Below are 42,416 nucleotides of genomic sequence, written 5' to 3'. Positions count from 1 at the left end.
GCGGCAGCCTGATGTCCACGACCGCGAGGTCCGGCCGGAACTCCAGCAGCGCGCCGAGCAGGCCCGGCGCGCTGTCGGTGGCCGCCACGACCTCGCACAGAACCCCGAAAACGCCACAGCGCCCGAGCCGACCGAAGCCGGCCCGGGCGCTGCACAGCAGGTCAGAGGGCGTACCCCCGCCTACCATCCGTAGGCCCTGTGGGACTCGAACCCACAACCAATGGATTAAAAGTCCACTGCTCTGCCAATTGAGCTAAGGGCCCAGGCGATGTTGCCTGTCCGAGCATAGCCGGACGAGGCCGGGTCTCCGATCGGGTATCGGTGACCCGGCCGCGTCGCGTGGGGTTCGGAACGGGAGGAGCGGGCCGGATGGTCACTTTTCGACCAGCTCCGCAGCGGCGGCCCGCTCCCCGCCGAGGAACCAGTGGCGGGCCGACGCCAGCCACCAGGCCGCCGCGAAGCCGAGGACGACCAGGACCGCGACGGGGGCGTAGTTGAAGGTCTTCCAGGTGACCGGGGAGACCTGCGGGAGCATGAAGAGGATGGTGATCACCACGACCCAGGTCACCGAGACGGCACCGACCAGGGACGACCACCGGCCCAGGTGCCACGGCCCGCGTTCGAAGGCGGCGCCCCTGCGGAGGCGCAGGAAGGTCGGGATGACGTACGCGATGTAGAGGCCGATGACCGCGATCGACGTCACCGCCGCGTAGGCCGTCGAGTTGATCAGATAGGGCAGGCCCAGGGCCAGGGCGCCCAGCGCGGCCAGCCAGACCGCCGCCACGGGGGTGCGGGTGCGCGGGCTGACCGTGTGCCAGACACGGGACAGCGGCAGTGCGCCGTCGCGCGAAAAGGCGTAGATCATGCGGCTGTTGGCCGTCACCGACGCCATGCCGCAGAAGAGCTGGGCGCCGATGACGACCAGGAGCAGGAGTTTGCCGGTCGTGGCGCCGAGTGCGTCCAGGAGGATCTGGGCCGGGGGCGCGCCCGTCGGGGACGTCAGCTCCCTGTCGTAGGACTGGATCGCGAACGTGAAGCCCAGCAGAAGCACGAAACCGGCGATCCAGGACGTCCAGATCGAACGGACGATGCCCTTCGGACCCGCCGTGGACGCGTCGTGGGTCTCCTCGGTCATGTGGGCGGAGGCGTCGTAGCCGGTGAAGGTGTACTGGGCCATGAGCAGGCCGAGGAGGACGACGTACGGGCCGCTGCCCCAGCCCGTCTCGTCGACGAAGTGCGTGAACACGAAGGACGCCGTCTGGTGGTGGTCGGGGACGAACGCCAGCGCGCCGACGATCACCGCCACGCCCAGCACGTGCCACCACACGCTCACGCTGTTCAGGAACGCGACGATGCGCACGCCGAAGGTGTTCAGCAGGCCGTGGAGGACGAGTATCGCCGCGAACAGCAGGACCGTGCGGCCCGGTGTCACCCGGAAGTCGAACTGGAGGTTCAGGTACGCGCCCAGGAAGGAAGCCGCGCCGAAGTCGATGCCCGCGGTCACCGCGACCTGGCCCAGCACGTTGAACCAGCCGGTGAACCAGGCCCAGGCCGCCGCCGAGCGGGGTGGTGCAAGGCGGTGGGCCCAGAAGTAGAGGCCGGCCGAGGTGGGGTACGCCGAGCAGATTTCGGCCATCGAGAGGCCGACGAACAGGGTCAGCAGGCCCACCACGACCCAGCCCCAGGTGATCACCGCGGGGCCGCCGGTGGTCATGCCGAAGAGATACAGGGTCAGGCAGCCCGACAGCACCGAGATGATCGTGAAGGAGACGGCGTAGTTCGAGAACGCCGACATCCGGCGGGCGAGGACCTGGGTGTAGCCGAGCTGGGCCAGCCGCTCCTCGTCCGAGAGGCCGTGGGTCCCGTTCGCTCTCGCGTCTTCTGTCATGCCCCCAGCAATTCCCTCCCTGGAGGCGTGACATGCGTCACCCGGTGACTGAAAAGGGCCCGCACGACCGGAGTCGTACGGGCCCTCGTCGGGTCACTCGGCGTCAGCCGTGGACTCAGCCGTGGCGTCAGCCGTTGCGCTTCCAGCGCGGCTTGTCCTCGCGGCGGCCGAAGGAGCCGTTGCCACGGTGGTCGTCACGGCGGCCGTAGGGGCGCTCGTGGCCGCCGGAGCGGAAGCCCGGGCGGTCGTCGCGGCGGTCGCGGTTGAACGGACGGTCGCTGCCCCGGTGCCCGCCGCGCTCGTCCCGGCGGAAGCCGCCACGGTCGTCACGGCGCTCGAAGGAACGGCCACCGCGGTCGCCACGGTCGCTGCGGTCGCCACGGTCGCTGCGGTCGCTGCGGTCGCTGCGGTCGAACGGACGGCGCTCCTCACGGCGCTCGAAGCCACGGCCACCGCGGTCGTCACGACGCTCGAAACCGCCACGGTCGTCACGGCGCTCGAAGGAACGGCCACCGCGGTCAGTGCGGTCGCTGCGGTCGCGGTCGAACGGGCGGCGGTCGTCACGGCGCTCGAAACCACGGCCGCCACGGTCGTCACGGCGCTCGAAGGACCGGTCGCGGTCGAACGGGCGACGCTCGTCACGCCGCTCGAAGCCACGGCCACCACGGTCGCCGCGCTCGCCACGGTCGTCGCGGCGCTCGAAGTTACGCTCGCCACGGTCGTCGCGGCGGTCGAAGCCGCGCCGCTCCCGGCGCTCGTACGGCGCCGAAGCCGCCGGGCGCTCCTCACGCTCGGTCTCGCGCTCCGCCGACTCCTGGGCCACGGCGAGCTCCTCGGCCGCCGTCGCCTGCGCCTCGGCCACCGCGGCCTCGGGGTCCTCGCCGCGCTCGCGGGCGACCCGGGCCACCAGCCGGTCCGACTCCTCGCGCAGCTCGGTCGCACGGCGCTGGGCACGCTCCAGCTGCTTGGTGAGCTGGGCGACCTCACGCTCGGCCTGCTGGGCGGCGTTGGCGGCGGACTCGGCCTGGACCTCGGTCATGGATCGGGCGCCGGTGATCTCGGCGACCTCCGGGTCGAAGGCGGCGCCGCCCTGGATGATGTGGCGGGCCGCGTCGACGCCGGCGTCCTCCATCAGGCGGAAGATCTGGCGCCGCTGGTGCGGCAGGGAGAGGGAGACGACCGTGCCGGTACGGCCCGCACGGGCGGTACGGCCCGCACGGTGCAGGTAGTCCTTGTGGTCGCCCGCGGGGTCGACGTTCAGGACGAGGTCGATGCCGTCGACGTGGATGCCGCGCGCGGCGACGTCCGTCGCGACCAGGACGCTGACGTAACCGTCCTTGAAGTCGGCCAGGGTGCGGGTCCGGGCGCCCTGGGTCATGCCGCCGTGCAGCGCGTCGGCCTTCACCCCGGCCTCGCGCAGCTGCTCGGCGACGCGGTCGGCGCCCAGCTGGGTGCGGACGAAGATGATCGTGCGGCCCTTGCGGGAGGCGATCGCGGCGGTGACCGGCGCCTTGTCCTTGGGCTTCACGATGAGGATGTGGTGCGACATGGTCGTCACCGCGCCCTGCGCCGCGTCCACCTCGTGCAGCACGGGCTCGTTCAGGTAGCGGTCGACCAGGGTCTTGATCTCGTTCTCCATCGTGGCGGAGAAGAGCATGCGCTGGCCGCCGGCCGGGACCTGGTCGAGCAGCTCGGTGACCTCGGGCAGGAAGCCCAGGTCGGACATCTGGTCGGCCTCGTCCAGGACGGCGATCTGCACGTCCTCGAGGGAGCAGGCGCCACGGTTGATGATGTCGCGCAGGCGGCCGGGGGTGGCGACGAGGATGTCGACGCCGCGCTCCAGGGCGTAGATCTGGTTGCCCATGGAGGTGCCGCCGCAGACGACCTTCATCTTCAGGCCGACGACGTCGCCGTACGGCTGCAGAGCGTCGGCGACCTGCATGGCCAGCTCGCGGGTCGGGGTGAGGATGACCGCGCGGGGCTTGTGCTTCTGGGTGCGTCCGCCGGCCAGCTGGGCCAGGGTCGGCAGACCGAAGGAGAGGGTCTTGCCGGAGCCGGTGCGGCCCCGGCCGAGGATGTCCTTGCCGGCCAGGGCGTCCGGGATGGTCGCGGCCTGGATCGGGAAGGGGGTCGTCACGCCGTTCTGCGCGAGCTTGCGCACAACGCCCTCGGGGAGGCCGAGGTCGGCGAAGGTGGTCTGGGGGGTGGTGTCGGGGGCCTCGGGGGCCTCGGTGACCTCGGTCGTCACGTCGACGAGTTCGTTCTCGATCTCGTTCTCGGACACGACGATCTGATCAACACTGGACACGGACATGCGAATGCGAAACCTTCCGGAGTCTCTTCGGCACGCGCCCGTCAACTCCGTGATTCGCTCACGACCGCCTCAATGCGGTCCGCCACGGCAAAGGAGAGTACGCGCCACACGGCGCGCTCTGTGGTGGCGCCGGGCAAATGGGATCAAACGATCTACCACCATACGCACCCACCACCCCTGAAGGCAAACCGAGCCCCATCGTTGCAGGTCAGCACGGCAACTGCGGGTCTGCTCGCCGCCCGTGGCCCGGCTCGTCGTCCGCTCGGCCCTTCACGCCGGTGCGCCGGCCGTGGGCGCCGGCTCGCGCTGGACGAGCTGCGGTCCGGTCTCCTCGTGCGCCGAGGAGGACGGCTCGGCCGACGGTGGCTCGGAGGTCGCCGGGGGCGGGGTGGAGGCCGGGGGCGGCTCGGGCGGAGCGGAGGTGACCGGCGGAGGCGGCGGGGCCTTGGTCGGCGCCGGGTCCACGGGATCCGTGGGCTTGCGGGGCTTCGCCGGGGTCGCGGTGGCGCTGCCCTCGCCGGACGGGGTGGGCGACGCCGAGGCCCGCTCTTCCGGCTTCGGCTTGCCGCCGTGCCCGTGCTTGCCGTCGACCGCCGCGCCGTTGTGACCGAGGCCACCGGCACCGACCACCGGGCCGCCGTCGGGCGCCTTCCCGCCGCGCTGCCCCGCCGAGTGCGAGGGCCTGACCGGGCCCGCGGCGTCACCCACGTTCACACAGCCGGCGGCAGCGGCGAGGGCCAACACCGTGACGGTGAGCCGGACGGGTACGGGCAAGGGGCGCACGGCGGCCACCTCCGGAGGCGAGGAAAGGAGTCAACCTCCCCAACTCCCGCTACCCACAAGAGGACACGCGCCCACCCGCATCCCCACAGGCGTCACCGATCAGCCACATACCCGCATCCACCGCCCAGCCCCACACCCGCCCGCCGCCCGCACCCGACCCCACGCTCGGCGCCACACCCATCCCCCCACGGCCTCACGCCGGCCCACGCCCAGCCCCGCGCTCACCCACGCTCACCCAGGCTCAGCGTGACGCCCCCCCACCACCCCGCCTCGCCCGCCCTCAGCCATAGCCGAGCGTGTGCAGGCGGGCGTCGTCGATGCCGAAGTGGTGGGCAATCTCATGCACCACGGTCACCTCGGCCTCCGCGACGACGTCCTCGCGGCTGGTGCACATCCTCAGCGTGGGCCCCCGGTAGATCGTGATCCGGTCCGGCAGCACCCCCGCGTACCACTCGCCGCGCTCGGTCAGCGGTGTCCCCTCGTAGAGACCCAGCAGCTCCGGGTCGTCGGCGGGGGGTTCGTCCTCCACGAACACCGCCACGTTGTCCATGAGCCGCGTCAACTCCGGCGGGATCCGGTCGAGCGCCTCGGCGACCAGTTCCTCGAACTCCTCGCGCGTCATCTCCAGCACACGGTCATTGTCCGGCACGAGGGGCTTCCCCGGAGCGTCCCCGACGGGCCGGGCGAGGCCCGTACGAGGCCGGCAGGGGCCGCATATCCGCATATCCGCCCCGGGCCGTGGGCATACGGCACCAATGGTCCGCGTCCCGGTCGCAGCACTCCGCACGATGAGGAACCGCATGCGCACCGCCCGCCCCGGCAGCCGCCCGCTGCGCGCCCCGGAGCTCGCCCTGCGCCCCCGCCCCCGCCCCTGGCTCAGCGCCCTCGGCCTCACGGCCGTCGTCCTGCTCGGAGCCTGGCTGGGCCTGCTGATCGTGGGGAACGTACGGACCCCGGTCGGGCCCATGAACACGACGATGGCGCTGCGCCCGTCGCTCACCGGCGGCACGAGGATCAACATCTCGCCGCTGGGTGCGCTCTCCCTGGACAGCCATGTGGCACCGGTCCGCCTGGACGTGAACGTGGACCAGCTCGACCCGCTCCGTTCCCAGGCCCTGGTCGACCACCCCGAGCGGATCTCCGGCCTCCAGGACGAGGTCGCCAAGGACGTCGAGCACGGCACGCTGGACCTGGCCGTACGCTCCTGTGTCGCCGTGGTCGCCGGTGCCACGGCCCTCGGCCTCGCCGTCTACCGCAGCCCCCGCCGGGCCCTCGCCGCCGGCGGCCTCGCCCTGGCCCTGTTGGCGGCGTCCGGGGCGAGCGCGTACGCCACCTGGAACCCGAAGTCGATCCTCGAGCCGAGGTTCTCCGGACTGCTCAGCTCGGCGCCGCAGGTGGTCGGCAACGCGCGCAGCATCGTCACCGACTTCGACGTCTACCAGCAGGAGCTGGCCCGCCTGGTGACGAACGTGACGAAGCTCTACGACGTCACCTCCACGCTGCCGGCGTACCAGCCGGACCCCTCCACCATCCGGGTCCTGCACGTGTCGGACATCCATCTCAACCCGGCGAGCTGGAAGATCATCGCCTCGCTGGTCGAGCAGTACAAGGTGGACGTGATCGTCGACTCCGGCGACACGATGGACCACGGCACGGCGGCGGAGAACGGCTTCCTGGACCCGGTCCGGGACCTGGGGGTGCCCTACGTCTGGGTGCGGGGCAACCACGACTCCCGGACCACCCAGCGCTATCTGGAGCGGATGAAGAACGTGCACGTCCTGGACGACGGACGCGCACAGACCATCGCGGGCCTGCGCTTCGCGGGCATCGGCGACCCCCAGTTCACCCCCGACCGTTCGGTGGAGCCGGGCGGAGACGCGGCCGAGCAACTGGCCGGCGACCGGCTGGCCAGCGCCCTGCGCGACCAGCGGGCGGCCGGCAAGCCGGTCGATGTCGCGATCGCGCATGAGCCCGCCGCGGCCCGCGAGACGGACGGCGAGGTGCCGCTGGTGCTGTGCGGCCATCTGCATCACGAAGGCGACGAGATGCTCCCCTACGGCACCCGGCTGCGCATGGAGGGCTCCACGGGCGGAAGCGGGCTGCGTGCGGTGGAGCGCGAGTACCCCGCTCCCATCGAGGCCTCGATCCTCTACTTCGACCGCGACAGCCGCCGCCTGCAGGCCTGGGACGCGATCAAACTGGGCGGGCTGGGGGAGACGACGGCCGAGGTCAGCCGCCACCTGGCCGATGACGCCCCCGGCCGGCGGCACCACCGCGAGCAACCGGGCACCACACCCGGCCCGACGGCCCCCTCGCGCACCTCTTCGACGCCCTCGCCGTAAACCGTTTTGGCGATACCCCCCGCCATCCCATATGCTTCTCACGTCCCCGACGCGCTGAGAAGCGCCCAGGCGGGCCGATAGCCCTCATCGTCTAGCGGCCTAGGACGCCGCCCTTTCAAGGCGGTAGCACGGGTTCGAATCCCGTTGGGGGCACGCAATACCGTGTGCGACACTGTTGCACGCACGCTTGGTCCTGTGGAGCAGTTTGGAGTGCTCGCCACCCTGTCAAGGTGGAGGCCGCGGGTTCAAATCCCGTCAGGACCGCTGGTGTTTCACGTGAAACACCGTGGCTGGGTAGCTCAGTTGGTACGAGCGTCCGCCTGAAAAGCGGAAGGTCGCCGGTTCGACCCCGGCCCCAGCCACAGCCGCCCTCACCAGGGCTTGAGCCCCTCTCCAACATCACTGGAGAGGGGCTCTTTCGTGTGCCTTCCGCTGTTCGTCCAGGGACGCATGGGCGTAGAACTTCATGGTCACCCCGATGTCGCCATGGCCCACGATCCGCCGGACGGTGTGAGGCGGAACACCCAGGTCGAGCAGGAGCGAGACAGCCGAGTCCGGTGATCGCGAAGCAGAGCGCGTACAGCGGGTCGTACCTACTGCCACGCCCAACCTGACTCCCGCAGGACGCTGGCGCGTTGTATGAGCGCGTCGATCCGAGTGGCAGCTTCAGTCGGTTCCCAGTAGTGATTCGATGCGGTCGTCTGCTTGGGATGCTTGCGATAAAGGACGCTCGGCTCGGCTATGAACTCACCAGGTGCCACGGCTTCCGCGGCAAGGAGCAGAGCAACTGTCTCGGCTCCGGACAATGCCTGCCAGCCGCCCAGCGCGAGCACCAGGCGACGGTGAGCGGCGAATGTGGTCGCCTGAACCGACAGACGGTGTTCCAGCACCTCGCGATAGAAGCGGGCGGGCTCCAAGGGGCCGCCCGCAGGGTCGTAGGGTCCCGGCGCGGTGCTCCCGTCCTCGTGGAGGTCGATGCAGGCGGATACGCACCACGGAACGCGTTCCAGGGTCTCGATGTCCCGCTCCAGCGCGCCAGGCAGCAGTACATCGTCTGCGTCCAGCGTCCGGATCAGGTCTCCTGTGGCGCGCGCAAGGGCGTGTGTACGTGTCACCGCAATGCGCGCTGGCTGCCCTGTCCCCAATGTGATCCTGGGGTCACTGGGCAGGCTGTTCGCAGGGATACCCGAGGTGCCATCCTCCTGCACGCACCATTCCCATTGCCAGTCGTCCGGGAGCTTCTGTTCGCGCAGGGATTCATAGGTGTCGCCGATGAAGTGGTGGCCGCCGTTGTGTACGGCGGTGATGACGCTGATGGTTCGCATGGCATTGGTCCTGCCAGAGGGAGGTTAGCTGCTCGTGATCATGACATGAACCAATGGCCAAGGCTTTACTTTTGGTGCCCTGCGTGTCCGCCCAGTCCGAACCCGCGTGAACAGCGAGACGGCTGCCGCCGGGCTACGCCAACCCGTACGCCGACAGTGGCGCACCACCACGACTGTCGGCCGTCACCGACGACCCCTATGATCAGGCTGCGCCCCACCTGGACGCGGCCAGAAAAGCGCAAGGTCGCCGGTTCGACCCCGGCCCCAGCCAGAAGGCCCCGTTCAGCGCACGGGGCCTTCGTCGTACGGGGCTGGGCCGCGCAGGCCTGCAGGGGGGCATCTGTGGCAGACGACTTCCGGGGTTTCGACATCGCTCGGCGTGGTTACGACCGCGCCCAGGTGGACGCCTATCTGGCCGGACTGGCCGCGGGTACGGCAGCCGACACGCCGCCCGCCTTCGACATCGTCCGGCGCGGGTACGACCGTACGCAGGTGGATACGCGGATCGTCGAGCTGCGAGGTGGGGGACGATGAGTCAGGACCAGGGCAGCGCCGCACACGACACCGAGTTGGAGAAGGACCGGGCTCGGTACGGGCTGCTGGCGGTCGTCATCAGCAATCTCGCGATCGCCGGTGTCGCGATCTTCGGGGTATGGCGGCTCAACGGGGACAAGGGAGTGATCGTCGGCATCCTCACCGCCGCGTTCACCGCGGTCAGCAGCATGACGACCGCCTACCTGGGCATCAAGGCCGTCTCCAACACCGCGCGGTCGCTCGCCCTCGGCAACGGCGCCCGGTCCCGGCAGCAACACGGCACCACGCCGACCCCGCCACCACCCGCCCAGGGCACCCCCTAGTCCGTGCACGCCGAGGTGGACGGCGCCGCGCAGTTCTGCGCGGCCCATGAGGCCGCTGCGGGACCCCCGTCAAATCGTTCGCGTGTTTTTCCTGGGGGGTGAGATCCTGGACCGCGTATGTCTACGCATCCCGCCCCCGCCCTCGGCACCCTCGCCCCCCGTCTTACCGAGCTGTCGCTGCGCGACGCGCAGCGCCTCGGCCGGCGGCTCGAGGGCGCGCGCAAGATCCGTAAGCCGGAGGCCCGCGCCGCCGTCCTCGCCGAGATCGAGGCCGAGATCGGCAGGGCCGAGGAACGGATCGGTGAACGGCGCGCCCGCGTGCCCGCCGTCACCTACCCCGAGCAGCTGCCGGTCAGCCAGAAGAAGGACGAGATCGCGGCGGCCATCCGCGATCACCAGGTCGTCATCGTCGCCGGTGAGACCGGTTCCGGAAAGACCACGCAGATCCCGAAGATCTGTGTGGAGCTGGGCCGTGGCGTGCGCGGCATGATCGGGCACACGCAGCCCCGCCGTATCGCCGCCCGGACCGTGGCCGAGCGGGTCGCGGACGAGCTGAGGACGCCGCTCGGCGAGGCAGTCGGCTGGAAGGTGCGGTTCACCGACCAGGTGAACCCGGACGCCACGTTCATCAAGCTGATGACGGACGGCATCCTGCTCGCCGAGATCCAGACCGACCGCGAGCTGCGCGCCTACGACACGATCATCATCGACGAGGCCCACGAGCGGTCCCTCAACATCGACTTCCTGCTCGGTTACCTGGCGCAGCTGCTGCCCAAGCGGCCGGATCTCAAGGTCGTCATCACCTCGGCCACGATCGATCCCGAGCGCTTCTCGCGGCACTTCGGCGACGCCCCGATCATCGAGGTCAGCGGCCGGACCTATCCGGTGGAGGTGCGCTACCGGCCCCTTCTGGAGGAGGAGGGCGACGACGCCGACCGGGACCAGATCACCGCGATCTGCGACGCCGTCGAGGAACTCCAGGCCGAGGGCCAGGGCGACATCCTCGTCTTCCTCTCCGGCGAGAGGGAGATCCGGGACACGGCGGACGCGCTGGAGAAGAAGAAGTACCGGTTCACGGAAGTGCTGCCGCTGTACGCCCGGCTCTCCCACGCCGAGCAGCACCGGGTCTTCCAGCCGCACACCGGGCGCAGGATCGTTCTGGCCACCAACGTCGCCGAGACCTCCCTCACCGTCCCCGGCATCAAGTACGTCATCGACCCCGGCTTCGCCCGGATCAGCCGCTACAGCCACCGCACCAAGGTCCAGCGGCTGCCGATCGAGCCGATCTCGCAGGCCAGCGCCAACCAGCGCAAGGGCCGCTGCGGCCGGACGAGCGACGGCATCTGCATCCGGCTGTACGCCGAGGACGACTTCCTCGCCCGGCCGGAGTTCACGGACGCCGAGATCCTCCGGACGAACCTCGCCTCCGTCATCCTGCAGATGACCGCGGCCGGCCTCGGCGACATCGAGAAGTTCCCGTTCATCGACCCGCCGGACCACCGCAACATCCGTGACGGTGTCCAGCTGCTCCAGGAGCTGGGCGCGCTGGACCCGACACAGAAGGACGTGCGCAAGCGGCTCACCGACACCGGCCGCAAGCTCGCCCAGCTGCCCGTCGACCCGCGCCTGGCCCGCATGGTCCTGGAAGCGGACAAGAACGCCTGTGTCCGCGAGGTGATGGTCATCGCCGCCGCGCTGTCCATCCAGGACCCGCGCGAGCGCCCGGCCGACAAGCAGACCCAGGCCGACCAGCAGCATGCCCGCTTCAAGGACGAGACCAGCGACTTCCTCGCCTACCTCAACCTGTGGCGGTACATCCGCGAGCAGCAGAAGGAGCGCGGCTCCAGCTCCTTCCGCCGGATGTGCAAGCAGGAGTACCTGAACTTCCTGCGCATTCGCGAATGGCAGGACATCTACACCCAGCTGCGGACGGTCGCCAAGCAGATGGGGATCCATCTCGACGAGGCGGACGCCCCGGCCGACCGCGTCCACGTCTCGCTCCTCGCCGGTCTGCTCTCCCATGTCGGGATGAAGGACGTACGCGACGGCAGCAAGAACGAGTACCTGGGCGCCCGCAACGCCAAGTTCGCGATCTTCCCGGGCTCGGCGCTGTTCAAGAAGCAGCCCAAGTTCGTGATGTCGGCCGAGCTGGTGGAGACGAGTCGGCTCTGGGCGCGGGTCAACGCGAAGATCGAGCCCGAGTGGGTCGAGCCGCTGGCCGGACACCTGCTCAAGCGGACGTACAGCGAACCGCACTGGGAGAAGGACCAGGCGGCCGTGATGGCGTACGAGAAGGTCACGCTGTACGGCGTCCCGATCGTCGCCCAGCGGAAGGTCAACTACGGCCGGGTCGACCCGGAGACGAGCCGCGAGCTGTTCATCCGCAACGCGCTCGTGGAGGGCGACTGGCGTACGCACCACAAGTTCTTCGCCGACAACCGCAAGCTCCTCAGTGAGGTCGAGGAGCTGGAGCACCGGGCGCGGCGCCGGGACATCGTGGTCGACGACGAGACGCTCTTCGACTTCTACGACCAGCGGGTGCCCGAACACGTCGTCTCCGGCGCGCACTTCGACTCCTGGTGGAAGCGGAAGCGGCACGAGCAGCCGGACTTCCTGGACTTCGAGCGGGAGATGCTCATCCGGGAGTCGGCGGAGGCGGTGACGAAGGCCGACTATCCGGACTCCTGGCGGCAGGGGCAGCTCAAGTTCCGGGTGACGTACCAGTTCGAGCCGGGCGCGGACGCGGACGGTGTGACGGTCCACATCCCGCTCCAGGTGCTCAACCAGGTCACGGACGAGGGCTTCGACTGGCAGATCCCGGGCCTGCGCGAGGAGGTCGTGACGGAGCTGATCCGCACGCTGCCGAAGCCGATCCGCCGCAACTACGTGCCCGCGCCGAACTACGCGAAGGCGTTCCTGGAGAAGGCGGTGCCGTTGCAGGAGCCGCTGACGGTCACCATGGCCCGCGAGCTCAAGCGGATGGTCGGCGTCCCCTTCGAGGCGGACGACTTCGACTGGTCCAAGGTCCCCGACCACCTCAAGATCACCTTCCGGATCGTCGACGAGCGGCGCCGGAAGCTGGCCGAGGACAAGGACCTGGAGGCGCTGAAGCTGAGCCTGAAACCGAAGGCCCGCAAGGCGCTCTCGCAGGCGGCAGCGGCGACGGCCTCCCGCGAGGGCGGCGAGTCACTGGAGCGCAAGGGGCTGACCGACTGGACGATCGGCACGCTGACCCGGGTCTTCGAGACGCGCCGGGCCGGCCAGCCCGTCAAGGCGTACCCGGCGCTGGTGGACGACGGCGACACGGTGTCCGTGCGGCTCTTCGACACGGAGGCCGAACAGGCCGAGGCCATGTGGAAGGGCACCCGGCGCCTGATCCTGCGGAACATCCCGGTGAACCCGGCGAAGTTCGCGTCGGACAAGCTGACGAACGCCCAGAAGCTGGCGCTGTCCGCGAACCCGCACGGCTCCGTCCAGGCGTTGTTCGACGACTGCGCGATGGCGGCGGCGGACAAGCTGATCGGGGACTTCGGTGGCCCGGTGTGGGACGAGGAGTCGTACCGGAAGCTGTACGACAAGGTGCGCGCGGAGATCGTCGACACGACGGTCCGTGCGGTCGCCCAGGTGCAGCAGGTCCTCGCGGCCTGGCAGGCCTGTGAGCGCCGTCTGAAGGCCACGAGCAGCCCCGTGCTCCTCGCAAACCTGACGGACGTCCGCAAGCAGCTGGACGCCCTTGTGAAGCCCGGTTTCGTGACGTGGGCGGGCATACGACGCCTCCCCGACCTCATGCGCTACCTGGTGGCCGCCGACCGGCGCCTGCAGCAGATGCCGACGGGGGTCCAGCGGGACACCACCCGCATGGAGAAGGTCCACGAGATGCAGGACGAGTACGCCTGGCTCCTGGAGCAGCTCCCCCAGGGCCGCCCGGTGCCGCAGCAGGTCCTGGACATCCGCTGGATGATCGAGGAACTCCGGGTCAGCTATTTCGCCCACGCGCTGGGCACCGCGTACCCCGTCTCCGACAAGCGGATCGTCAAGGCGATCGACGCCGCCGTTCCGTAACCGAGCGCATACAGAGGGTGAGTTCGACCAGGCGGGCCCACCTCCTGTACAGTCTCTTCTCGCAGCGCAACGCAGCAAGCCGAGCGCCGCGAAACCTGGTCCTGTGGAGCAGTTTGGAGTGCTCGCCACCCTGTCAAGGTGGAGGCCGCGGGTTCAAATCCCGTCAGGACCGCATCGAAGAAGGGCCCGCATCCGGCAACGGAAGCGGGCCCTTCGCGTGTCGGCCGGCACCACCCGGCCACCCCACCAAGGCGGAGCCCGCGCCCGCGGCGGAGCCGCAATCAGACACAGCAAATCCCGTCAGGACCGCCTCGAAGAGGGCCCGCATCCGGCAACGGAAGCGGGCCCTTTCGCATGCCGTCAGTTCCCAAGGGCCGACCGGGTCCATGCAGCCCGTCCGGGGCTTGAGGGCGAGGCCCGTCAGGGCCGGAGCGGGGGACTGGGGGCAACGGCCCCAGGGCCAGGCCCCAGTGGCGCGCACGCGGATCGGCGTCGCGCCCGAGGAATCGGCCGAACCGGCGGAGCCCCCCGCCCTTGACGGCGGCACATTGCGCCGGTACCCAGGGACCAGGGCCCCGTTCCCCTGTGCGGTCCGCGGAGGTGGCGTATGGCGGCATCGGCCAGGCATGAGACGCGGGCGCTGCTGAGGGCGCACCTGTCGGCTGCCTCGTCCTACCGGCATCTCACCCGCCACTGCCCCATCTGCCACCACCTGCTGCGGCTGGCCATGGACGCCGGCCCCCTGGTCCCGGAACCGGGCGACGAGGAAGCCGAGGACGAAAGTCCCCGCAGCGCATGACCAACGCCGGTCCCAACAGCCCGCCATGCGGGGGACTCTGGAACAGCGCACTCCATTAGCGCACACACGCCGTCGGCAACAACCGGCGCGCCGTGTGACGGGAGTCACCGCATGAGTTTTTGAAAGGCCGGTACTTACCCCTGCCCTACAACTGGTCAATTTAATATGTGCAATTGCACCGGCCCCATGGGTCATGCGCAGCGGTTCCGACAGCCCTTCCCAGACTCCGACAAGGCCGCTCACAGGGGCTCACCCGCCACCCGACCAGCGCACAAAAAAGATCGCGCTGGACCCGGCGGAGTCCAGCGCGATCTACGACGCACCCTGTGTCGCTGCCTACAACGTTCTCTTCGGCCTGGGCGAGGGGCCTGTTGGGGCAGGCCCGCGTCGCTTGGAGCTAGGGTTCCGGGCGCCTCGGCGAGTTGGGGGACCAGCCGTATTGCCCGGTTATGCGGTTGTCAGGCCTCGCTGCGCTGCTGCGGGATGCCCGCGAGAAGAGCGCGGACCTCGGCCTCGCGGTAGCGGCGGTGCCCGCCGAGCGTACGGATGGACGTGAGCTTGCCGGCCTTCGCCCACCGCGTGACCGTCTTGGGGTCGACACGGAACATGGTGGCGACCTCAGCCGGGGTCAGCAGCGGCTCGGCATCAGGGGTGCGAGCGGTCATGAGCGGCCTCCTCGGGAGAACCGAACCTTCTCGGTTCTTTCCTCTAAATTCTGCACCTTGACCCGCGTTGCCCGAAATGGCGGACGCGAGTCGAGTCGGTTATAGGACGAACGGCTTGTCCTCGGCACTACAACTACACCATCTGTCCAGCCGCGTCGGCCAAACCGATGGAATTGCCCTCCCAGGTGTTCATCAGCGACGGAAGCCGATGGACCATGCCATAGCGGACAGTCACGCCACTGTGACGATCAGTCACAGGGCGATCAGGAGTCACCAGACCCCCCAAAGCGTGCAATGCTGAGATTCCGCCCACCGTGGAGCATAGTTGGACGGAGGGAGCCCTCCCCGGACTCCTTGTCCTATTTTGGCATGAGGGGCGGCACTTAGGGCAAGGCTCTTGTAAGTGCCGTCCATCACGCTTGGGACAAAAGTCCAGATCGGGACCAACGTCCCGTCAGATGGGCAAGTGCCGTAGACCGTACGTCGTTCGACGCCGTTCGAGCCGTGACGTACGTCACTCGCTTACGTCACTCAGTTCGCGGAACGCCGGTCCCGTACCGAGCGCCACCGTTCCACGAGCCGCACATAGACCTCGCCGGCCGCCGCCCCGTCACCCCGGCGCAGCGCCTCGACGGCCTCGGCCACGTCCGCCGCCGAGTGGTCGCCCTCCAGCTCGCCGGCCGGCAGCACATGCACCAGGCCGCCGTAGTCCAGCTCCACCAGCGAGCGCGGGTGGAACTCCTCCAGCCAGCGGCCGACGTCCAGCAGGCCGTCGATCAGCGGCCCCTCCTCGACGGTGTCCTTCAGCGTGCGCAGCCCCCGCGCCACCCGCCGCCGGGCCTGGACCATGGGCGTGCGGTAGCGCAGCACCGGCGGCACCTCCGCGGTGCCCTTCTCGTACCGCCGCTCCTCGTCGGAGACCAGCACGAACCAGTTCAGCGGCACCTGCCAGGTCGCCGTGCGGATCCACGGGCGGGCGTCGGGGTTGCGGGCGAGCCAGCGCTCGTAGTCCTGGGCCGCCTGGCGGCGTACGACGGGGGGCAGCACCGCGTCCAGGACCGACGCCGGAAGCTCCTCCGCCAGTTCGCCGAGCGCCTGCCAGCCGCGCAGCCGGGTCCGCCACGGGCACACGCAGACCACCCCGTCGACCTCCAGCACGAAGGCGTCGCTGCTCTCGTGCACCGGCACCGCGACCGGCGGGGTGGGCAGCAAGTCGGCCAGGGAGCGGCGCAGTTCGTCCTGACAGGAGGGGCGGTCGGGGCGGCGGGCGTACCGCGTCCAGTGGCTGCGCTCCGGCTCCGGGAAGGCGCCCAGCGGCTCGTACACGCGCAGGTACGCGGCATAGGGGACGACCACGGAGGACACCTTCGGCACGCCTGCTCCCTCCCCATCGGGCCCCGCTCGAAAACCGCTGCAAAACCACTGCAAATCGTGCCACGGTCATGCGTGCACAAGAGGCCCGGGAGAGTGATCCTGAACACTGCACGAATGGTGGTCGCGCCAAGGCTCTACGCTCATGCCACGGCACCCCGCCACCCGTACGGGGTCCAACCCCACCCGCCGCTCTTTACACAGGAGTCACCACAGTGACCGACGTAATCGGCGCACCTGCCGATGTCCTGCACACCCTGTTCCAGTCGGACCAGGGCGGCCATGAGCAGGTCGTGCTCTGCCAGGACCGCGCGACCGGCCTGAAAGCCGTGATCGCCATCCACTCCACCGCCCTGGGCCCGGCCCTCGGCGGCACGCGCTTCTACCCGTACGCGACCGAGGCCGAGGCCGTCGCCGACGCCCTGAACCTCGCGCGCGGCATGTCGTACAAGAACGCCATGGCCGGCCTCGACCACGGCGGCGGCAAGGCCGTCATCATCGGCGACCCGGAGCGCGACAAGACCGAGGAACTGCTGCTCGCCTACGGCCGCATGGTCGCCTCGCTCGGCGGTCGCTACGTCACCGCGTGCGACGTCGGCACCTATGTCGCCGACATGGACGTCGTGGCCCGCGAGTGCCGCTGGACCACCGGCCGCTCCCCCGAGAACGGCGGCGCCGGGGACTCCTCGGTGCTCACCGCCTTCGGCGTCTACCAGGGCATGCGCGCCTCCGCCCAGCACCTGTGGGGCGACCCCTCGCTGCGCGGCCGCAGAGTCGGCATCGCCGGCGTCGGCAAGGTCGGCCACCACCTGGTGAAGCACCTGCGCGACGAGGGCGCCGAGGTCGTCGTCACGGACGTGCGCACGGACGCCGTCCAGCGGATCCTCGAGCAGTACCCGGTCGGTGTGACGGCGGTCGCCGACACCGAGGAGCTGATCCGGGTCGAGGGGCTGGACATCTACGCCCCCTGCGCGCTCGGCGGCGCACTGAACGACGACTCCGTCCCGGCGCTCACCGCCACGGTGGTGTGCGGCGCGGCCAACAACCAGCTCGCGCACCCGGGCGTCGAGAAGGACCTCGCCGACCGAGGGATCCTGTACGCCCCGGACTACGTGGTGAACGCCGGCGGCGTCATCCAGGTGGCCGACGAGCTGCACGGGTTCGACTTCGACCGGTGCAGGGCGAAGGCGGCGAAGATCTTCGACACCACGCTGGCCATATTCGCACGTGCGAAGGAAGACGGGATTCCGCCGGCCGCGGCGGCCGACCGGATCGCCGAGCAGCGGATGGCCGAGGCCCGCGCGGGACACGCTGCGCACTGACCCGGTCGCACAGGTGAGCGGTACCCGTCGGCGGGAACTTAGAGAGAACTCTCACTTCCCCCGGCGGGTCGTTCCCCGATAAGTGGTTAAAATCGCCACTGACCAGCGAGGACAGGGCTCCTCGAGGGTCCTGTGCACACGCGCGTGCTGCGGGCGACGTACCGTATGGGCGCGGGCTCAGGTACCGTGGAAGCCCTACGGACCGGCCTCTCTGCGGAGGGTCCGTTCCAGATCATGAACGCGTGTCAGACTCTGGGGCCACCAAGCCCCGTCACCGAGGGGGTCGAGCCATGGGGCGCGGCCGGGCCAAGGCCAAGCAGACGAAGGTCGCCCGCCAGCTGAAGTACAACAGCGGTGGGACTGACCTGTCACGGCTGGCCAGTGAACTGGGCGCATCGACTTCGAGCCAGCCGCCGAACAGCGAGCCGTTCGAGGACGATGAGAATGAAGAGGACGATCTTTACTCTCGTTACGCCGACCTCTATGAGGACGACGACGAGGATGAAGACGACGGTCCCTCACAACATCGTCGCGGCGCTTGACCTTGCACTGAGCACTCGTCCGGTCGGTGGCACTGCCACCGACCGGCTTCTGTGCTACCCGCAGGTTCAGCCGGCGTAGTCCTCGACCATTTCCGCGCCGGTCTCCTTCTCGCCCCGCTCGATGATCTCGCCGGCCACCCATGCGTCGACACCGCGGTCGGCCAGGGTGGCGAGGGCCACCTCGACGGACTCCTCGGGGACGATCGCCATCATGCCGACGCCCATGTTGAGGGTCTTCTCCAGCTCCAGGCGCTCGACGTTCCCGGTCTTCCCGACCAGGTCGAAGATCGCTCCCGGAGTCCAGGTGGAGCGGTCGACGGTCGCGTGCAGCTCGTCCGGGATGACGCGGGCCAGGTTGGCCGCGAGCCCGCCGCCGGTGATGTGCGAGAACGCGTGCACATCCGCGGTGCGGGTCAGGGCGAGGCAGTCCAGCGAGTAGATCTTGGTGGGCTCCAGCAGTTCCTCGCCGAGGGTGCGGCCGAGCTCCGCGACCTCCGTCTCCAGGGCCAGGCCGGCGCGGTCCAGCAGGACGTGGCGGACCAGGGAGTACCCGTTCGAGTGAAGCCCGGAGGACGCCATGGCGATCACCGCGTCACCCTTACGGATGCGATCCGCGCCGAGCAGCCGGTCGGCCTCCACGACGCCCGTACCGGCGCCCGCGACGTCGAAGTCGTCCTCGCCCAGCAGGCCCGGGTGCTCGGCCGTCTCACCGCCCACCAGGGCACACCCGGCGAGCACACAGCCCTCCGCGATGCCCTTCACGATGGCGGCGACGCGCTCGGGGTGCACCTTGCCGACGCAGATGTAGTCCGTCATGAACAGCGGCTCGGCGCCGCACACCACGATGTCGTCCATGACCATGGCGACCAGGTCGTGGCCGATGGTGTCGTAGACGCCCATACGGCGCGCGATGTCGACCTTCGTGCCGACGCCGTCCGTGGCGGAGGCGAGCAGCGGGCGCTCGTAGCGCTTGAGGGCGGAGGCGTCGAAGAGCCCGGCGAAGCCGCCGAGGCCGCCGAGGACCTCGGGGCGCCGGGTCTTCTTCACCCACTCCTTCATGAGTTCCACGGCGCGGTCGCCCGCCTCGATGTCGACGCCCGCCGCTGCGTAGCTGGCACCAGTTGTCTCAGACATGACTGTGAGAGCTTTCGTGTCGTACTGCAGGGTGTTACGGGCGGCGGATCGCGTCGGCCGCGGCCGTGGCGGCGGGACCGGCCGCCAGCTCGGTCTCCAGCAGCTGCTTGCCGAGCAGCTCCGGGTCCGGCAGCTCCATCGGGTACTCGCCGTCGAAGCAGGCGCGGCACAGGTTCGGCTTGGCGATCGTGGTCGCCTCGATCATGCCGTCGATGGAGATGTAGGCGAGGGAGTCGGCGCCGAGGCTGGTGCCGATCTCCTCGATGGTCATGCCGTTGGCGATCAGCTCCGCGCGCGTGGCGAAGTCGATACCGAAGAAGCAGGGCCACTTCACGGGCGGCGAGGAGATCCGGATGTGGACCTCGGCGGCGCCGGCCTCGCGGAGCATGCGGACCAGGGCCCGCTGGGTGTTGCCGCGCACGATCGAGTCGTCGACGACGACCAGGCGCTTGCCCTTGATGACTTCCTTCAGCGGGTTCAGCTTCAGGCGGATGCCGAGCTGGCGGATGGTCTGCGAGGGCTGGATGAAGGTCCGGCCGACGTAGGCGTTCTTCACCAGGCCGCTGCCGAAGGGGATGCCGGAGGCCTCCGCGTAGCCGATGGCGGCCGGGGTGCCGGACTCCGGGGTCGCTATGACGAGGTCGGCCTCGACGGGGGCTTCCTTGGCGAGACGGCGGCCCATCTCGACGCGGGAGAGGTACACGTTCCGGCCGGCGATGTCGGTGTCCGGGCGGGCCAGGTACACGTACTCGAACACACAGCCCTTGGGCTTCGCTTCTGCGAATCGGGAGCTGCGCAGGCCGTTCTCGTCGACGGCGATGAACTCGCCCGGCTCGATCTCGCGGACGAAGCTGGCGCCGCAGATGTCCAGGGCGGCGGACTCGGAGGCGACCACCCAGCCGCGCTCCAGACGGCCGAGGACCAGCGGGCGGATGCCCTGCGGGTCACGGGCCGCGTAGAGGGTCTGCTCGTCCATGAAGACGAGCGAGAAGGCGCCCCGCACCTTCGGCAGGACCTGGTGGGCGGCCTGCTCGATGGTCAGCGGCTTGCCGTCCTCGTCGACCTGGGCGGCCAGCAGCGCCGTCAGCAGGTCGGTGTCGTTGGTGGCCGCGACCCGGGTGGAGCGGCTGTTGTTGTCGTTGGGCAGCTCGGCGACCATCTCGGCGAGCTGCGCCGTGTTGACCAGGTTGCCGTTGTGGCCGAGCGCGATCGAGCCGTGCGCGGTGGCGCGGAACGTCGGCTGGGCGTTCTCCCACACGGAGGCGCCGGTGGTCGAGTAGCGGGCGTGTCCGACCGCGATGTGACCCTGGAGCGAACCGAGCGAGGTCTCGTCGAAGACCTGGGAGACCAGGCCCATGTCCTTGAAGACGAGGATCTGGGAGCCGTTGCTGACCGCGATTCCCGCGGATTCCTGACCCCGGTGCTGGAGGGCGTAGAGCCCGAAGTACGTGAGCTTTGCGACCTCTTCACCCGGAGCCCAGACACCGAAGACGCCACAAGCGTCCTGGGGGCCCTTCTCGCCGGGAAGCAGATCGTGATTGAGTCGACCGTCACCACGTGGCACGCCACCGAGTGTAGGCGAGATCGACCACTGGTCCGAATTGGGGATGCGTGGCCGTCACCGGTACAGCGGTCGCGATCACCTTGTGGCTTTCCGCGTTTGCGCTGGCCAGCGCGGTTTCGGGGGTCCGCGGGCGGCCGTGGAGGGCCAGCCCCGCAGCGGTCGCGGGCGCCTTTCGACGGGTGTGCGAGTGAGGCGTCGCACATCATGCGGGCGCGCTGCGGCTGAGGTGGATGCGATCGCCGTCGCCGTCGGTGAGCGTGAGCTTCCCGGCGTCGGTCTTGGCGACGAGGGTGCCCGTGGTGAGTGCGCGGGCGAGGGCCCGCTCGAACTCCATGCGGTCCGGGGCGCAGGCCATCCTGGTCGTGCGCAGGTCGCCGAAGGTGATCCGGTCGCCGTGCACGGTGGCCCGGGCGCTGAAGTGGTTGCAGCCCAGGTTGCCGGCCGCCTTGCCGTCCTCGTCGACACGGAGGCGGGCGGTGGCGGGCGCGTGCCGGGTCGTGTCGCCGGCGGTGAGGCTGTCGACCCGCCAGTCGATGCCGGTCACCCGTGACTGCTGGACGCTCACCGGACCACTGTCCGCCTTTCCGATGCCACAGGCCACCGTGAGCGGGACGAGCACGGCTGCCGCCGTCAGGGTCATGCGCTGCTTGTGCCGGTTCATACGGGTTCGACGGACCGGCGGTACGACCGGTTCCGCTGTCCGGCCCCGCGACGTGGGCGGCCGCTACGACATGAGCGGCAGCAGTCCCCCGATGTCCGCCCGCTCCCCGCCGGCCCTCACCTGGGCCTCCTCAAGGGCCTCCGTCCAGGTCAGGCGCCCGGTGGCGAGCCGGATCCAGGTCAGCGGGTCGGTCTCGACCACGTTGGGCGGGGTGCCGCGGGTGTGCCGGGGCCCCTCGACGCACTGCACCACGGCGTACGGCGGCACGCGCACCTCGGTGGAGCCGCCGGGCGCCTTGACGGCCAGGGCGTCGGCGAGCAGCCGGGTGGCGGCGGCCAGGGCCTGACGGTCGAACGGCACGTCCAGGCCGGGCACGGCGGCGTTGAGGTCGTCGGTGTGGACGACGAGCTCGGCGGTACGGGTGACCAGATAGTCGTCCAGGGGCAGCGAACCGGCGCTCGTCTGGAGGATCCGGGTGCCGGAGTGCTCCGCGAGCAGGGCTCGCAGGGACTGTTCGATGTCCGCCAGGTAGAGGTCCGGGTCGGGGTGTTCGGCGGCGATCTCCCGGGTGAACGCGTCGATGGCGGCGGCGTTGGCCGCGGTGGCGAAGGGCCAGTCGAGCAGGACGGCGTCCGCCTTCGGCGGCTCGGGCAGGGCGAGCGCCCGGTGGATCGCGGTGAGTGCCATGCCGATGTGCGCGACCAGGTCGCGTACGGTCCACTCGCCGAGCCGGGTGGGCAGCGCGAACTGCTCTTCGGTGAGGTCGCGAACGGCCTCCCGGACATGTCCGAACTGGGCGAGGACCGCGGCACGGGTCCTGGCGGGGTCGTAGCTGCGGGCGCGCTTCTTGGCCGGGGGCATGGCGGTGAGCCTATGCCCTGACCGCGTAGTCCTTCAGGCCCTTTTCGACCAGGTCGAAGGCCTGCCGGGCGCGTTGGGCGGCGTCGGCGGCCACCTGGTCGACGGTCTCGCCGGCATCGATCCGGCGGTGGTGTTCCTCGATCAGCGCGTTGCGGGCGGCGGTGAGGGTGGCGGCGGTGATCAGCGCCAGCGTGGCGTCGCCGGTCTCCTCGCTGAGCAGGTCGGCCAGTTCGCGCCCGCCCTTCTCGGACTCGACGTAGGCGCGTTCGCGCAGGACCGGCGTGGCCATGATGACCGCGCGGACCCGGCGGGCGAACGGCTCGCCGTGCAGGCCGACCGCGGGGTCGCGCCCCTCCACCATCGCGAGGAACTGCCGGCGCACGGCCGCCACCGCGGACTCCCCGGGCGCACGCTCGCGCACGGCCCGGGCGGCGTCGGAGAAGTGCTCCACCATCGGCTTGAAGACCAGTTCCTCCTTCGTGCCGAAGTAGTTGAAGACGGTCATCTTCGACACCTCGGCGGCGTCGGCGATCTCCTGGACGGACACCGCGTCGAAGCCCCGCTCCGCGAACAGGTCGACCGCCACCCGGTAGATCCGCATCGCCGTCTGCCGCTTCTTGCGCTCGCGCAGACCCATCGCCTCAGCCATGCGGGAAGCTTACCAAGACGAACTTTAGCCTCGGCCCAAATCTCATCTTGGATAAAACATTGACTGAGTATACGAATACCGGGCATGGTACTGCCCATGACCGACACACAGCGCAAGATCGGCCTGGTCGTCTGCCTGATCACGATCGTCCTGGCCGTCCTGGACACCCAGATCGTGTCCGCCGTGACCTTCCCGATCGTCCGGGACCTCGACCCCGACCGCGGGATCGACAAGATGCCCTGGCTGCTCAGCGCCTTCTCCCTGGCCTCGGCCGCGATGCTCCCGCTCTACGGCAGACTGTGCGACACCCTCGGCGCCAAGCCGGTCTTCCTCGGCGCCCTCGGTGCCTTCCTGAGCGGCTCGGCGCTGTGCGGCGCCGCCCCGTCGATCGGCTGGCTGATCGCGTCCCGGGCCGTGCAGGGCATCGGTGCGGGCGGGCTGATGAGCGTCACGATGGTGGTGATCGCGCAGCTGGCGGGGCCGGACGGCAAGAAGAACAAGGGCGCGGGCACCGGTGGGATCGTCGCGGGCGGCGGCATCGCCGTGGGGCCCTGGGTCGGCGGCTTCCTCGCCGACCACGCGAGCTGGCGCTGGGCGTTCTACGTCAATCTGCCGCTCGGCATCGCCGCCCTGGCCACCGCCGTGGTCGTGCTGAAGCTCCCCCGTCCTGCCACCAGGTGCTCGATCGACTTCGCCGGTGCCGCGCTCGCCGCCGCGTTCTCCACCGCCCTGCTGCTGGTCACCGAGTGGGGCGGCAAGCAGTACGCCTGGACGTCCCCGCAGGTCATCGGCCTGGCCCTGGCCTTTGCCAGCGCCCTCGGACTCTTCCTGCGCCGCCAGTTCACCGCCGCCGAGCCCATCCTGCCGCCCTCGCTGTTCCGCATCCGTGAGCTGCGCCTGGGGTTCGTGATCCAGGGGCTGATGGGCGCGGCCATGACGGGCGCCATCTACTGCGTACTGGTCTACCTCCAGCTCGTCCGGGGCATCACCAGCTCCTCCGCCGGTCTGTATCTGGCCCCGATGGCGGCGGGCATCACGGCGGTCGGCCTCGCCACCGGGCGGCTCACCGCACGCGGCTGGTCCGAGCGGACGTTCGTGATCGGCGGTTCGGTGGTCGGCACGGCCGCCTACCTGTTGCTGGCCACCACCGGCACCCACACCTCCCTGTGGCAGCTGCGGGCGGCCATGCTCCTCATCGGCCTCGGCTTCGGCCAACTCCTCGGCCAGCTGATCCAGTTGGTCCAGCAGAAGGCGCCGCGCCACCAGCTCGGCGTCGCCACCACCGCGATCCGCTTCTTCCAGACCCTCGGCGGAGCCCTCGGTGCCACCCTGTTCGGCACCCTCCTCAGCCGCCTCTACGACGGCCCCGGCGACGTCGGCTCCCTGGCCGCCCTGCGCGCAGCCGACCGTGCGGCGGGCATGACGGCGTACGTCTCCGCACTGGACGTGGTGTTCCTGTGCGGGGCGGGGCTGATGGCGCTGTGCCTGCTGCTCGCCCTGCGGCTTCCGAAGCCCGGGCCGGCACGTGAAACGGCCCCGCCCGTCGGAACGGGCGAGGCCGTCAGCGGCGTGGAAGACCCGCCGCTTACGCGAGCAGTGCCGGAATCGTCTCCTCGTGTGCCTTCCGCAGCTCCTCCAGCGTGAGGGTGAACTCGCCCTGGATCTCCACGGCCTCACCGTCCACGACACCGATCCGGGTGGCCGGCAGGCCCCGCGCACCGCACATGTCGTTGAAGCGGACCTCCTCCGAGCGCGGCACCGCGACGATCGCGCGGCCGGCCGACTCGGACAGGAGGAAGGTGAAGGCGTCGAGGCCGTCGGGTACGACCAGACGCGCGCCCTTGCCGCCGAGCAGCGCGGACTCCACGACCGCCTGGACCAGACCGCCGTCGGACAGGTCGTGCGCGGAGTCGATCATGCCGTCGCGGGAAGCGGAGACCAGGATCTCGGCCAGCAGGCGTTCCCGCTCCAGGTCCACGGCCGGGGGCAGGCCGCCGAGGTGGTCGTGGACCACCTGGGACCAGGCCGAGCCGCCGAACTCCTCACGGGTGTCGCCGAGGAGGTAGATCAGCTGGCCCTCCTCCTGGAAGGCGACCGGCGTACGGCGCGCGACGTCGTCGATCACACCCAGGACCGCCACGACCGGCGTCGGGTGGATCGCCGCCTCGCCCGTCTGGTTGTACAGGGACACATTGCCGCCGGTCACCGGAGTGCCCAGCTGCTGACAGGCGTCCGCCAGACCGCGCACCGCCTCCGCGAACTGCCACATGACCGCCGGGTCCTCCGGCGAGCCGAAGTTCAGGCAGTCCGACACCGCGAGCGGCTTCGCGCCCGTCGTCGCCACGTTCCGGTACGCCTCCGCCAGGGCCAGCTGCGCGCCCGTGTACGGGTCGAGCTTGGCGTAGCGGCCGTTGCCGTCCGTCGCGATCGCGACACCGAGGCCGGTCTCCTCGTCCACCCGGATCATGCCGGAGTCCTCCGGCTGGGCGAGGACGGTGTTGCCCTGCACGAAGTGGTCGTACTGGGACGTGATCCACTTCTTCGACGCCTGGTTCGGGGAGCCGACCAGCTTCAGGACCTGGTCCTTCAGCTCCTCGCCCGACGAGGGACGCGGCAGCTTGTTCGCGTCGTCGGCCTGGAGGGCGTCCTGCCAGGACGGGCGGGCGTACGGGCGCTCGTACACCGGGCCCTCGTGGGCGACCGTGCGCGGGTCGACGTCGACGATCTTGCCGCCGTGCCAGTAGATCTCCAGGCGGTCGCCGTCCGTCACCTCACCGATGACCGTGGCGATCACGTCCCACTTGGCGCAGATCTCCAGGAAGCGGTCGACCTTCTCCGGTTCCACGACCGCACACATGCGCTCCTGCGACTCGCTCATGAGGATCTCCTCAGGAGACAGGGTCGAGTCGCGCAGGGGGACGTCGTCCAGCGTCACGCGCATACCGCCGGAGCCGTTCGACGCCAGCTCGGACGTGGCGCAGGACAGGCCGGCCGCGCCCAGGTCCTGGATGCCGACGACCAGCTTCTCCTTGAAGGCCTCAAGGGTGCACTCGATGAGCAGCTTCTCCTGGAAGGGGTCACCGACCTGGACCGCCGGGCGCTTGCTCGGCTTGGCGTCGTCGAAGGTCTCCGAGGCCAGGATCGACGCGCCGCCGATGCCGTCGCCGCCCGTGCGGGCGCCGTAGAGGATGACCTTGTTGCCCGCGCCGGAGGCCTTGGCGAGGTGGATGTCCTCGTGCCGCATCACGCCGATGGCACCGGCGTTGACCAGCGGGTTTCCCTGGTAGCAGGCGTCGAAGACGACCTCGCCGCCGATGTTGGGCAGGCCCAGGCAGTTGCCGTAGCCGCCGATGCCCGCGACCACGCCCGGCAGGACGCGCTTGGTGTCGGGGTGGTCGGCGGCGCCGAAGCGCAGCGGGTCCACGACCGCGACCGGCCTGGCGCCCATCGCGATGATGTCGCGGACGATGCCGCCGACGCCGGTGGCCGCGCCCTGGTAGGGCTCGACGTACGACGGGTGGTTGTGCGACTCGACCTTGAAGGTGACCGCGTAACCCTGGCCGACGTCGACGACACCGGCGTTCTCACCGATGCCCACCAGCAGCGCGTCGCTCTGCGGTGCCTTCTCGCCGAACTGGCGCAGGTGGACCTTGGAGGACTTGTACGAGCAGTGCTCGGACCACATGACGGAGTACATGGCGAGCTCGGCACCGGTGGGCCGGCGGCCGAGGATCTCGACCACGCGCTCGTACTCGTCCTTCTTCAGGCCGAGTTCGGCCCAGGGCAGCTCGACGTCGGGGGTCGCGGCCGCGTGCTCGACCGTGTCCAGGGGCGTCCGGCTCATGCGTTGACCAGCTTCTTGAGGATCGAGGTGAAGAACGGCAGACCGTCGGTGCGGCCGGTGCCGATGAGCGGCTCCGTGGCGTGCTCCGGGTGCGGCATCAGGCCGACGACGTTGCCGGCCTCGTTGGTGATGCCTGCGATGTCGCGGAGCGAACCGTTGGGATTCACGTCCAGGTACCGGAAGACGACCCGGCCCTCCGCCTCGAGCATGTCGAGCGTGCGCTCGTCGGCGACGTACCGCCCGTCCATGTTCTTCAGCGGGATGTGGATCTCCTGACCCTGGCGGTAGTCGCCGGTCCAGGCCGTGCCCGCGTTCTCCACCCGCAGCTTCTGGTCGCGGCAGATGAAGTGGAGGTGGTCGTTGCCGAGCATCGCGCCCGGGAGGAGGTGGGCCTCCGTGAGGACCTGGAAGCCGTTGCAGATGCCGAGGACCGGCAGGCCGGCCTTCGCCTGCTCGATGACGGTCCCCATCACCGGCGAGAACCGGGAGATGGCCCCGGCCCGCAGATAGTCGCCGTAGGAGAAACCGCCGGGGAGTACCACGGCGTCGACCTGCTTGAGGTCCTTGTCCTTGTGCCACAGGGCGACCGGTTCTGCGCCCGCGAGGCGGATCGCGCGCTGGGTGTCCCGGTCGTCGAGGCTGCCCGGGAAAGTGACGACGCCAATACGAGCGGTCACTTGGCCGCCTCCGCGACTTCTTCGACCTTGACGGTGAAGTCCTCGATCACCGTGTTGGCGAGGAAGGATTCCGCAAGATCGTGGATGCGGGCGAGCGCGGCCTCGTCAACGGGCCCGTCAACTTCCAGTTCGAAACGCTTTCCCTGACGTACGTCCGAGATCCCATCGAAACCCAGACGCGGCAGCGCACGCTGGACCGCCTGGCCCTGGGGGTCGAGGATCTCCGGCTTGAGCATGACGTCGACTACGACGCGTGCCACTGGCACTCCCGGTGTGTGGTGCTGAGCAGGTTCCTTCAGACTACCCGCACAAAATTTCTACGCGAGTAGAGTTGTAGGAAACTACGTGAGGCGCATCACGATCGGGTGTCGAAGCCGTACCGCCGTGAAAAGTTCTGGGAAAGTTCGACGGTCCGCCCCGTCCGCCTATTGTGTTCAGACACGCGGACGGATTTAGTCGGGCTTCACTTTGCATTGCCGAGCACTGTACAAATGAATTGGCAATAGCCGATACTCGGCACGTCATCGCCGTTGAGCTGTATCGACGTGCCGCACGAAGGGACCGATATTCGTGGCGCAAAAGGTCGTGGTCACGCTCTTTGACGACATCGACGGCTCGGAAGCGGCGGAAACGATCGCCTTCGGACTCGACGGCAAGTCGTACGAGATCGACCTGAACGAAACCAACGCCAAGAAACTGCGCAAGGCGCTTGCCCCCTACGTCGAGGCAGGCCGCAAGCGGTCGCGCTCCGGCAAGGCGTACAGGCAGACGGAGGTCGCCCCCGACCCGGCGGCCGTCCGCGCCTGGGCCCAGGCCAACAAGATGGACGTCCCGGCCCGCGGACGCATCCCCAAGAAGGTCTACGAGGCCTTCAGCGCCGCGCAGTGAAGCCCGCGAAGGGGCAGTCCTCAGGGCCCGTCAGCGGACCCTGAGGACCGTGCACTTGGGCATACCGGGCAACAAGGGGGAGCCGACTTGCGCGACCCCCCTGCTGATCAGCTAATGTCTGGAGCACGCCGAGGGGCGAGGCCGAAAGGACCGAAACCCCGAGGATCGTGCGGGTGTAGTTCAGTAGTAGAACATCCCCCTTCCAGGGGGAAGGCGCAGTGTGCGATTCCTGTCACCCGCTCTGGCACCGGTCACAACCACTCGTGTGGATCAGGTAGGCTGGTGCTCGCACCGATCGGTGGGAGCCGGTCGGGGGCAGTGCGGACGTAGCTCAGTTGGTAGAGCGCAACCTTGCCAAGGTTGAGGTCGCGAGTTCGAGCCTCGTCGTCCGCTCCAGGGAAAGCCCCGGTCATCATGACCGGGGTTTTTTCGTGCGCCTGTGTCTCCGACACCTTCCCGTGCGCCGCTGACATTTGTCATGCCGGGCGATGACAGCGCGCACTGCCGACCCGGCCCGGACGCCGGGACGCTGGCTTCATGCACTACGACGAACACGAACGCGTGATTGAGGTCACCGATCTCAGGCGTGTCTACGGGGGCGGGTTCGAGGCCGTACGCGGAATCAGCTTCTCCGTGGCCCGCGGGGAGATCTTCGCCCTGCTCGGCACCAACGGGGCGGGCAAGACGTCGACGGTCGAACTGCTGGAGGGCCTCGCGGCACCCGCCGGGGGCCGGGTCCGGATCCTCGGCCACGATCCCTGCCGGGAGCGGACGGCCGTACGCCCCCGCACCGGCGTGATGCTCCAGGAGGGCGGCTTCCCGGCCGAACTGACCGTCGCCGAGACCGCCCGGATGTGGGCGGGATGCACGAGCGGGGCCCGGCCGGAGGCGGAGGTGCTGGAACTGGTCGGGCTGGCCGGCAAACACGGGGTGCGGGTCAAACAGCTCTCCGGCGGCGAGCGGCGGCGGCTCGACCTGGCGCTCGCCCTGCTCGGCGATCCCGAGGTGCTCTTCCTCGACGAGCCGACGACCGGGCTCGACGCGGAAGGCCGCCGGGACACCTGGGAGTTGGTGCGCGGACTGCGCGACGCGGGCACGACCGTGCTGCTCACCACGCACTATCTGGAGGAGGCCGAGGGCCTCGCCGACCGGCTCGCGATCCTGCACGAGGGCCGGATCGCGGCCTCCGGAACCCCGGCCGAGGTCACCGCGGGCCGGCCCTCCCGGATGGCCTTCGAACTGCCCGACGGCTACTTCGTCGGCGACCTGCCTCCCCTGGCCGACCTCGGCGTCTGCGACCACGAGAGCGACGGAAGGGTCGTACGGCTGCGGACGACCCAACTCCAGCGCACCGCGACCGCCGTGCTGACCTGGGCCGAGCGGACGGGCATCGAGCTGCGCGGGCTGGACGTGCGCTCGGCTTCTCTGGAGGAGGCGTTCCTGGGGATCGCACACGAACACGCACAGGCGGTGGCGGCGTGAGCCGGGGCGGAGCGCACACGGAGGGGCGCAGTGCCGGCGGAGCCGGAGCCAAGACCCTGGGGCGGGGCGGGGGCGGGGACGGAACCCTTGCCGGAGACGCGGCACACATCGGCCCCGGAGCCGGCAGCGCGGGCGGGGGCGGAGCAGTCTCCGTCCGAGCCGGCGGCGCGACCGGAGCACGAGGTGGCGGCGGTGGCCGGGGGCGGAGCGAGAGGAAGGGGCAGGACGTGAGCGGTGTCCGGACCGGTGCGGGAAGTGGTGTCGGGGTCGGTGGGGTGAGTGGTGCCGGGGCGGCGGGCCGGGCCGGCGGCCGCCGGGCGGCGGGCCGGCGGATGTGGGCCCTGGCCCGGGCCGAACTCGCTCTGCTCGGACGTAACCGAGGTGTCGTGTTCACCGCGCTGGCCGTGCCGCTCCTGCTGCCGTTCAGCATGCGGCCGGCCATCGACCAGCTGGATCTGGGGAAGCAGGGGCTGACCATCGGCACCACCCTGCTGACGGCCGCGATCGGCTTGTCCTTCCTCTTCGCCGTGTACACCTCCCTGGTCAACGCCTACGTCGCCCGCCGCGAGGAACTCGTCCTGAAGCGGCTGCGCACCGGCGAGCTCACCGACGCCGAGATCCTCACCGGCACGGCCCTGCCCGCCCTCGGTATCGGACTCGCCCAGGCGCTGCTGCTGTGCGCCGGGTGCACGGCCCTGCTGCACACCGGTGCGCCCAGGGCGCCGTACCTGATCCTGCCCGGGCTGCTGGCCGGGTACCTGGTCAGTGCCTCGCTCGCCGCGTTCACCTCGTCCTTCACCCGCACCGTGGAGAGCAGCCAGGTCACCGCGATGCCGCTGATGGTCCTGTCGATGCTCGGCTCCGGGATCACCGTCCCGACCGAGTTCCTGCCGGGCAAGCTGGCCACCGTGTGCGAGCTGCTGCCGCTGTCCCCGGCGATCCGGCTCGTCCGCGGCGGCTGGACGGGCCAGTTGGGCACCGGCGAGGCACTGGGCGCCCTCGTGACCGCGTTGGCCTGGATCTTCATCGCGGTGTTTGCTGTACGGCGGCGGTTCCGGTGGGAACCGCGGCGCTGAGCACGGAAGCGACGGGGGACGGGCGCGCATGGTGGGACGGATACGCGGGTGGCAGCAGCGGCACTGGGGGCGGCGGAGCAAGGCGGAGCGCGTCGAGCTGCAGAGCCTGATCACCTGGCACACCAGCATCTGGGTGTTCCCGCTCTGCTGGCTGCTTTTTCCCCTCACCACCGGGCTGCACCGGCAGCCCGTGCCGGTGGCCCTCGCCCTGCTGCTCATCGCCGTGAACCTGCTGCAGTGCGCCGCCGCCGGCCGGCTTCTGCGGCCCGCGCTCGACCACTTCCTCGGGCGCGCCGCACTCCCACCGCGTGCCCAGCGGGGGGCCGCCGTCCTTCTCGGCCTGGCGCTCGCGGTGACCGCGGCGCTCCACGCCGTCGGCGGGACCGATCCGTCCACCGCCCGGCTCGCCCTCGGGGCGGTGCTCACCACCTTCGGGATGCTGTACGCCCTCACCGTGCCGATCCGGCACTTCCTGGTCCGGTTCGGGGGCCTCTCGGTGCTGATCACGGCCGTCTTCGCGGTCCCGCGTCCCACCGGTCTCGGGGTGTTCGCCACCGGGACGACGACCGCCTTCGCCACCGGCTTCTCCCTGATCACCGGCCGTTGCGGCGCCTGGACCCTGTCCGTGCTCTGGGAGGCCGAACGCGCCCGGGAGATCGAGGCCCGGCTCGCCGTCGCGGAGGAGCGGCTGCGGTTCGGCCGGGATCTGCACGACGTACTGGGCCGGAACCTGTCCGTGATCTCGCTCAAGAGCGAGCTGGCCGTCCAACTCGCCCGGCGCGGGCGGCCGGAGGCCGTGGAGCAGATGATCGAGGTGCAGCGCATCGCGCAGGAGTCCCAGCGCGAGGTACGGGCCGTCGTACGCGGCTACCGGGAGGCCGACCTCGAGGCCGAACTCACCGGCGCCCAGGGGGTGTTGACGGCTGCCGGGATCGACTGCGAGGTCAGCGCGGAGACGACGGGGCTGCCCGTCGAGGTGCAGTCCGCGCTCGGCTGGGTGGTGCGCGAGGCGACCACCAACGTGCTGCGGCACGGGGACGCCGGGCGCTGCACGCTGTGGCTGCGGGTGCTCGAGGGGCACGCGGTGCTGACGGTGGAGAACGACGGGCTGCCCGGAACCCCCGACGGGGGTGGGGGTTCCGGGCTCACGGGACTGCGGGAGCGGCTCGCGGCCGTCGGCGGCACCCTGGAGGCGGGCGCGGTGCCCGAGGCCCGGTTCCGGTTGGTGGCCAAGGTGCCACTGCAGCAGAAAGTGAGTGAAGTCACGCTATGAGCACACCGGTACGGCTGTTGCTCGCCGACGACGAGCATCTGATCCGCGGCGCGCTGGCCGCGCTGCTGTCGCTGGAGGACGATCTCCTCGTCGTCGCGGAGGCGGCCAGCGGACCCGAGGCGCTGGCGATGGCGCGGGCCCACACACCCGATGTCGCCGTGCTCGACCTTCAGATGCCGGGCGCCGACGGTGTGAAGGTCGCCACATCCCTGCGGGCCGAACTGCCCGGCTGCCGGGTGCTGATCGTCACCGGGCACGGGCGGCCCGGCCACCTGAAACGGGCGCTCGCGGCCGGTGTGCGGGGGTTCGTCCCGAAGACGGTCAGCGCGCAGCGGCTCGCCGAGATCATCCGGACCGTGCACGCCGGAAGCCGTTACGTCGACCCGGAGTTGGCCGCCGACGCGATCTCCGCCGGGGACTCCCCGCTGACCGCGCGGGAGGCCGAGGTGCTGGAGCTGGCGGCCGACGGGGCACCGGTCGCGGAGATCGCCGAGCGGGCCGCGCTGTCCCCGGGGACCGTGCGGAACTACCTCTCCTCGGCCGTCACGAAGCTCGGTGCGGAAAACCGTCATGCGGCGGTGCGTCTCGCACGGGAGCGAGGTTGGGTATAGTTGCTCTCGCGCCACGGCGCAACGCGGACGTAGCTCAGTTGGTAGAGCGCAACCTTGCCAAGGTTGAGGTCGCGAGTTCGAGCCTCGTCGTCCGCTCCAGTAAGGCCCCCGGTCCCCCGGGGGCCTTTTGCGTTACCGCTGGAGGGTCATGACCAGCTCATACCGGTCAGCCGCTCGTACGCCTCCACGTACTTCTGCCGGGTCGCCTCCACGACCTCCTGCGGCAGCGGCGGCGGGGGCTGCTCGCTCTTGCGGTCCCAGCCGGACTCGGCCGAGGTCAGCCAGTTCCGGACGAACTGCTTGTCGTACGACGGCTGGGCGCGGCCCGGCTGCCACCGGTCGGCCGGCCAGAAGCGGGACGAGTCCGGGGTGAGGACCTCGTCGGCGAGGACGAGGGTGTCCCCGTCGAAGCCGAACTCGAACTTGGTGTCGGCCAGGATGATCCCCCGCTCGCGGGCGATGTCCCGGGCGCGGGAGTACACGGCGAGCGTGGCCTGGCGCAGCTGGGCGGCGGTCTCCGCACCGACCTGGCGGGCGACCTCCTCGTAGGAGACGTTCTCGTCGTGCTCGCCGACCTCGGCCTTGGTGGCCGGGGTGAAGATCGGGGCGGGCAGTTCGGAGCCGTCGACGAGGCCTTCGGGGAGGGCGAGACCGCAGACCGTACGGGACTCGTCGTACTCGACCAGGCCCGAGCCGGTGAGGTAGCCGCGGGCCACGCACTCGACCGGGACCATCCTCAGGGACCTGCAGACGAGCGTGCGGCCCGCCCAGTCGGCGGGGGCGCCCGCGGGCAGCTCGGTGCTGATCACGTGGTTCTGGGCCAGGTCGCGCAGCTGGTCGAACCACCACAGGGAGAGCTGGGTGAGGACACGGCCCTTGTCGGGGATCTCCGTGGGCAGCACCCAGTCGTAGGCGGACATGCGGTCGCTGGCGACCATCACGAGGTCGCCCGCCTCGTTCCGGTACAGCTCGCGCACCTTTCCGGTGTGCAGGTGCACCAGGCCCGGAACCTGAATCGGCTCGGGCTTTTCTACGAATCCGGACACGGTTCCTCCCCGTGGTTCTGTCCAATGGCTTGATTGTCCCGTATGGAACCCCCGAGCCGGACAGTGGGTCAGTCGCGTTTGCAGATGCGGTCCAGCAGGTTCGCCGTGGCGCGCTGGACACGGGGGTCGACATGGCCGGGGCGGTCCAGGGCCGGGGACCAGGCGAAGGTGCCGGAGGCGAAGACCCAGGCGCCGGAGGGGGCGCGGTAGAGGGAGGTCTCCTGGTGGCGCAGGGCGCCCTCGCTGTCGGTGTACGGGGAGTGGGCGAGCAGGATGCGCTCGTCGTGCTCGGGCAGCGGGGTGCGCGGGAAGTACCGGTCGGCCTCGCCGGCGACCAGACCCTGGATCTCGTCGCCCTCGTGCGCGCCCGTCGCCTCCCACAGCCAGTGGCCCGCGTTGCGGACGATCAGCGGGTGCGGCTCGGGCACGCGGCCCGCGTACTGGATGCCGACCAGCTGCTGCTCGGGCCGGTCGATCTCGCGCCACAGCACCGGCTTTCCGGGTCCCTTGCGTTTGCGGCAGGTCAGCAGCCGGTCCGGGACACCGGACGGGGACGGGCCCAGCTCCACCTGCCAGTACATGGTGTTGGCGGAGAGGAAGACCAGCGAGGTGCCCCGGTCCCGGGCGTCCTCGACGGCCCGGCGCATCGGCACCGACCAGTACTCGTCGTGGCCGGGAAAGACCAGGCCCCGGTAGCGGGCGGGGTCGACGCGGCCGGCGTGCAGATCGCGGGCGTCGGCGTAGGCGAGGTCGTAGCCGTAGCGCTCGGCCCAGCGGATGAAGTCGTAGGCGTGCCCGACGTGCAGGGGCAGGCCCGCGCCCGCGTAGGGGCGGTCGAAGGAGACCGTGGTCGCCGCGTCGGCCTCGCCGAGCAGCCGGCCCTGCTCGTCCCAGGCGTGGTAGAGGCTGGCGCCGGTGCGGCCGTCCTCGGGGTACAGGTTGTACGCCTGCCAGGTGATGTCCGGCAGCAGCAGGAGCAGGTCGGCGGGGTGGTCGTCGCGGATCGTGAACGGCACGTGGGAGCGGTAGCCGTCGGCGGTGGTGAGGACGGCCACATAGGCGCCGACGCGCCAGTGGGAGGGCACCTGGAGGCGCCAGGACAGCCACCAGTGGTGGCAGGAGACCGTGCGGTCGGCGGCCAGCGGCGGGAGCTGGACGATGCCGGACAGCCGCGGGCTGGTGGTGATCTTGGAGGCGCCGTCGCCGCCGTAGTGGCCGATCCGGTAGACGTCGACGCTGAACTCCTGGGGCGGGTCGACCGTGACGTGGAAGTCGATCGCCTCGCCGGGCCTGACCGCGCCGGTGGAGGTGAAGCCCTTGATCTGGCGGTGCACGTCGTCGGCCGCGCGGGGACCGGTTCCGCCCGCACGCGGCGCGGGCACCCGGGGCCTGCCGTCGGTGATCTGCTGCGGGCTCGGGTCGACGTACCAGGGCACGACGTGACCGGTGTCGTCGAAGTAGCTCTCACTGCCGCGCAGCCAGGGCAGCGGGCCCTGGCCGAAAGGATCCGTGACGGCGTGCGCGAGCGCTCCGGACTCCCAGCGCCGAATGTGGTCCGAGGCCATGGCCGTCCCCTCCCTCATGCCCCCGTGTCGTCCTGTCTCGGTGGTGCTCGACGTGCTCGGCGGTACGCCCCGGCTCGGCCGTGCTGTCGTATGTCGCACGCCTTTGCCAGGTGCGTGGTCGCTCCCAGCACATCACATAACGCACGGGCTCGGTCACTAGTCGTTGCGAATTGACCTGAACTGGAAGACAAGGCTCCCGTCAGACGAGCCGTACGGGCTTCTCGGGGCGTATCCCGGACGCGGCCAGCCAGTCGCGCAGCGGGCCCGGATCGCCCTCCTCGACCAGGCTGAGCACCCTGGGCGTGAGGTCGGCGGCACGCTCGCCGCCCAGCAGCAGGGAGGGGCCGTCCAGCCAGTCCAGGGCGGGAAGCGCCCCGGCGGTGTCGACGGCCGCGCAGCACACCATCGCCGTGACGTGGTCGGTGAGCAGATCGCGGGCGGTGCGCGGGGGCTGCAGCGGGAACAGCGGCAGCCCGCCGTCGTCCCACAGGGCGCTCTCGGGGCTCCGGCCGGTGGCGGTCGCGCCCCCCGGGACGGCCTCCTCACGGGCCAGCGCGGCGCTCAGACCGGCGGCGAGGGTGGCGCTGCGCTCCGGCTGCGGCGCCTCGGCTGCGCCCTCGCCTTCGCCTTCGGCGGGATCTTGGTTGCCCACCGCACCCATGCGGCTTTCGCGGTCGGGTACGGGCGGCCCCTGCGGGGTGGTCTCGCCGTCGGCGGCTTGCGGGTCGGTCGCCGGGGATTTCCGTACGGCCGCTTCCGGGGCGGGCTCGGTGAGGTGGTCCAGGACACGGGCCAGGGTGGGGCCGCCGGGGTGGGGGGCCGCGGGATCGAGCGAGGGGCGAACGCCGAGGGAGTCCAGGACGCGGTGCAGACGAGCCGCGTCGGCGCGCCAGGTGCGGTCCACGACCTCCTCCGGATACGCCTGCCAGTCCACCGGCGCCCAGTCGGGGCCGGACTCCGCGGGGCCGCCGTGGAAGAGGCGCGCGGCAAGCAGCGAGGCGGCCTCGTCCACCGCGCCGGGCTCTTCCAGCAGGTCGCAGGCGGGGCGCTCGCCCAGCCGGGAGGTGAAGCCCTCGGCCAGGCGGTCGCGGCGGGACAGCTCGGTGAGTGCCGCCACCACGCCCGCGTCCAGCCCGGAGGGCCAGCGGCCCATCCGCCAGGCGGGCAGCGCGACCCGGGTCAGCAGCCGGTCCCAGCCGGCGTAGGCGAGGCCGACCTGCTCCTGGGCGACGATCCTGAGGCCGTAGTCGACGGTCTGGGCCCGCTCGGCCGCCGCCGCGGCGACCCCGCGCTCCATCTGCGTCGCGTGCTCCCGGCAGCCGCGCAGCAGCAGCCGGGCCACCCAGCCGAGGGCCGCGCACCCGCCCCGGACCAGCGGGCAGCGGCCCGGTGTCGAGGCGACCGCGACCGCGGCGTCCAGGCCGCGCACGAAGCGCCGGGCGGCTGCTATGTCGGGGTGCGCCGAAGGGCCCGTACCGGCGATGACCGGGGCGAGGACCGCCCGCAGTTCGCCGACCCGCATCCACCACAGGAACGGGGAGCCGATGACGAGCACCGGCGCGACCGGGATCCGGCGGCGGCCCGGGCCCGCTATCTCGTCGCGCGCCGGGCGCGGAGGCGGGCCGTGGGCCGCGTGGGTGCGGTCCTCCAGCCAGCTGTCGCAGTCCGGGGTGAGCGCTATGGCCGAGGGGGCCGGTACGTCCAGGCGCTCGGCGAGGTCGCGCACCATCCGGTACAGGTCCGGGGCGGACTGCTCCGGGATCGGCACCGTCGGGCTGACGGCGGGGCGGGCCCGGGCCACGACCAGGGCGATGCCGGCGGCGGTCAGCAGCACCAGCACGGCGAGGACGCCCACGGCCCAGCGGGCGGCGTCCCAGCCCCGGCCGACGAAGTGGCCGGTGGACACGCCGGTCAGCAGGATCACCGCGGCAGCCGCGGGCAGCAGGGCCACGCCCAGCGCGCGGCCTCTGACCCGCAGTACGGCGAGGGCCCGGGAACGCGCGGCCTGCGCGCCCGCCTCCGCACCGATTCCGGTCACGTGCCGACCTCACCCCCTCGCTGCCGATGCCGTGCCGACCTGGTGGTGCTCACTCCCCCACTGTGGCACCCGCCGCTGACATCGCAATGCCGGTGGGCCAAGTGCCGGAACGCTTGCGCGGCACCCTAGTTGGGGCCCTGGCCCCCGTCAGCTGTATGGGCGATTGCTCACTCGATGGAATGGCTTTGGTCAGAGGTGGGTGACAGACAGCAAAGACCAGGCCCCGGATTCGAAATCCGGGGCCCGGGGTCGTGCTGGCGGCAGGAGGGCAGGTCAGGCGCCTGCCTGCGCCGCCTTCGCGGCGATGTCGGTGCGGTGCTGCGAGCCGTCCAGACGGATCCGGCCCACCGCCCGGTACGCCCGCTCGCGCGCCTCGGTCAGGTCCTTGCCGGTGGCGGTGACGGACAGCACGCGCCCGCCCGCGCTGACAACGGCGTCGCCGTCCCGCTTCGTCCCGGCGTGCAGGACGTACGCGTGCGGGGCGTCCTCGGCGGCCACCTCGTCCAGACCGGTGATCGGGTCACCGGTGCGGGGTGTGGCGGGGTAGTTGTGCGAGGCGACGACGACGGTGACGGCCGCGTCGTCGCTCCAGCGCAGGGGCGGCAGATCGGCGAGGTTGCCGGTGGCGGCGGCCGTCAGAAGGCCGGCCAGCGGGGTCCTCAGGCGCGCCAGCACGACCTGGGTCTCGGGGTCGCCGAAGCGGGCGTTGAACTCGATGACCCGCACGCCGCGGCTGGTGATCGCCAGGCCCGCGTAGAGAAGGCCGGAGAAGGGGGTGCCGCGGCGGCGCAGTTCGTCCACGGTCGGCTGCAGGACCGTCTGCAGCACCTCGTCGACCAGCTTCGGCTCGGCCCACGGCAGCGGCGAGTACGCACCCATGCCACCGGTGTTCGGACCCTCGTCACCGTCCAGGGCGCGCTTGAAGTCCTGTGCGGGCTGGAGCGGTACGACCGCCTCGCCGTCGGTGATCGCGAAGAGGGACACCTCGGGGCCGTCGAGGAACTCCTCGATGACCACGCGTTCGCACGCGGCGGCGTGGGCCTTGGCGGCGTCCAGGTCATCGGTGACGACGACGCCCTTGCCGGCGGCGAGGCCGTCGTCCTTGACGACGTAGGGGGCACCGAAGGCGTCGAGGGCCTCGGCGACCTCCTCGGCCGTCGAGCACACGTACGAGCGGGCGGTCGGTACCCCGGCCGCCGCCATGACGTCCTTGGCGAAGGCCTTGGAGCCCTCCAGCTGCGCGGCCTCCTTCGAGGGGCCGAACACCGGGATGCCCGCCGCGCGGACGGAGTCGGCCACACCGGCGACCAGCGGGGCCTCCGGGCCGACGACGACCAGGTCGGCACCGAGGCCGACGGCCAGCTCGGCGACCGCCTTGCCGTCGAGCGCGTCGACCGGGTGCAGCTCGGCGACCTCGGCGATGCCGGCGTTGCCGGGGGCGCAGTGCAGGGCGGTGACGTCGGGGTCGAGGGACAGGGAGCGGCACAGGGCGTGTTCGCGGGCGCCGCCGCCGATGACGAGGACCTTCACGGGGTCAGCCTAATGGCAAGGTTGCCGAAGACCGGGGGCCGGGTTTGCTGGACTTTCCTCCAAAGGCACCCCGTGCTGGTCCGGTCTACTCGTTGGAGAACTCCTCCACCACCGTGGCCCCCAGCTCCTTGACGATCAGTTCGTGGCCGGAGAGGGCCGACTCGTCGAGGTCCGGGTCGTCGTCCTCGGGGATGTCGTCCTCGAGGGAGACGGGCGGCGGCTCAGGGGCGGCCACGGGGCGCGGGGCGGGTGCGGCAGGACCGGCCGCGGGGCCGGACTGCGCGGGTGCGGCCGGCTGTGGGACCGGCTGGGAAGCCGCGGGACGGGATGCGGCGGGGGCGCCGTAACCACCGCTTCCGGCGGACGCGCCGCCGTAACCGCCTCCGCCGCCGAAGCCACCGGTGGGCGTACCGGTGGGCGCAGGTGCGGACCCGCCGCCGGACGGGTCGACGACCGCCTCGATCTTCCACTGCACGTGGAACTGCTCGGCCAGCGCCGCCCGCAGCACGTCCTCGCTGCCGCTGCCGGCGAAGTTGTCCCGGGCACCGGCGTTGACGAAGCCGAGCTGGAGGGTGGTGCCGTCGAAGCCGGTGACCTGGGCGTTCTGGCTGAGCAGGATCCAGGTGAAGCGGCGGCGGTTCTTGACCGCCTCCAGGATGTTCGGCCAGAGCACACGCGGGTCGAGGCCGCCGGCGGGGGCGGCCGCTGCCGGAGCCGGTGCGGGTGCCGCCGGAGCGGCGGGGGCCGTCTGCGCCGGGCCGCCCGCCTGGTGCTGAGGCGCGGCGGGCGCCCGGCCGGGGGCCTGGTCCTGCTGACCGCCCGCGGGAGCCGCGGCCGTGGGCCAGCCACCGGGGCGCCGGCCGCTTCCGGCGGCAGCGGCGGTGGGCCAGGCGCCGGGAGCGGCGGGGGGCGGGGCGGAGGCACCGGCCGGGTCCGGGGAGGCGGCGGGTGCGCCGGGGGCGCTGGACGGCGGCACCGGGGCCTGGTCGGCGGCGGGGGCGGGGGCGGGGGCCGTCGGGGCGGCCGGTGCCGGAGCGGGGGCGGGCGCGGTGGGGAGCGTGGGTGCTGGGGCGGCCGGAGCCGAACCGCCGGCACCGGCACCGCCGGCACCGGGACCGCCGGTATCGGGACCGCCTGCACCAGGGCCGCCCGTGCCGGGTGCCCCGGCCGCCGGGACGTTGGACGCGCGTACGGCCGCGCGGGCCGCGGCGGGGCCGCCGCCGGGCGGCACGGGGGCACCCGCGGGCGGTACGGGGGCGCCGCCGGGCGATGCCGGGGCACCGGCTGTGTGGGCCTGGGGCCCGGGCACGTACCCCACGGCGGGCGCACCCGCACCGCCCGAGAAGTTGACGCCGCGTTCGAGACGGTCGAGGCGGGCCATCACGGACCGCTCGTCCCCGTACGCGGCGGGGAGCAGCACGCGCGCGCAGATCAGTTCCAGCTGGAGGCGGGGCGAGGTGGCGCCGCGCATCTCCGTCAGGCCCCCGTTGACGAGGTCGGCGGCGCGACTCAGCTCGGCGGCGCCGAAGGTGGAGGCCTGGGCCTGCATGCGCTCCAGGACGTCGGCCGGGGCGTCGAGGAGCCCCTTCTCCACCGCGTCCGGAACAGCGGCGAGGATCACCAGGTCGCGCAGCCGCTCCAGCAGGTCGGCGACGAACCGCCGCGGGTCGTTACCGCCCTCGATGACACGGTCCACGACCTCGAAGGCCGCGGCCCCGTCCCCGGTGGCGAAGGCCTCGACGACGGAGTCGAGCAGGGATCCGTCGGTGTAGCCGAGGAGGGAGGTGGCCATGGCGTAGGTCACACCCTCTTCCCTCGCACCGGCGAGGAGCTGGTCCATGACGGACATGGAGTCACGCACGGAACCGGCGCCGGCGCGCACGACGAGGGGCAGCACACCGTCCTCGACCGGGATGGTCTCCTTCTGGCACACCTCGGCGAGGTAGTCCCGCAGGGTGCCGGGCGGAACCAGCCGGAAGGGGTAGTGATGGGTCCGGGACCGGATGGTGCCGATGACCTTCTCGGGCTCGGTGGTGGCGAAGATGAACTTCAGATGCTCCGGCGGCTCCTCGACGACCTTCAGCAGCGCGTTGAAGCCGGCCGACGTGACCATGTGGGCCTCGTCGATGATGTAGATCTTGTACCGGCTGCTCGCGGGGCCGAAGAAGGCCTTCTCGCGCAGCTCACGGGCGTCGTCCACGCCACCGTGGGAAGCGGCGTCGATCTCGATGACGTCGATCGAACCCGGTCCGTTCCTGGCCAGGTCCCGGCACGACTGGCAGTCCCCGCAGGGCGTCGGCGTGGGACCTTGCTCACAGTTCAGACAGCGGGCGAGGATCCGCGCGCTGGTCGTCTTGCCGCAGCCGCGCGGACCGCTGAACAGGTACGCGTGATTGACCCGGTTGTTCCGCAGCGCCTGCTGCAGCGGGTCGGTGACATGCTCCTGCCCGATGACCTCGGCAAAGGTCTCCGGGCGATAGCGGCGGTACAGCGCGAGAGACGACACGCATACGAGGTTATAGGCGCCCACTGACAACCGGCCCCGCCCGCGGACGCCCCCGGGAACGCAAGGGCCCCCCACGCACCCGCCAGAGCCGACCTACCCTTGCTGCCTTCCGGCCCTGGGGGAGTTCAGTCAGATAGCGCCGCGTGAGGGGCTGCGCCCACAGTACCCGATCGCGGCCCGCGGGCTGCAACGGATACGGGCCTGCGAGAACGGGTTCGCGAGCACTCCCCTCGGTCATGTAATGTTTCCGGCGGAGGATTCGCCTAGAGGCCTAGGGCGCACGCTTGGAAAGCGTGTTGGGGGCAACCCCTCACGAGTTCGAATCTCGTATCCTCCGCCAGTGCCTCACCGGGCACGATGTCGAAGGGCCCCACCGTTCGCGGTGGGGCCCTTCGACGTGTCTCAGCTCTCGTTGTCCTGGTTTTTGTCCACAGGGGGCGTTTCCGAAGGTCCCCAGATGGCATCGGCGATCTTCCGGGCTACGTCCTTGAGCATGGCGCCCGGCACGTGGAGGTACCGCGCCCGCGTGCTTGCGGAGGTGCGGCTCCCACCCCATGGAAGGCGGCGACCTGCTCGTCCAGATGCTTGGCCATCGCGGAGACCTGGGACTTCGACAACTGCGTGACTCCGAGGGACTCGGCGAGTTTCTCGACGCGGCGGGTGGAGACGCCGAGCAGGTAGGCGGTGGCAACCACCGAGATCAGGGCCTGCTCGGCACGGCGCCGTCGTTCCAGGAGCCAG

At 70.9% G+C, this 42,416-nt stretch carries 33 protein-coding genes, 9 tRNA genes, 1 other RNA gene and 3 pseudogenes (1 of these 46 running past the window's edge); 21 read left to right on the top strand and 25 right to left on the bottom strand.

Going from position 1 to position 42,416, the window contains the following annotated elements; all coding sequences use genetic code 11:
* The 6 genes and pseudogenes from ACZ7GZ_RS30500 to ACZ7GZ_RS30475 form a co-directional block, all read right to left on the bottom strand.
* Positions 1-187: pseudogene (locus ACZ7GZ_RS30500) on the bottom strand (hypothetical protein); the annotation flags it as partial.
* Between the two features lie 3 nt (positions 188-190).
* A tRNA-Lys gene (locus tag ACZ7GZ_RS30495) sits at positions 191-263 on the bottom strand.
* A gap of 110 nt (positions 264-373) precedes the next feature.
* On the bottom strand, positions 374-1,888 hold the full coding sequence (locus ACZ7GZ_RS30490; protein ID WP_471029050.1) for an amino acid permease: 1,515 nt from the start codon (positions 1,886-1,888) through the stop codon (positions 374-376).
* A 127-nt stretch (positions 1,889-2,015) separates the two neighbouring features.
* Positions 2,016-4,202, bottom strand: coding sequence for a DEAD/DEAH box helicase (locus ACZ7GZ_RS30485; RefSeq protein WP_471029047.1), 2,187 nt, complete (start codon positions 4,200-4,202; stop codon positions 2,016-2,018).
* A gap of 270 nt (positions 4,203-4,472) precedes the next feature.
* A complete protein-coding gene (locus ACZ7GZ_RS30480) occupies positions 4,473-4,985 on the bottom strand; it encodes a hypothetical protein (protein ID WP_471029046.1) in 513 nt (170 codons plus the stop codon).
* Positions 4,986-5,265: 280 nt separating this feature from the next.
* Positions 5,266-5,616 (bottom strand): metallopeptidase family protein, encoded by a 351-nt coding sequence (locus tag ACZ7GZ_RS30475; protein WP_471029060.1) that lies wholly within the window; start codon positions 5,614-5,616, stop codon positions 5,266-5,268.
* A gap of 124 nt (positions 5,617-5,740) precedes the next feature.
* Here ACZ7GZ_RS30475 and ACZ7GZ_RS30470 point away from each other — a divergent pair, with 124 nt between their 5' ends.
* From ACZ7GZ_RS30470 to ACZ7GZ_RS30455, 4 genes are all read left to right on the top strand, one after another.
* Positions 5,741-7,327: a metallophosphoesterase family protein gene (locus ACZ7GZ_RS30470; protein ID WP_471029044.1), complete on the top strand. Its 1,587-nt coding sequence runs from the start codon at positions 5,741-5,743 to the stop codon at positions 7,325-7,327.
* An 80-nt stretch (positions 7,328-7,407) separates the two neighbouring features.
* Positions 7,408-7,480 (top strand) — tRNA-Glu (locus ACZ7GZ_RS30465).
* A gap of 36 nt (positions 7,481-7,516) precedes the next feature.
* Positions 7,517-7,591: transfer RNA gene (locus ACZ7GZ_RS30460), tRNA-Asp, on the top strand.
* A gap of 24 nt (positions 7,592-7,615) precedes the next feature.
* Positions 7,616-7,689 (top strand) — tRNA-Phe (locus ACZ7GZ_RS30455).
* Positions 7,690-7,920: 231 nt separating this feature from the next.
* On the opposite strand, the gene ACZ7GZ_RS30450 is transcribed toward ACZ7GZ_RS30455, so the two are convergent.
* Positions 7,921-8,652, bottom strand: a complete 732-nt coding sequence (locus ACZ7GZ_RS30450) for a glycosyltransferase family 2 protein (protein ID WP_471029043.1) — start codon at positions 8,650-8,652, stop codon at positions 7,921-7,923.
* A gap of 342 nt (positions 8,653-8,994) precedes the next feature.
* On the opposite strand from ACZ7GZ_RS30450, the gene ACZ7GZ_RS30445 reads away from it, so the two are divergent.
* From ACZ7GZ_RS30445 to ACZ7GZ_RS30425, 5 genes are all read left to right on the top strand, one after another.
* Entirely contained in the window at positions 8,995-9,186 is a 192-nt protein-coding gene (locus ACZ7GZ_RS30445) for a DivIVA domain-containing protein (RefSeq protein WP_471029041.1), read from the top strand.
* Positions 9,183-9,509 (top strand): hypothetical protein, encoded by a 327-nt coding sequence (locus tag ACZ7GZ_RS30440; protein ID WP_471029040.1) that lies wholly within the window; start codon positions 9,183-9,185, stop codon positions 9,507-9,509. The genes ACZ7GZ_RS30445 and ACZ7GZ_RS30440 overlap by 4 nt, the downstream gene beginning before the upstream one ends.
* 117 nt (positions 9,510-9,626) lie before the next feature.
* Positions 9,627-13,571: an ATP-dependent RNA helicase HrpA gene (hrpA, locus tag ACZ7GZ_RS30435; RefSeq protein WP_471029039.1), complete on the top strand. Its 3,945-nt coding sequence runs from the start codon at positions 9,627-9,629 to the stop codon at positions 13,569-13,571.
* Between the two features lie 97 nt (positions 13,572-13,668).
* A tRNA-Asp gene (locus tag ACZ7GZ_RS30430) sits at positions 13,669-13,743 on the top strand.
* Between the two features lie 435 nt (positions 13,744-14,178).
* Positions 14,179-14,370, top strand: a complete 192-nt coding sequence (locus ACZ7GZ_RS30425; RefSeq protein WP_471029038.1) for a DUF6274 family protein — start codon at positions 14,179-14,181, stop codon at positions 14,368-14,370.
* 458 nt (positions 14,371-14,828) lie between these two features.
* Here ACZ7GZ_RS30425 and bldC read toward each other — a convergent pair whose 3' ends face one another.
* Together bldC and ACZ7GZ_RS30415 are read right to left on the bottom strand one after the other, a co-directional pair.
* A complete protein-coding gene (gene bldC / locus ACZ7GZ_RS30420; RefSeq protein WP_003949541.1) occupies positions 14,829-15,035 on the bottom strand; it encodes a developmental transcriptional regulator BldC in 207 nt (68 codons plus the stop codon).
* A 531-nt stretch (positions 15,036-15,566) separates the two neighbouring features.
* Positions 15,567-16,409, bottom strand: a complete 843-nt coding sequence (locus ACZ7GZ_RS30415; RefSeq protein ID WP_471029036.1) for a DUF8083 family protein — start codon at positions 16,407-16,409, stop codon at positions 15,567-15,569.
* A 212-nt stretch (positions 16,410-16,621) separates the two neighbouring features.
* Here ACZ7GZ_RS30415 and ACZ7GZ_RS30410 point away from each other — a divergent pair, with 212 nt between their 5' ends.
* The gene (locus tag ACZ7GZ_RS30410; protein ID WP_471029034.1) at positions 16,622-17,728 is read left to right on the top strand and encodes a Leu/Phe/Val dehydrogenase; all 1,107 of its coding nucleotides are present in this window, start codon (positions 16,622-16,624) and stop codon (positions 17,726-17,728) included.
* Between the two features lie 290 nt (positions 17,729-18,018).
* Positions 18,019-18,270 (top strand): DUF3073 domain-containing protein, encoded by a 252-nt coding sequence (locus ACZ7GZ_RS30405; protein WP_069780012.1) that lies wholly within the window; start codon positions 18,019-18,021, stop codon positions 18,268-18,270.
* 66 nt (positions 18,271-18,336) lie between these two features.
* Here ACZ7GZ_RS30405 and purM read toward each other — a convergent pair whose 3' ends face one another.
* The 5 genes from purM to ACZ7GZ_RS30380 all read right to left on the bottom strand — a co-directional run bounded on the left by purM (position 18,337) and on the right by ACZ7GZ_RS30380 (position 23,139).
* Entirely contained in the window at positions 18,337-19,404 is a 1,068-nt protein-coding gene (purM, locus tag ACZ7GZ_RS30400; protein ID WP_471029033.1) for a phosphoribosylformylglycinamidine cyclo-ligase, read from the bottom strand.
* A 34-nt stretch (positions 19,405-19,438) separates the two neighbouring features.
* Complete coding sequence (gene purF / locus ACZ7GZ_RS30395; protein WP_471029032.1) at positions 19,439-20,968, bottom strand: amidophosphoribosyltransferase; 1,530 nt, start codon at positions 20,966-20,968, stop codon at positions 19,439-19,441.
* A gap of 202 nt (positions 20,969-21,170) precedes the next feature.
* Positions 21,171-21,608, bottom strand: coding sequence for an META domain-containing protein (locus ACZ7GZ_RS30390; protein WP_471029030.1), 438 nt, complete (start codon positions 21,606-21,608; stop codon positions 21,171-21,173).
* Positions 21,609-21,692: 84 nt separating this feature from the next.
* Complete coding sequence (locus tag ACZ7GZ_RS30385) at positions 21,693-22,490, bottom strand: maleylpyruvate isomerase family mycothiol-dependent enzyme (RefSeq protein WP_471029029.1); 798 nt, start codon at positions 22,488-22,490, stop codon at positions 21,693-21,695.
* A 10-nt stretch (positions 22,491-22,500) separates the two neighbouring features.
* The gene (locus ACZ7GZ_RS30380; protein ID WP_471029028.1) at positions 22,501-23,139 is read right to left on the bottom strand and encodes a TetR/AcrR family transcriptional regulator; all 639 of its coding nucleotides are present in this window, start codon (positions 23,137-23,139) and stop codon (positions 22,501-22,503) included.
* Between the two features lie 96 nt (positions 23,140-23,235).
* Here ACZ7GZ_RS30380 and ACZ7GZ_RS30375 point away from each other — a divergent pair, with 96 nt between their 5' ends.
* Positions 23,236-24,783, top strand: a complete 1,548-nt coding sequence (locus ACZ7GZ_RS30375; protein WP_471029027.1) for an MFS transporter — start codon at positions 23,236-23,238, stop codon at positions 24,781-24,783.
* Here the strand turns inward: ACZ7GZ_RS30375 and purL are convergent.
* Genes purL through purS form a run of 3 tightly spaced genes read right to left on the bottom strand, consistent with a single transcriptional unit; the run spans position 24,725 to position 27,920 of the window.
* A complete protein-coding gene (gene purL / locus ACZ7GZ_RS30370) occupies positions 24,725-26,983 on the bottom strand; it encodes a phosphoribosylformylglycinamidine synthase subunit PurL (RefSeq protein WP_471029026.1) in 2,259 nt (752 codons plus the stop codon). The two genes, ACZ7GZ_RS30375 and purL, sit on opposite strands and share 59 nt — an antisense overlap.
* Entirely contained in the window at positions 26,980-27,660 is a 681-nt protein-coding gene (gene purQ, locus ACZ7GZ_RS30365; RefSeq protein WP_471029024.1) for a phosphoribosylformylglycinamidine synthase subunit PurQ, read from the bottom strand. The genes purL and purQ overlap by 4 nt, the downstream gene beginning before the upstream one ends.
* On the bottom strand, positions 27,657-27,920 hold the full coding sequence (purS, locus tag ACZ7GZ_RS30360) for a phosphoribosylformylglycinamidine synthase subunit PurS (RefSeq protein WP_007383088.1): 264 nt from the start codon (positions 27,918-27,920) through the stop codon (positions 27,657-27,659). The genes purQ and purS overlap by 4 nt, the downstream gene beginning before the upstream one ends.
* Positions 27,921-28,230: 310 nt before the next feature.
* Between purS and ACZ7GZ_RS30355 the strand changes: the two genes are divergently transcribed.
* From ACZ7GZ_RS30355 to ACZ7GZ_RS30320, 8 genes are all read left to right on the top strand, one after another.
* Positions 28,231-28,548: a histone-like nucleoid-structuring protein Lsr2 gene (locus ACZ7GZ_RS30355; protein ID WP_351208694.1), complete on the top strand. Its 318-nt coding sequence runs from the start codon at positions 28,231-28,233 to the stop codon at positions 28,546-28,548.
* 169 nt (positions 28,549-28,717) lie between these two features.
* Positions 28,718-28,789: transfer RNA gene (locus ACZ7GZ_RS30350), tRNA-Gly, on the top strand.
* Between the two features lie 79 nt (positions 28,790-28,868).
* A tRNA-Gly gene (locus tag ACZ7GZ_RS30345) sits at positions 28,869-28,944 on the top strand.
* A 141-nt stretch (positions 28,945-29,085) separates the two neighbouring features.
* Positions 29,086-30,030 carry an ABC transporter ATP-binding protein gene (locus ACZ7GZ_RS30340; protein ID WP_471029023.1) on the top strand — a complete coding sequence of 315 codons (945 nt, stop codon included), beginning with the start codon at positions 29,086-29,088 and terminating at the stop codon, positions 30,028-30,030.
* A gap of 332 nt (positions 30,031-30,362) precedes the next feature.
* The gene (locus ACZ7GZ_RS30335) at positions 30,363-31,106 is read left to right on the top strand and encodes an ABC transporter permease (RefSeq protein WP_471029058.1); all 744 of its coding nucleotides are present in this window, start codon (positions 30,363-30,365) and stop codon (positions 31,104-31,106) included.
* A gap of 28 nt (positions 31,107-31,134) precedes the next feature.
* Positions 31,135-32,379: a sensor histidine kinase gene (locus tag ACZ7GZ_RS30330; protein ID WP_471029022.1), complete on the top strand. Its 1,245-nt coding sequence runs from the start codon at positions 31,135-31,137 to the stop codon at positions 32,377-32,379.
* Entirely contained in the window at positions 32,376-32,990 is a 615-nt protein-coding gene (locus tag ACZ7GZ_RS30325) for a response regulator (protein ID WP_471029020.1), read from the top strand. Before ACZ7GZ_RS30330 ends, ACZ7GZ_RS30325 begins: the two co-directional genes overlap by 4 nt.
* Before the next feature lie 23 nt (positions 32,991-33,013).
* Positions 33,014-33,089: transfer RNA gene (locus ACZ7GZ_RS30320), tRNA-Gly, on the top strand.
* 47 nt (positions 33,090-33,136) lie between these two features.
* Here ACZ7GZ_RS30320 and ACZ7GZ_RS30315 read toward each other — a convergent pair.
* From ACZ7GZ_RS30315 to ffs, 6 genes are all read right to left on the bottom strand, one after another.
* Entirely contained in the window at positions 33,137-34,036 is a 900-nt protein-coding gene (locus ACZ7GZ_RS30315) for a phosphoribosylaminoimidazolesuccinocarboxamide synthase (RefSeq protein ID WP_471029017.1), read from the bottom strand.
* A 68-nt stretch (positions 34,037-34,104) separates the two neighbouring features.
* A complete protein-coding gene (locus ACZ7GZ_RS30310) occupies positions 34,105-35,601 on the bottom strand; it encodes a N,N-dimethylformamidase beta subunit family domain-containing protein (protein WP_471029016.1) in 1,497 nt (498 codons plus the stop codon).
* A 199-nt stretch (positions 35,602-35,800) separates the two neighbouring features.
* The gene (locus tag ACZ7GZ_RS30305) at positions 35,801-37,639 is read right to left on the bottom strand and encodes a M48 family metalloprotease (protein ID WP_471029013.1); all 1,839 of its coding nucleotides are present in this window, start codon (positions 37,637-37,639) and stop codon (positions 35,801-35,803) included.
* Between the two features lie 273 nt (positions 37,640-37,912).
* Positions 37,913-39,169 (bottom strand): phosphoribosylamine--glycine ligase, encoded by a 1,257-nt coding sequence (gene purD, locus ACZ7GZ_RS30300; RefSeq protein ID WP_471029012.1) that lies wholly within the window; start codon positions 39,167-39,169, stop codon positions 37,913-37,915.
* Between the two features lie 85 nt (positions 39,170-39,254).
* Positions 39,255-41,675, bottom strand: a complete 2,421-nt coding sequence (locus ACZ7GZ_RS30295; RefSeq protein ID WP_471029011.1) for a DNA polymerase III subunit gamma and tau — start codon at positions 41,673-41,675, stop codon at positions 39,255-39,257.
* 60 nt (positions 41,676-41,735) lie between these two features.
* An RNA gene (ffs, locus tag ACZ7GZ_RS30290) (signal recognition particle sRNA small type) lies at positions 41,736-41,830 on the bottom strand.
* Positions 41,831-41,927: 97 nt separating this feature from the next.
* Between ffs and ACZ7GZ_RS30285 the strand changes: the two genes are divergently transcribed.
* Positions 41,928-42,015: transfer RNA gene (locus tag ACZ7GZ_RS30285), tRNA-Ser, on the top strand.
* Positions 42,016-42,077: 62 nt separating this feature from the next.
* Here ACZ7GZ_RS30285 and ACZ7GZ_RS30280 read toward each other — a convergent pair.
* Together ACZ7GZ_RS30280 and ACZ7GZ_RS30275 are read right to left on the bottom strand one after the other, a co-directional pair.
* A pseudogene (locus ACZ7GZ_RS30280) lies at positions 42,078-42,231 on the bottom strand (site-specific integrase); the annotation flags it as partial.
* Between the two features lies 1 nt (position 42,232).
* Positions 42,233-42,416: pseudogene (locus ACZ7GZ_RS30275) on the bottom strand (transposase) (its annotated part continues 269 nt past the right edge of the window); the annotation flags it as partial.

This window comes from Streptomyces sp. NPDC037288 (assembly GCF_055603265.1).
This window is presented reverse-complemented; position numbering and strand designations above follow the sequence as displayed.

Coding starts and splice junctions, on each gene's coding strand:
- ACZ7GZ_RS30490 (WP_471029050.1), bottom strand. CDS start 1,888: ATGACAGAAGACGCGAGAGCGAACGGGACCCACGGCCTCTCGGACGAG.
- ACZ7GZ_RS30485 (WP_471029047.1), bottom strand. CDS start 4,202: ATGTCCGTGTCCAGTGTTGATCAGATCGTCGTGTCCGAGAACGAGATC.
- ACZ7GZ_RS30470 (WP_471029044.1), top strand. CDS start 5,741: ATGGTCCGCGTCCCGGTCGCAGCACTCCGCACGATGAGGAACCGCATG.
- ACZ7GZ_RS30450 (WP_471029043.1), bottom strand. CDS start 8,652: ATGCGAACCATCAGCGTCATCACCGCCGTACACAACGGCGGCCACCAC.
- ACZ7GZ_RS30440 (WP_471029040.1), top strand. CDS start 9,183: ATGAGTCAGGACCAGGGCAGCGCCGCACACGACACCGAGTTGGAGAAG.
- hrpA (WP_471029039.1), top strand. CDS start 9,627: ATGTCTACGCATCCCGCCCCCGCCCTCGGCACCCTCGCCCCCCGTCTT.
- ACZ7GZ_RS30425 (WP_471029038.1), top strand. CDS start 14,179: ATGGCGGCATCGGCCAGGCATGAGACGCGGGCGCTGCTGAGGGCGCAC.
- bldC (WP_003949541.1), bottom strand. CDS start 15,035: ATGACCGCTCGCACCCCTGATGCCGAGCCGCTGCTGACCCCGGCTGAG.
- ACZ7GZ_RS30405 (WP_069780012.1), top strand. CDS start 18,019: ATGGGGCGCGGCCGGGCCAAGGCCAAGCAGACGAAGGTCGCCCGCCAG.
- purM (WP_471029033.1), bottom strand. CDS start 19,404: ATGTCTGAGACAACTGGTGCCAGCTACGCAGCGGCGGGCGTCGACATC.
- ACZ7GZ_RS30390 (WP_471029030.1), bottom strand. CDS start 21,608: ATGACCCTGACGGCGGCAGCCGTGCTCGTCCCGCTCACGGTGGCCTGT.
- ACZ7GZ_RS30385 (WP_471029029.1), bottom strand. CDS start 22,490: ATGCCCCCGGCCAAGAAGCGCGCCCGCAGCTACGACCCCGCCAGGACC.
- ACZ7GZ_RS30380 (WP_471029028.1), bottom strand. CDS start 23,139: ATGGCTGAGGCGATGGGTCTGCGCGAGCGCAAGAAGCGGCAGACGGCG.
- ACZ7GZ_RS30375 (WP_471029027.1), top strand. CDS start 23,236: ATGACCGACACACAGCGCAAGATCGGCCTGGTCGTCTGCCTGATCACG.
- purL (WP_471029026.1), bottom strand. CDS start 26,983: ATGAGCCGGACGCCCCTGGACACGGTCGAGCACGCGGCCGCGACCCCC.
- ACZ7GZ_RS30340 (WP_471029023.1), top strand. CDS start 29,086: ATGCACTACGACGAACACGAACGCGTGATTGAGGTCACCGATCTCAGG.
- ACZ7GZ_RS30335 (WP_471029058.1), top strand. CDS start 30,363: ATGTGGGCCCTGGCCCGGGCCGAACTCGCTCTGCTCGGACGTAACCGA.
- ACZ7GZ_RS30330 (WP_471029022.1), top strand. CDS start 31,135: ATGGTGGGACGGATACGCGGGTGGCAGCAGCGGCACTGGGGGCGGCGG.
- ACZ7GZ_RS30325 (WP_471029020.1), top strand. CDS start 32,376: ATGAGCACACCGGTACGGCTGTTGCTCGCCGACGACGAGCATCTGATC.
- ACZ7GZ_RS30310 (WP_471029016.1), bottom strand. CDS start 35,601: ATGGCCTCGGACCACATTCGGCGCTGGGAGTCCGGAGCGCTCGCGCAC.